This window comes from Metabacillus rhizolycopersici, from assembly GCF_020075705.1.
Genome location: NZ_JAIQUM010000012.1, coordinates 1 through 57,671 on the forward strand (window position 1 = coordinate 1; position 57,671 = coordinate 57,671).

General features: G+C 36.3%; 49 protein-coding genes and 1 other annotated feature (1 of these 50 running past the window's edge). Of the genes, 37 read left to right on the plus strand and 12 right to left on the minus strand.

The annotated features are described in order from the left end of the window. Positions 1 to 193: 193 nt before the first annotated feature. The 3 genes from K9V48_RS07715 to K9V48_RS07725 all read right to left on the minus strand — a co-directional run bounded on the left by K9V48_RS07715 (position 194) and on the right by K9V48_RS07725 (position 2,726). Positions 194 to 1,363 carry an acetoin utilization protein AcuC gene (locus tag K9V48_RS07715; RefSeq protein ID WP_224138132.1) on the minus strand — a complete coding sequence of 390 codons (1,170 nt, stop codon included), beginning with the start codon at positions 1,361 to 1,363 and terminating at the stop codon, positions 194 to 196. Continuing rightward, positions 1,360 to 2,004 carry an acetoin utilization AcuB family protein gene (locus tag K9V48_RS07720; RefSeq protein ID WP_224138134.1) on the minus strand — a complete coding sequence of 215 codons (645 nt, stop codon included), beginning with the start codon at positions 2,002 to 2,004 and terminating at the stop codon, positions 1,360 to 1,362. The genes K9V48_RS07715 and K9V48_RS07720 overlap by 4 nt, the downstream gene beginning before the upstream one ends. 89 nt (positions 2,005 to 2,093) lie before the next feature. Next, on the minus strand, positions 2,094 to 2,726 hold the full coding sequence (locus K9V48_RS07725; RefSeq protein WP_224138136.1) for a GNAT family N-acetyltransferase: 633 nt from the start codon (positions 2,724 to 2,726) through the stop codon (positions 2,094 to 2,096). Between the two features lie 289 nt (positions 2,727 to 3,015). On the opposite strand from K9V48_RS07725, the gene acsA reads away from it, so the two are divergent. Next, the gene (gene acsA, locus K9V48_RS07730) at positions 3,016 to 4,728 is read left to right on the plus strand and encodes an acetate--CoA ligase (protein ID WP_224138138.1); all 1,713 of its coding nucleotides are present in this window, start codon (positions 3,016 to 3,018) and stop codon (positions 4,726 to 4,728) included. Between the two features lie 131 nt (positions 4,729 to 4,859). Here acsA and K9V48_RS07735 read toward each other — a convergent pair whose 3' ends face one another. Next, positions 4,860 to 7,604, minus strand: a complete 2,745-nt coding sequence (locus K9V48_RS07735; protein ID WP_224138140.1) for a transglycosylase domain-containing protein — start codon at positions 7,602 to 7,604, stop codon at positions 4,860 to 4,862. A gap of 137 nt (positions 7,605 to 7,741) precedes the next feature. After that, positions 7,742 to 7,971, plus strand: a binding site (T-box leader). 255 nt (positions 7,972 to 8,226) lie between these two features. Between K9V48_RS07735 and tyrS the strand changes: the two genes are divergently transcribed. Both tyrS and K9V48_RS07745 read left to right on the plus strand, forming a co-directional pair. Further along, the gene (gene tyrS / locus K9V48_RS07740) at positions 8,227 to 9,489 is read left to right on the plus strand and encodes a tyrosine--tRNA ligase (RefSeq protein WP_224138141.1); all 1,263 of its coding nucleotides are present in this window, start codon (positions 8,227 to 8,229) and stop codon (positions 9,487 to 9,489) included. Between the two features lie 216 nt (positions 9,490 to 9,705). Then, the gene (locus K9V48_RS07745) at positions 9,706 to 10,359 is read left to right on the plus strand and encodes a hypothetical protein (protein WP_224138144.1); all 654 of its coding nucleotides are present in this window, start codon (positions 9,706 to 9,708) and stop codon (positions 10,357 to 10,359) included. Between the two features lie 125 nt (positions 10,360 to 10,484). Here the strand turns inward: K9V48_RS07745 and rpsD are convergent, their stop codons facing one another. Beyond that, entirely contained in the window at positions 10,485 to 11,087 is a 603-nt protein-coding gene (gene rpsD / locus K9V48_RS07750; protein WP_224138146.1) for a 30S ribosomal protein S4, read from the minus strand. Positions 11,088 to 11,789: 702 nt separating this feature from the next. On the opposite strand from rpsD, the gene K9V48_RS07755 reads away from it, so the two are divergent. Beyond that, positions 11,790 to 13,589 carry a sensor domain-containing diguanylate cyclase gene (locus K9V48_RS07755; protein WP_224138148.1) on the plus strand — a complete coding sequence of 600 codons (1,800 nt, stop codon included), beginning with the start codon at positions 11,790 to 11,792 and terminating at the stop codon, positions 13,587 to 13,589. A gap of 495 nt (positions 13,590 to 14,084) precedes the next feature. After that, a complete protein-coding gene (refZ, locus tag K9V48_RS07760) occupies positions 14,085 to 14,726 on the plus strand; it encodes a forespore capture DNA-binding protein RefZ (RefSeq protein ID WP_224138150.1) in 642 nt (213 codons plus the stop codon). On the opposite strand, the gene hisJ is transcribed toward refZ, so the two are convergent. After that, the gene (hisJ, locus tag K9V48_RS07765) at positions 14,709 to 15,518 is read right to left on the minus strand and encodes a histidinol-phosphatase HisJ (RefSeq protein ID WP_224138152.1); all 810 of its coding nucleotides are present in this window, start codon (positions 15,516 to 15,518) and stop codon (positions 14,709 to 14,711) included. The genes refZ and hisJ overlap by 18 nt on opposite strands. 432 nt (positions 15,519 to 15,950) lie before the next feature. Here hisJ and ezrA point away from each other — a divergent pair, with 432 nt between their 5' ends. From ezrA to K9V48_RS07795, 6 genes are all read left to right on the plus strand, one after another. Continuing rightward, positions 15,951 to 17,648 carry a septation ring formation regulator EzrA gene (gene ezrA / locus K9V48_RS07770; RefSeq protein WP_224138154.1) on the plus strand — a complete coding sequence of 566 codons (1,698 nt, stop codon included), beginning with the start codon at positions 15,951 to 15,953 and terminating at the stop codon, positions 17,646 to 17,648. A gap of 598 nt (positions 17,649 to 18,246) precedes the next feature. After that, positions 18,247 to 19,392 carry a cysteine desulfurase family protein gene (locus K9V48_RS07775; RefSeq protein ID WP_224138156.1) on the plus strand — a complete coding sequence of 382 codons (1,146 nt, stop codon included), beginning with the start codon at positions 18,247 to 18,249 and terminating at the stop codon, positions 19,390 to 19,392. Between the two features lie 5 nt (positions 19,393 to 19,397). Next, positions 19,398 to 20,597: a tRNA uracil 4-sulfurtransferase ThiI gene (gene thiI / locus K9V48_RS07780; protein ID WP_224138158.1), complete on the plus strand. Its 1,200-nt coding sequence runs from the start codon at positions 19,398 to 19,400 to the stop codon at positions 20,595 to 20,597. Positions 20,598 to 20,684: 87 nt separating this feature from the next. Next, entirely contained in the window at positions 20,685 to 20,888 is a 204-nt protein-coding gene (locus K9V48_RS07785; RefSeq protein ID WP_111613674.1) for an alpha/beta-type small acid-soluble spore protein, read from the plus strand. Positions 20,889 to 21,221: 333 nt separating this feature from the next. Beyond that, a complete protein-coding gene (gene mbcS, locus K9V48_RS07790) occupies positions 21,222 to 22,823 on the plus strand; it encodes an acyl-CoA synthetase MbcS (protein ID WP_224138160.1) in 1,602 nt (533 codons plus the stop codon). A gap of 105 nt (positions 22,824 to 22,928) precedes the next feature. Next, complete coding sequence (locus K9V48_RS07795) at positions 22,929 to 24,515, plus strand: amidohydrolase (protein WP_224138161.1); 1,587 nt, start codon at positions 22,929 to 22,931, stop codon at positions 24,513 to 24,515. Positions 24,516 to 24,782: 267 nt separating this feature from the next. On the opposite strand, the gene K9V48_RS07800 is transcribed toward K9V48_RS07795, so the two are convergent. After that, positions 24,783 to 25,586 carry an NAD kinase gene (locus K9V48_RS07800; RefSeq protein ID WP_224138260.1) on the minus strand — a complete coding sequence of 268 codons (804 nt, stop codon included), beginning with the start codon at positions 25,584 to 25,586 and terminating at the stop codon, positions 24,783 to 24,785. Between the two features lie 156 nt (positions 25,587 to 25,742). Here K9V48_RS07800 and sppA point away from each other — a divergent pair, with 156 nt between their 5' ends. The 16 genes from sppA (at position 25,743) to K9V48_RS07880 (ending at position 41,491) form a co-directional block, all read left to right on the plus strand. Further along, positions 25,743 to 26,747: a signal peptide peptidase SppA gene (gene sppA, locus K9V48_RS07805; RefSeq protein ID WP_224138162.1), complete on the plus strand. Its 1,005-nt coding sequence runs from the start codon at positions 25,743 to 25,745 to the stop codon at positions 26,745 to 26,747. Between the two features lie 12 nt (positions 26,748 to 26,759). Further along, positions 26,760 to 27,287 carry an RDD family protein gene (locus tag K9V48_RS07810; protein WP_438803876.1) on the plus strand — a complete coding sequence of 176 codons (528 nt, stop codon included), beginning with the start codon at positions 26,760 to 26,762 and terminating at the stop codon, positions 27,285 to 27,287. 442 nt (positions 27,288 to 27,729) lie between these two features. Then, positions 27,730 to 28,443: a DUF2953 domain-containing protein gene (locus K9V48_RS07815; RefSeq protein WP_224138163.1), complete on the plus strand. Its 714-nt coding sequence runs from the start codon at positions 27,730 to 27,732 to the stop codon at positions 28,441 to 28,443. Between the two features lie 89 nt (positions 28,444 to 28,532). Continuing rightward, on the plus strand, positions 28,533 to 28,982 hold the full coding sequence (gene ytfJ, locus K9V48_RS07820; RefSeq protein WP_224138164.1) for a GerW family sporulation protein: 450 nt from the start codon (positions 28,533 to 28,535) through the stop codon (positions 28,980 to 28,982). Positions 28,983 to 29,168: 186 nt separating this feature from the next. Beyond that, entirely contained in the window at positions 29,169 to 29,669 is a 501-nt protein-coding gene (tpx, locus tag K9V48_RS07825; RefSeq protein WP_224138165.1) for a thiol peroxidase, read from the plus strand. Between the two features lie 298 nt (positions 29,670 to 29,967). Next, complete coding sequence (locus tag K9V48_RS07830) at positions 29,968 to 30,957, plus strand: class I SAM-dependent methyltransferase (RefSeq protein ID WP_224138166.1); 990 nt, start codon at positions 29,968 to 29,970, stop codon at positions 30,955 to 30,957. Positions 30,958 to 31,447: 490 nt separating this feature from the next. Beyond that, a complete protein-coding gene (locus K9V48_RS07835; protein WP_224138167.1) occupies positions 31,448 to 32,635 on the plus strand; it encodes an acetate kinase in 1,188 nt (395 codons plus the stop codon). Between the two features lie 217 nt (positions 32,636 to 32,852). Then, positions 32,853 to 33,695, plus strand: a complete 843-nt coding sequence (locus K9V48_RS07840) for an EcsC family protein (protein ID WP_224138168.1) — start codon at positions 32,853 to 32,855, stop codon at positions 33,693 to 33,695. Between the two features lie 10 nt (positions 33,696 to 33,705). After that, complete coding sequence (locus K9V48_RS07845; RefSeq protein WP_224138169.1) at positions 33,706 to 34,224, plus strand: MogA/MoaB family molybdenum cofactor biosynthesis protein; 519 nt, start codon at positions 33,706 to 33,708, stop codon at positions 34,222 to 34,224. 476 nt (positions 34,225 to 34,700) lie between these two features. Continuing rightward, a complete protein-coding gene (locus tag K9V48_RS07850; RefSeq protein ID WP_224138170.1) occupies positions 34,701 to 35,900 on the plus strand; it encodes an argininosuccinate synthase in 1,200 nt (399 codons plus the stop codon). Next, complete coding sequence (gene argH, locus K9V48_RS07855) at positions 35,897 to 37,270, plus strand: argininosuccinate lyase (RefSeq protein WP_224138172.1); 1,374 nt, start codon at positions 35,897 to 35,899, stop codon at positions 37,268 to 37,270. The genes K9V48_RS07850 and argH overlap by 4 nt, the downstream gene beginning before the upstream one ends. 79 nt (positions 37,271 to 37,349) lie before the next feature. Continuing rightward, complete coding sequence (locus K9V48_RS07860) at positions 37,350 to 37,511, plus strand: hypothetical protein (protein ID WP_224138174.1); 162 nt, start codon at positions 37,350 to 37,352, stop codon at positions 37,509 to 37,511. Positions 37,512 to 37,766: 255 nt separating this feature from the next. Then, positions 37,767 to 38,888 carry an alanine dehydrogenase gene (ald, locus tag K9V48_RS07865; RefSeq protein ID WP_224138176.1) on the plus strand — a complete coding sequence of 374 codons (1,122 nt, stop codon included), beginning with the start codon at positions 37,767 to 37,769 and terminating at the stop codon, positions 38,886 to 38,888. Between the two features lie 119 nt (positions 38,889 to 39,007). Then, positions 39,008 to 39,688, plus strand: a complete 681-nt coding sequence (locus K9V48_RS07870; protein ID WP_224138178.1) for a metal-dependent hydrolase — start codon at positions 39,008 to 39,010, stop codon at positions 39,686 to 39,688. A 178-nt stretch (positions 39,689 to 39,866) separates the two neighbouring features. Then, the gene (locus K9V48_RS07875) at positions 39,867 to 40,112 is read left to right on the plus strand and encodes a hypothetical protein (protein ID WP_224138180.1); all 246 of its coding nucleotides are present in this window, start codon (positions 39,867 to 39,869) and stop codon (positions 40,110 to 40,112) included. Positions 40,113 to 40,180: 68 nt separating this feature from the next. After that, positions 40,181 to 41,491, plus strand: coding sequence for a DRTGG domain-containing protein (locus K9V48_RS07880; protein WP_224138182.1), 1,311 nt, complete (start codon positions 40,181 to 40,183; stop codon positions 41,489 to 41,491). Between the two features lie 31 nt (positions 41,492 to 41,522). On the opposite strand, the gene K9V48_RS07885 is transcribed toward K9V48_RS07880, so the two are convergent. Continuing rightward, complete coding sequence (locus tag K9V48_RS07885) at positions 41,523 to 41,816, minus strand: YtpI family protein (RefSeq protein WP_224138184.1); 294 nt, start codon at positions 41,814 to 41,816, stop codon at positions 41,523 to 41,525. A gap of 186 nt (positions 41,817 to 42,002) precedes the next feature. On the opposite strand from K9V48_RS07885, the gene K9V48_RS07890 reads away from it, so the two are divergent. Next, a complete protein-coding gene (locus tag K9V48_RS07890) occupies positions 42,003 to 42,941 on the plus strand; it encodes a DHH family phosphoesterase (protein ID WP_224138186.1) in 939 nt (312 codons plus the stop codon). A 272-nt stretch (positions 42,942 to 43,213) separates the two neighbouring features. On the opposite strand, the gene K9V48_RS07895 is transcribed toward K9V48_RS07890, so the two are convergent. From K9V48_RS07895 to ytrH, 3 genes are all read right to left on the minus strand, one after another. Next, positions 43,214 to 43,402: a YtzJ family protein gene (locus tag K9V48_RS07895; RefSeq protein ID WP_224138187.1), complete on the minus strand. Its 189-nt coding sequence runs from the start codon at positions 43,400 to 43,402 to the stop codon at positions 43,214 to 43,216. Between the two features lie 343 nt (positions 43,403 to 43,745). Further along, the gene (ytrI, locus tag K9V48_RS07900; RefSeq protein ID WP_224138189.1) at positions 43,746 to 44,249 is read right to left on the minus strand and encodes a sporulation membrane protein YtrI; all 504 of its coding nucleotides are present in this window, start codon (positions 44,247 to 44,249) and stop codon (positions 43,746 to 43,748) included. Further along, on the minus strand, positions 44,246 to 44,581 hold the full coding sequence (gene ytrH / locus K9V48_RS07905) for a sporulation membrane protein YtrH (protein ID WP_224138191.1): 336 nt from the start codon (positions 44,579 to 44,581) through the stop codon (positions 44,246 to 44,248). Before ytrH ends, ytrI begins: the two co-directional genes overlap by 4 nt. A 312-nt stretch (positions 44,582 to 44,893) precedes the next feature. On the opposite strand from ytrH, the gene dnaE reads away from it, so the two are divergent. The 8 genes from dnaE to K9V48_RS07945 all read left to right on the plus strand — a co-directional run bounded on the left by dnaE (position 44,894) and on the right by K9V48_RS07945 (position 56,296). Then, a complete protein-coding gene (dnaE, locus tag K9V48_RS07910; RefSeq protein WP_224138192.1) occupies positions 44,894 to 48,256 on the plus strand; it encodes a DNA polymerase III subunit alpha in 3,363 nt (1,120 codons plus the stop codon). Positions 48,257 to 48,368: 112 nt separating this feature from the next. Further along, entirely contained in the window at positions 48,369 to 49,598 is a 1,230-nt protein-coding gene (gene ystJ / locus K9V48_RS07915) for an NADP-dependent malic enzyme (RefSeq protein WP_224138194.1), read from the plus strand. A 741-nt stretch (positions 49,599 to 50,339) separates the two neighbouring features. Beyond that, positions 50,340 to 51,215 (plus strand): acetyl-CoA carboxylase, carboxyltransferase subunit beta, encoded by an 876-nt coding sequence (gene accD, locus K9V48_RS07920; RefSeq protein ID WP_224138195.1) that lies wholly within the window; start codon positions 50,340 to 50,342, stop codon positions 51,213 to 51,215. Then, entirely contained in the window at positions 51,209 to 52,186 is a 978-nt protein-coding gene (accA, locus tag K9V48_RS07925; protein WP_224138196.1) for an acetyl-CoA carboxylase carboxyl transferase subunit alpha, read from the plus strand. The genes accD and accA overlap by 7 nt, the downstream gene beginning before the upstream one ends. Before the next feature lie 312 nt (positions 52,187 to 52,498). Then, positions 52,499 to 53,458: a 6-phosphofructokinase gene (pfkA, locus tag K9V48_RS07930; RefSeq protein ID WP_224138197.1), complete on the plus strand. Its 960-nt coding sequence runs from the start codon at positions 52,499 to 52,501 to the stop codon at positions 53,456 to 53,458. Positions 53,459 to 53,671: 213 nt separating this feature from the next. Further along, the gene (gene pyk, locus K9V48_RS07935) at positions 53,672 to 55,432 is read left to right on the plus strand and encodes a pyruvate kinase (protein WP_224138199.1); all 1,761 of its coding nucleotides are present in this window, start codon (positions 53,672 to 53,674) and stop codon (positions 55,430 to 55,432) included. A gap of 300 nt (positions 55,433 to 55,732) precedes the next feature. After that, on the plus strand, positions 55,733 to 56,119 hold the full coding sequence (locus K9V48_RS07940) for an FxsA family protein (protein ID WP_224138201.1): 387 nt from the start codon (positions 55,733 to 55,735) through the stop codon (positions 56,117 to 56,119). 39 nt (positions 56,120 to 56,158) lie between these two features. Then, positions 56,159 to 56,296, plus strand: coding sequence for a hypothetical protein (locus K9V48_RS07945; RefSeq protein ID WP_224138203.1), 138 nt, complete (start codon positions 56,159 to 56,161; stop codon positions 56,294 to 56,296). A 14-nt stretch (positions 56,297 to 56,310) separates the two neighbouring features. Here the strand turns inward: K9V48_RS07945 and ytvI are convergent, their stop codons facing one another. After that, on the minus strand, positions 56,311 to 57,426 hold the full coding sequence (gene ytvI, locus K9V48_RS07950; protein WP_224138204.1) for a sporulation integral membrane protein YtvI: 1,116 nt from the start codon (positions 57,424 to 57,426) through the stop codon (positions 56,311 to 56,313). 141 nt (positions 57,427 to 57,567) lie between these two features. Here ytvI and K9V48_RS07955 point away from each other — a divergent pair, with 141 nt between their 5' ends. Next, positions 57,568 to 57,671: the 5' portion of a DUF441 domain-containing protein gene (locus K9V48_RS07955; RefSeq protein ID WP_224138205.1), read on the plus strand. The gene runs 361 nt beyond the window's last position; the window shows 104 of its 465 coding nt (coding positions 1–104); it begins with the start codon at positions 57,568 to 57,570; its stop codon lies off the right edge, out of view.

Sequence of the window (57,671 nt, forward strand, 5' to 3'; positions counted from 1 at the left end):
TCAATCTCTACATTTGAATAGGTGAAATACATACAAAAATCCCTCGTTTTCATTTGATTTACGAGGGATTTTATCGAGATTTTCGCATTTTGTCCATAGACAATTTTGTTTTTCAACAGTATGAAAAGAGCTAACAGTCTATGTTAGCTCTTTTTGATTGTTTGAAAATATAAGTAATGCTTGTCGCTTTTGTTCATTCATCCTCGTATTTAGTTCTTCGAATCGGATTAAGCGCTTTCGAAACAGTTAGAGCGTTTTTTTCTTCGATTTCTAGTTTACGAGGTATTGGTTTATATAAGTCTTTAGGGTCGTACCAATGCTTTGGCAACTGTACAGGTGCTTGTTTTTGCCATTTTTCAATCCAGGATTTTGGCAGCTCATCAGGTACTTTCCAGTTATTCATTTCAAGCCATATTAAACTCCAGGCCCTCGGGACAACTCGCCAAATATCATAGCCGCCACCACCGACTGCAATCCAGCGACCGTTACAATATTTATGGGCAATTTGATGAGCAATTCTAGGGATTTCGTGATAAATACTCATTGTGGTTGATAAATGTGTTAATGGATCGTAGTAGTGTGCATCTGTACCATTTTGGGTTAAGATTACATCTGGTTTAAAAAAAGCTGCGACTTCCTCAATTGATGCACGATAAGCATGCAGCCATGATTCGTCTTCTGTAAAAGCATCGAGAGGGATATTAAATGAATAGCCATAACCTAAACCCGCCCCCCGTTCGGTAATGTTTCCGGTTCCGGGAAATAAATATCGCCCAGTTTCATGGATGGAGAGGGTGCATACATTTGGTTCATCATAAAAAGTCCATTGCACACCATCTCCATGATGGGCGTCTGTATCAATGTATAATACCTTTGCGCCATATTTTTCTAGCATATATTTAATTGCAACTGAGCTGTCGTTGTAAATACAGAACCCCGAAGCCTTTCCTTGAAATCCGTGATGTAACCCCCCGCCAAAGTTAGCAGCATGATTTGCTTTACCCTCCATAACAAAGTCAACGGCAGTTAAGGTTGCCCCGACTAAGAGTGAACTCGCCTCATGCATTTGTGGGAAGATTGGTGTGTCCTCTGTTCCAATTCCGTAGTTAAGTGCCTCTTTTTGAGCTAATTGTCCATGTCCTGCTAATTGTACTGCCTTAATATATTTTTTATCATGGACAAGTGCTAATTCATCTACTGAAGCGAGTCTAGGTTCGATAATATCAATCTCATTTATTGCTTTCATTTCTTTTAATAAATCATATGTAAGTTCAACTCTTAACTGATTAAAAGGATGATCATTCGTAAACTTGTATTGCTGAAAGTTTGGTGAATAAATAAAAACAGTATCCTTTTTTGTCATTTGTCATTCCCCAGTATATTTGGCCATAAAACTTCAAAGCCCTCAGTCTGTAAGTCATTGATAATCATCGTTAAATTCATTGTTTGTACTCGAAATACGAGGATTTTGTACTGATTTACAGAATCTGGATAAATCAGTACACTTGCGATATTTACGCCCCTTCTTTGAAAGATAGAAGAAACTTCAGCTAACATTCCGGCTACATTTGGTACTTTAATTTCGATATGTGAGGCAGGTTGGTCTGCACCAGTGAGTTTCACAAATGTATGCAATAGATCTGTCTCTGTTAGCAATCCTACTAGTCTACCATCTTGTAAAATTGGTAAACAGCCAATTTTATGTTCAATTAAAACAGCTGCTATTTCTTCTACAAAATCAAGTGGATGCCCAGTAATAAGATTAGTCGACATGATGCTTTTAATCGGTTTATTTAAAAAATCTTCATTTAATCCGCGCTGGAATATAGATGGACTTGCATCTTTGACATCTCGTTCAGTAATAATTCCGACTAAACAATCATTCTCTTTTACGATGGGGATATGGCGAATCCGATTCTGCTTCATCGTTTCTAATGCAAGTCTTATCGTATCTTTAGAACTAAGAGTGATCACGTTTTTGTTCATGATTTGTCTAACGATCATAAATTTGCCCCCTTACCATAGTAAAGCCTGAACCAGTTAGTGACGAATCTATTAACTTCATAGAAATTGGTAGCATGAAAGAACATTGATTAATACATAAATCGATTTTTAAAGCGTATTTGATCGAATTGTTGAACAGTCTCGGCCCTAATTCTATTACCGATTCTAGCCATTAAACAGTTAGCGGGATGTGAACAAATTTCAGGATCATCTGTTGCATACCACACTAATCCGCCGACACTCATCATTTTTTCCATTACTTTTCGATATTCCCAAACATTTAAACCAGAACCTTTTAAGTCCCAATGCCAATAATATTCCGTTGTAATAATTATGTAGTCTTCCATTGCATCATCCATCATCGAAACGTTTAATAAATTTTTCCCTACTGAAAAGCCTCGAAATTCATGTGCTACTTCAATGGCACCTAGTTCAATTAACTCCGTAATATTTCCTTTAGACCATCTTTCTAATGGATCTGGATAAAGAAATGTAACATAACCAATGACAGTATCATGATATCTTGCAATGATGACTCTCCCTTCTGGTAAACCGGCTATTTCCAATAGGGCTTTTCGTTGTTGTTCAGGTTGTCTAAATGCAACTAAACCATCATGGAATTCATAGTTTGCTAGTTTATCAGGAGGAATGGGTCCCTCGATAAAAATGTTGCCATTAGCTATTTGGATTTCTTTTGTATGATATGTTTTAGGGTGTTTCATCAAATCACCACCTTTTTAAAAGTTAAGAATGTTGCGTTTCTAGTCCTGTTATAGGAAACTATAAAATTCTTGTACTGTGGATAAGCGCACGACATCTAGCTTCAGCGCTTTTGTTCTTTAAAGTCTTGTCCTAAAAGTAATTGAAGGCAATAACTATCTTCTATTATACTCGATAATTCTGGTGATGAGGCGTTTCTATATTAGTTAAATCTTAATTTTATGAAAATTGTGAAAAATCCATTGATGTTATATAATAAAATAGTAATATCTTACATAAGGGGGATTTAGGATGAAACTAGAAGTGGTGCCATCAACGAAGGGGAGTTATAATTTAGCAAACTATGATACTGTCTATGAATCTTTCAACTGGTCGGAAGTTGAAGAGAATTTCACATGGTCAAAAACTGGTCGTGTTAATGCAGCTTTTGAAGCGATTGATAAGCATGCAGAAACATTTCGTAAAAATAAAATTGCCCTTTATTATCGAGACGCTGAACGGGAAGAAAAATACACATTTAAAGAAATGAAAGAACTCTCAAATAAAGCTGGTAATGTTTTAAAAAACTTAAGCAATGTTGAAAAGGGCGATCGTCTTTTTGTTTTTATGCCAAGAACCCCTGAATTATATTTCGTGATATTAGGAGCAATTAAATTGGGGGCAATTGTGGGGCCATTGTTTGAAGCCTTTATGGAAGGTGCTGTTAAGGATCGTTTAGAAGATAGTGAAGCAAAAGTAATTGTCACGACTCCTGAATTACTTGATCGCATTCCTGTTAATGAATTACCTTTATTAAAGCATATCGTTGTTGTGGGTAATTCTGTTGATGCCAAGTATATTGATTTTCTATCAGAAATGAAGACAGCAAGCAAGAACCTTGAAATTGAGTGGGTTGATAAGACAGATGGATTACTTCTTCACTATACCTCTGGATCAACGGGAAGACCAAAGGGAGTTCTCCATGTCCATCAGGCAATGGTCCAGCATTATCAAACTGGCAGGTGGGTATTAGATTTACAAGAAGATGATGTATATTGGTGTACTGCTGACCCAGGCTGGGTAACCGGTACGATATATGGGATTTTTGCCCCATGGTTGTCGGGGGCAACGAATGTTATTGTCGGTGGCCGTTTTAAACCTGAAACGTGGTATCAAACAATTGAAGACTTTGGTGTAACGGTTTGGTATAGTGCACCAACTGCATTTAGAATGCTGATGGGCGCTGGTGACGGGCTGGTGAAGCAATTTGATACAAGTTCACTTAGACATGTTCTAAGTGTCGGTGAACCATTAAACCCTGAAGTAGTCCGATGGGGCGTTAAGGTATTTAATAAACGTATTCATGATACATGGTGGATGACAGAAACGGGTGCACAGCTTATTTGTAATTATCCATGTATGGAAATTAAGCCTGGATCAATGGGGAAACCAATACCAGGAGTAAAAGCATCGATTGTCGATGATCAAGGGAATGAGCTACCGCCTTATCGAATGGGGAATTTAGCGATTAAAAAAGGTTGGCCAGCGATGATGCAGACGATTTGGAACAACCAAGAGAAATATGAATCCTATTTTCTACAAGGGGATTGGTATGTTTCAGGCGATTCAGCCTATATGGACGAAGACGGCTATTTTTGGTTTCAAGGAAGAATAGATGATGTCATTATGACTGCAGGTGAACGTGTCGGTCCATTTGAAGTGGAAAGTAAGCTTTTAGAGCATCCGGCGATTGCTGAAGCAGGCGTTATTGGTAAACCTGACCCAGTAAGAGGAGAAATCATTAAAGCATTTGTTGCTCTACTTGAAGGCTATGAAGCTTCTGAGCAATTAAAAGAAGAGATTCGTACGTTTGTAAAAGTAGGATTAGCGGCACATGCAGCACCAAGAGAAATTGAATTCTGCGAAAAGCTTCCTAAAACTCGTAGTGGTAAAATTATGCGCCGAGTCCTAAAAGCGTGGGAACTTGATTTACCAACTGGTGATCTTTCAACGATGGAAGATTAATACGTACGAAGTTTTAGAACATTAAGGGACTAGATAGTAAAAAAACCAGAGATGATCATTGGTTAATCCAATGAGGTATCTCTGGTTTTTTGTACTTTATTTTGTTGAGTACATCAAAGGCTTTTCTCTGTCTATTCACCAACTTTAATAATAGAAGATGGTGCTGATTCGCGACCGGCTACATCTACTGCAACAATATAATAGGCAGCAGGTGAATTTTCAATTGTTATAGCTAAATCACTAGATGCATGAATGCTTGCAGACTTTTTGTAGGATGTTGAATGATTAGTGGCTGCATAGACTCTATAGCCAATGACATCATTATCTTGGTTAGCGTTCCAACTTATTTTCGTTCCATTGACAGAAATACCAGTCACTTGATTTGGATTTGAACCATTATCGGTGATTTCTTTATCTTCCGTTAGGACAAGATTATCCCACTTCACGGTGTTAGGTAACAATCTTTTTAAATCACTGACATTGTTAACGCCATATGTCTGAAGCAGATCCTTTTTCAACATAAAGCCTTGCTGCACAAACTCAGATGGTGCTGTTTCCGGGACTCTATAAGCTTGATCCTTTACAAAGACGAATTTCCCCTGTGATAAGCTGTTATCAACTTTTTTCGGAACATATTTCACATTGAATAGGTCTGTAGTTACTAATTCAGACCCCTTGCAAAGATCTGATACAAGCTCACCTGTTACTGCACAATAAGAGCGTTGGACGATTCCATCTGGCATTTCAAAGCGTTTTTTTGGTGCCAATAACTCTGGACTGACATCATGAGCAGCATTCATTAGTTTTGACCATAAGAGAAGATTTCGCTTGCTATATGACATTCCTTTATAGTTTTGTTGGAGTGGTTTTGGTGTATCGTAACCAATCCATGTACCAAATGTAACATTAGGGTTTGAGGCTACAAACCAGGCATCTTCATAATCTTGAGTAGTTCCGGTTTTACCAGCCCAATCAGTGCTAAATGATAAGTAGCCTTTGACTGATGCAGCTGTTCCACTATTAATGACATCACGCATCATATCGATGGTTAAATAAGCTGTTTGTGGAGCGAAGACTTCTGTCTCCTTCTGTTCATGTTGATAGACGATATCTCCGTCGCTTGTCTCAATTTTTTCAATCAAGTAACCATCATTAAACTTACCGCGATTGGCAAGGGTTGCGTATGCATTAACGTTTTCCTCAACTGTTACACCAGTTGTCATTCCTCCTAAACTTAACGAAGGTGCCCCGTAATCTCGTTCATGAAGACTTGTAAAGCCCATTTTTTCTAGGTAAGATAGAGGATTTTGGTCAATGATTTTCATATATGTTTTGACAGCTGGTACGTTATAAGAGTATTTCAATGCTGTTCTAGCACTTGTCAAGCCATGATAGCCGCCGCCATAGTTTTTTGGACTGTAGTTGCCGTAGGCTGTAAGTGTAAAAGGTGTGTCAGCTATAACTGATCCTGGTTGAACTTTACCTAATTCCATAGCAGGTGCATAGACAAGTAAAGGTTTCATTGTGGATCCATTAGGACGAAGTGAGCTTGTCGCATGGTTAAGATTTTCACGGTCAAAGTCGCGACCACCGACAAAACTAATAATTTTTCCAGTGCTATTTTCGATTAACATCGCACCGACTTCAACAGGTTCTTGGATAGTAATTGTTTCTCCTGTATCAGGATCTTTTACTTCTTCAGGTTTATCATTCCCAAAATATTCATACTGTGCAACCACTTCTTGCATTTTGTCAAAAATACCTTTATTGATTGTCGTATGAATGCGATAGCCATTATGTCTAATATAATCATCTGCAATCGCGTAGTACTGGTTAGAAAGATCATCGTTTTTGGTTAGTTCATCTTCAGTATAACCATCCTCTTTGGCGAGCTCGACCATCACAATTTTCTTAGCTCGGTCTTCTACCTCAAATGTTAAATAAGGATATTGGTCAACTGAGGAAGGTTTTTTAGGAGTTAAATTTGCACGAATATCATAAGCGAGTGCTTCCTTATATTCGGCCTGTGTAATGTATCCACCAGAATACATCCGACTTAATACAATTTTCATTCTGTTAATCCCTGGATCAAGGCTCTCTTTTACAGCACCTCCGTTATTAGAAAATGGAGTATATCGGAAAGGGCTTTGTGGTAATCCAGCGATAAAGGCTGATTGGGCAATGTTTAAGTCCTTCGCGTTAACACCAAATATACCTTTTGCAGCAGATTGAACGCCGGCAATATTTCGACCACTTGAGTTACGGCCAAAATCAGTAACATTTAAATAGGCTTCGAGAATTTCATCCTTTTCAAAGAATTTCTCCAAACGTAAGGCGAGCAGAATTTCCTTTGCTTTACGATCAAATGAAACCTCGTTTGTTAAAACTTGATTTTTAATTAATTGCTGTGTAAGTGTACTACCACCAGTTTGGACTGGGGCGTTTGTGAATTCCTGAAATAATGCACGCATGATTGCTTTTGGTACAACACCATCATGTTCATAAAAAAGTTCATCTTCAGTTGCGATGATGGCATTAATTAAATGCTGCGATACATCTTCTAGTTTTACTTCTTCACGTTCGATGTCAGCGTTCAGTTTACCTAGATATACATTACTTGCAAAGTATACCTCTGAAGTTTCTTCATAATTGTATATATCACTTTTCATGACTTCAAATGAACGAATCGGTTCATCCTTAACTAATGAAGCAAAATATCCGGCACCAATACCTCCTGCAAAGCATAAACCAATGAGGAAAATGATAAAGAATAATAAAAGAAGATTCCCTATAACGTTATATGATATCTGAAAACCTCTGATTATATTTTTGTTAAAAGGTGAGAAGTGCCTGAGTTTTCCATCCTTTTTATTCATTAAGTAATCCCCTCCCAGAATCAAAATTATTATACCATAGGAAAACACAAAAATTGTATGGTTTTGTCATTGGATACAGCCTCTCTTGACAATCATTCGGCTTTATGGTTAAAATTGCTTATAGCAAAATAATATACGAAATCGCTAAGATTGGGTTCAGTAGTGGAGATCTCCCTGTTATAGAGAGCTGATGGTTGGTGGAAATCAGCATATAGATTCTTCGTGAATTACGTCCATGAGCTTCTTTTTTGAAAAGATCATCTGCATCTAAGTAGAAAAGGACGGTTTAACCGTTAAATTACCGAGTGAGGATTTGTAGCTTACATAATCCTAAGTAGGGTGGTACCGCGAATATTTCGCCCCTTCAGTGATGAAGGGGCTTTTTGGTGTCCAATTTACCCTCGCTATAAGTAATATATGAAAAAGATAAGGATAAAAGCGCAAGCACCTTGATCAGCCTCAGGCAAACAAGACGCTCATGAATAGAAGGGGAAGGGTGTTCTTTACTTTCAATTCATGAGTGGGTGTCGACCCAAGATGGGATAAGCGCTGGATATCGAGCGCTTATCCACAGTACAAAAAATTTATAAATTCCTAAACGACGAGAAAAGGAGAACAAATGATGAGTGAACTATTAAATGATTTACAATTTAGAGGTCTAGTAAACCAAATAACAGATGAAGAGGGCTTAACGAAAGTTCTTGAGGAAGAAAAAATAAAACTTTATGGTGGTTTTGATCCAACAGCAGATAGCCTTCATATTGGCCATTTATTACCAGTGTTAGTACTTAAACGTTTCCAACTACACGGACATCATCCAATCGCTCTAGTTGGAGGTGCGACGGGATTAATCGGGGACCCAAGTGGTAAAAAGGCAGAGCGTACGCTAAATACTGCTGATATTGTACAGGATTGGTCTGATCGAATTAAAGGGCAATTATCAAGATTCCTTGATTTTGAAGCGGAAGAGAATCCTGCAATTATCGCAAATAACTATGACTGGATTGGTAGCCTAGATGTCATTTCTTTCCTTCGTGATGTTGGGAAAAACTTTGGTATCAATTACATGCTTGCAAAGGACTCAGTAAAGACCCGGATTGAATCTGGTATATCATTTACTGAATTTAGTTACATGATTTTACAATCTTTTGATTTTCTCAAGCTTTACCAAAATAACGATTGTAAACTGCAAATCGGTGGCAGTGATCAATGGGGGAACATTACTTCAGGACTAGAGTTAATTCGTAAATCGGAAGAAAATGCAAAGGCATACGGATTGACAATTCCACTTGTTACGAAAGCTGATGGGACAAAGTTTGGTAAAACCGAAGGGGGAGCGATTTGGTTAGATCGTGAAAAGACATCACCATATGAGTTTTACCAATTTTGGATTAATACAGATGACCGTGATGTTGTGAAATATTTGAAATACTTTACTTTCTTATCTCAGGCAGAAATTGAGCAATTTGAGCAGGAAGTAATCAATGCACCTGAAAAACGAATGGCTCAAAAGGCGCTTGCAGAAGAAGTAACGAAATTGGTACATGGTGAAGATGCCTTAGAACAAGCAATTAAAATTTCTGCAGCACTTTTCAGTGGGGATATTAAACAGTTAACGGGTAATGAAATTTTAGAAGGATTCAAAGATGTACCTTCTACGAAAATCGAAGAAGCTGAAATTAATCTAGTAGATCTGCTAATCGAGGCAAAGATTGCTCCATCGAAACGTCAAGCACGTGAAGATATTACGAATGGTGCTATCTATATTAACGGAGATCGTGTTCAAGAATTGGATAAGGTTATTTCAAATGAAGATAAAATTGATGGACAGTTTACTGTCGTTCGTCGAGGGAAAAAGAAGTATTTCCTAATTCGTTATGCATAATAGCTAGTTGTAAGAAAAGAGGAGAATGAAATTTCGTTCTCCTCTTTTTTATGGATAAGCTCTGTTTTATTCCACTGTTGATATTTGATTTTTATGAACGGTTGTTCTTGGGAATGTTTGTAAAGTAATAATGTATAATGAAAGAAAAACAAGTTGTCTTAGTTTAAAAAAGGTCGTTAAATACGATAAAAAACGTATTTAGAGAGGGGGGATAAGATGATAAGGAATAAAGGAGCACTCATTGGTTCAGCTATTATTTTATGTATATGTATGTATTTATATTTCCCGTTTCCTAATAATGTAATGTTAAATGCACGTTCCACATTCATGTCGTTTCCAATCAGCAATCAAGATGGATATATTATTCTTGGTATAATTGGGTCCGTTTTGTTTATCATCGCCATGACTTTACTTGTCAGTGGAATAAAAAAATATTATTTTCGAACAATCGTAATGGTTCTAATAGTATACGCATTTTTACCAATGCTTCTCATTACGATGTACCAAGAAACGTTAGCAAGTAGCATTACAGCAATTTCATATGATGGCAATGGCGAATGCAATTTTGAGCATGTGAACGAAGACTTATTGAATGGAGAATGTAATTTTGTGCTACATAATCGTAGCAATGAACCTGTGTCATTTCAGTTAGAATTTTTAGATTCATTTTTCATGGAAGATGAAGTGCGAATGGAGTCACTCATGAATTTAGCTGGTCCATATAGTATTACAATAGAAGCAAATCGTAAAAAGTCTATTCGTTTGAAGGAATTACTCGAATTATCAGATGTTCCCAAGCATATTCACGGAGGAACATCGTTTAATATTCACTTTAAATTAATTGACGGGGAGACTACACGCACTTTATGAGAAATAAACGTATTCGAGTTTCGTTTCGAATACGTTTATTGATTTGAAAAAATAACAATTAAGTTAAATAAAGCTTATAGTGAGCAACAAAAAAATCCTGGACCCATAAGGCCAGGATTTTTCTATTAACGAGAGTAGAACTCAACGATAAGAGCTTCGTTAATTTCTGCAGGTAATTCTGAACGTTCAGGTAAACGAGTGAATGTACCTTCTAATTTATCTGCGTCGAAAGTTAGATAATCAGGAACGAAGTTGTTTACTTCGATTGCTTCCTTAACGATGTCAAGGTTGCGAGATTTTTCACGTAAAGTGATTGTTTGACCTGGTTTTACTTTGTAAGATGGGATATCAACACGTCCACCATCTACTACGATATGACCATGGTTAACTAATTGACGAGCTTGGCGACGAGTGCGCGCTAAACCTAAACGGTAAACGATGTTATCAAGACGAGCATCAAGAAGAATCATGAAGTTCTCACCATGAACACCAGCCATTTTACCAGCTCTATCAAATAAGTTACGGAATTGGCGTTCGTTTACACCATACATGTGACGAAGTTTTTGCTTCTCTTGTAATTGTAAACCGTACTCAGAGATTTTTTTGCGTTGTCCTGGACCATGTTGTCCTGGAGCGTATGGACGCTTCTCTAATTCTTTACCTGAACCACTTAATGAAATACCTAATCGACGAGAGAGTTTCCAGCTAGAGCCTGTATAACGAGCCATGCTAACTCCTCCTTTATGTTTTTATTTTTGCATAAAATAAAAACCAGACTGACTGACAATTATGCACATTTTGTTTTCATGTATCCTCGCTCCAGCAGCATAGAGTTACTCGATACACCTCCTTATACATAAGGGGAACAAAATGAAATCAAAACTGCTACACCAATAGGCTGCATATTTTATACACAACGAACATTATATGATCTAACATGAATAAAGTCAAGAAGCTTTATTCAGGATTATCGGGTAGTACTATCTACCCTCTTTCTAAGCCGTTCGTGAATAAAAGAAGCGAATGGCTTAAGGGAACTGTTCGTAAAAGCTAAAATAAGTCTCACTAACAATCTGTGTAGGATAAGGAAAAAAACCGCTAATAGTGGTCTTGCTTGATCATATAGCATGGCTAAATGGTCATGTTGAAAACTACTTTTCAGTGCATAATATGGGAAAAAACTTTTACATCTACATCAATATAAATAGCTTTTATGATATAATGAATGAGAGAAAAGTCTTATTTTTAAAAAGGGAAGGAAACAGACCCTGCTTCACCTAATCACCCTTTCCGAAATAGTTAAAAAATGGTTAAATTTTGGTAGGGGATGGTAATTTGACGAGCTGGTCGTAAGATTCAGTTTTGTTAAATTTACATAATGGAATGGGCAGTCTTGCCTGAATTGTAACATGATAGTGTGGGTGAATGATATGAGTGATCAATTAGTTGTTATGGCGATTAAGGGTGCTTTTTTTGAGTTTTTAAGTAACAATCAAAAGCAACGTACAATAAAAGAAATAGTAGATATGCTTACAAGTGTGTTGAAAAAGGAGCTGTGTTTGAGTCATACGGTTTTTTATTCATACAATGAAGATCTGGATTCTCTAACGCCATTTATGAACGTAAAATGTTATTCGTTCCAAGTAGACCCACACGACCTTCATTCTGGAAAGCTTTATCACTTTGGGGAGCAAACTTTCATTCCAATTATTCAAAATGATAAGATACATGGTCTAATAGAATGTAAAGAGTTTGATACGAATCGATTTTCTAGCTCAATATTAGAGGAAATAATCAAGACTTGTACATCTTTTTACACGCACGGCTTAAAATTGGTTCAACTAACTGAAAATGAACAGAAATATGAGCGATTATATGGATTAACAGAAAAATTACATTCTTTTATGAATAAAGATGATGTACTTGTCGGTTTAATTACGACTTTACAATCCTTGTTTCAAGAATATATATTTTATTTGTTTTTATCGCAAGATAGTGAAAAACATGAGGATTTACCTATAAAAGACTGGAGATTCGATTATCAAGATGGCAATGAGATGGCAATGGAGGCCTATGTGACTGGTAAGGCCCAACGCTCGATTGATAAAGAAAATTTACAAACAGTGCTATATTCTCCATTAAAGGGTAAGCAAGGGGTATATGGTGTTCTCCAAGTTGTTGCGAATCACGGTGTTGAACTTAGGGATGAACAAACGAATTTTATTACATTGCTAGCAAACGCTGCAGGAACGGCACTAGAAAATGCTCAATTATATGAGCAATCAAAAAGGTTAATAAAAGATTTGCAACTTATTAATGAAGCCTCCCATCAATTAAATAAGAATTTGAGATTGACAGATACAATGACATATATAACATCAAGGATTATGGATGCTTTTAAAGCGGACGAAGTTGGATTTTTCTATGTAAATCAAGATGGTTCGATTCAAGTTTTCCCAGGTAGTACAAGCTTCTTTCATACCGATGAGGTTAAGGTTTATATACAGTATATCCAAGAGAAAGTTGAGATGGATTTAGAAGGGCGAATTATGGGTGATATTACGTCAGCCTTAAAGAACGTGCTATATCCATCTGTAATGGCTGTTCCGATGATACAAAGTGAAAGTCTTATAGGATGTGCTTTAATACTCCATAAAAAACCTTATCACTTTTCCTTTGATATGTTTAAATTGCTTCAATCATTAATTCATCATTCAACGCTTGCTTTAACAAACTCATTGTTAAGAGAAGAGTTAGAGACATTAGTGAATACAGACCCTTTAACCCAATTATTCTCTCGGAGTTACTTAAAGAATCGAATTGAAAACGCAATGGAGATGAACCAGAAAGGAACTTTTGTGTTGATTGATATTGATAATTTCAAGAAAATCAATGACACGTACGGCCATCAAATTGGTGATGAAGTCCTCGTCCAAGTTGCAAATATAATAAAAAGTAGTATACGAGAAAATGATATAGGGGCACGATGGGGTGGAGAAGAGCTTGCCATTTATTTACCACATGTAGAACTTGGAGTAGGGGTTGCTATTGCTGAGAGAATACTTAAGCGCGTAAGAGAAAATACAAGCCCAATTGTTACAATTTCCTGTGGGATTGCCAATTGGAATGCAGAAATAAATATTAATTTTAATCAGTTATTTAGTAGAGCAGATAAAGCATTATATTCTGCTAAAGGTGATGGGAAAAATCAAGTAGTAATACATGCATAAAAAGTGAGTTGGCTCTTGTCAACTCACTTTTTATTGTTGTTTAGCGAAACGATAAAATTCATCTATATATGTTAAGCCTTTTCCTTGTGAAATTTAGGAAGCTCTTATAAGTAAGCAATATTATCTCATTCTTCAACTTCAATTTCTGATATCGGATTACTACATTGTGAAGGCTATTCTTCCATACCGACTATGCGAAATTCGACAAAAACCACTTTCATTCCCATTCGTTAGTTAAGAAATAACAAACACTAATGAAGATTGTCGAGCGATTGATAAAGGATTCTTGCTACTTATCATTGAATGTATAAATTAAGAAAAGCGCAAGCACCTTGTTTAGCCTCGGGCAAATAAGCCACTCAGGAATAGACGGTGTTCTTTACCTTCTATTCCTGAGTGGCTTAGACCCAAGAGGGGCTTGGCGCTTGCGCTGGACACGAAAACTAAGTAAAAAAACTTATACTTTCCTTTTAAAAAGAAAAGGTGGTGAATCGAATGACAAAAAATGAAACAAAACAAAAGATACTAGACGCTGCGATTTATTTATTTACCTCAAAGGGATTTACTGGTACATCTGTAAGAGAAATTGCGAGTCGTGCAAATGTGAATATTGCGCATATTTCTTATTACTTCAAAGGAAAAGGTGGGCTACTAGAGCATCTTGTATCTTCTTATTACGAAGAATATCTAAAGTTAATAGAAAAGAAGTATTCCCAACTTAAATATGGAAATACTCATGTCATTTTAAGTGAAATTATTTTAGAACTGTTAAATTATCAACATGAGAATCGTCAGCTTTCTAGATTAGTTTATCGAGAAGTCACATTGGACTCGGTCCTAATACGTGAAGTTATGACGACTTATTTAACAAAAGAAAAATACTATCTTAAGACGATTATCGAAAAAGGGATTGCGGAAGGATATTATCGAAAAGGATTTGTACCACATATGATTATTCAGCTAAGAAGTCTTTTGCAGATGCCGTATTTGCAACCACAGTATATGAGTGAAGTACTTCACATCCAAACACATGAAGCTTATTTCGTTCATCAATATTATAAAGAGTTAAAAATTTGGCTGAATTCAATGTTGGTAGTGAATCAATTCCGAGATGAAAAGTTAGCTTCCGCTCGTTAATTGATCATAATTTGAATAATTCTTTCCAACATCCCTTGCACTGTGGGCATCTGAACCATAGATAAGAGGGATTTTTTGTTTTTTTGCCATTTTTGCAATCCATTCACCTGGATATGTTTCACCACAATACTCCTTGCGTAAACCAGCAACATTAAAATCAATTTCTAACTTTTGTTCTTTTATTGCTTGAAGTACGTTTAAGATAGTAGATTCAGTCGGAAATGTGACTGGATAGATTTTTTGGAATTTATTCACAAGTGTAATATGACCAATCCTACGTGGCTTAAAGTTTCCTAAGTCACTATTAATAGAATGGATCAGCTCTCTATAATACATAGAATGGAGGTTTTGTAATGATCCTGCAACATCAATCATCAGCCCAAACGTTTTTTCGTCATAATCCATACAGAAGTATTGTTCATCTAACTTTAAAAAATGAACAGAGAGAATACTATCATCTAGGAACTTTCCATATTTGTTTAAAAATTGTGTTGTTTCTTTCTCGAATTCCTTTATATAATCCACTTCTAATCCAGTGTGTATTGTAATATGGTTGCGGTATTTATCTTTTAACGATTGTATTTCACTAATATAAGAATCTATGTCAACTAGTTTCATTGCACTGTTTTCTGAAGGGGTGGGGTCTTTAAAACCTAAAGGGAGTGGGGCGTGTTCAGTGAAAGTTAAGCTGTCAAAGTTTTCTTTAATTGCTTGCTCAACATATGCTTCTAGTTCATCAGTTGTTCCGTGTGGACAAAAAGGTGTATGTACATGGCCATCCTTTTTCTTCATCTTCAACTTCCTTTCGAAAAAATAATATTTGCAAGTACCCACTGAATAAGTTATCACCCATTAAAACTTCTTAAAAAGATCATCATTTTCCAATAGAAGTGTAAACCTGTCAATGGTTGATAATTAATGTAAAAAAATAAAAAATTACTGGTCAAAAATTGTCGTATACATGGTATCATAAATACAATGAAATCACATTAATAAATTGTTCTTGCAATTTAGGACCATTTTTTCGTAAACGATTGCTTCTTTATGAGAAAAGGTGGTCCATTCACTAATTCTACATAAGTAAAACTTATATATAAACATGAATATAGATGAATGATAGATATTTGAACAAAGCGCTTATCAGCATGATATTCTGAAACTTTCATCAGTGGGGAGTTTTTTTTCCTGTCATGAGGATTTTGTGTAACAACGAGGGGGCTCATTATGGAAGTTATAATTGTATTAATCCTTCTTTTATGTATTCTATTCGGTGCAGGATACATGTTAAGAAGAAGGATTTATAAAGATGTGGATCGGTTAGAGGCATGGAAGATTGAAATCAGGAACCGATCTATAATAGATGAATTATCAAAAGTGAAAGAATTAAAAATGATTGGACAGACAGAAAAGTTGTTCGAGCAATGGAGAAACGAATGGGATGAGATTTTGACGACCCAGCTTCCAAAAGTTGAGGAACTTCTCTTTGATGCAGAAGGCTTCTCTGATAAATATCGATTTAAAAAGGCTCAAAATGTTCTCAGGCATATTGAAGATGTCCTAAAAACGGTTGATGAAAATATTGAGAAAATCATTTTAGAAATAAATGAGTTAGTTACTAGTAAAGAAAAGAACATGGTCGAAAGCGTACAGATAAAAGAACAATTCAAAAAAGTAAAAAAGACGCTGCTTGCTCATGGACATCAGTTCGGGAAGGCGCATGGTAATTTAGAAGAAAAACTTGCTGAACTTACTACTGCGTTTAAACAGTTTGATTCTGAAACTGAAGAAGGTAACTACTTATCCGCTAGAGAAATATTAGTAAAGATAAAGACAGAGCTTGGTCGACTTCAAAATAAAATTAATGACATTCCTAAGTTGCTTACTGAGTGCAATATCACAATACCCAATCTTCTGAAAGAATTAGAAGAAGGATATAAAGATATGATAGATAATGGTTATTACTTAGAGCATCTCCAAGTCGATGTAGAAATTGAAAAAATAAACAAGCAGCTGACAGTATATCGCCAACAACTTGAAGGATCAGAAATTGAAGATGTTGTGGAAGATCTACAAGTAACACAAGAATCAATCGATGCGATTTACGATCTCTTGGAAAAGGAAGTTGAAGCAAGTCTATTTGTCAGACAAGCAAAAGAAACAATTAATAGAAAGTTAGTGGAATTAACAGAGCAAAAACTAGAAACATTAGAAGAGACGGCTTTGGTTAAACAAAGTTATCAATTATCTGAAGCAGAGTTAGGAAGACAGAAGCTTATCGAAAAACAACTTGCACAAGTTGAAAAGAAATTTGCGCACATAGATCAAAATATACAAAGTGAGCATGTTGCACATTCATTTATTAAGGAAGAACTTATAGAAATTGAACAGCAGGTTGAACAGCTTTTTGATGAACATAATCAATATCGTGATATGCTGCAAACGCTTAGGAAAGATGAACTTCAAGCACGGGAACGATTATCTCAATTGAAACGAATATTACTCAATACAATAAGAGTTATCCAGCAAAGTAATATTCCAGGCTTACCTCCTGAATTCCTGGGACTAATTGACGAATCTAAAAAGGATGTACAGTTAGTTTCATTAAAATTAGATGAAATACCTCTAAATATGATGATTGTTAATCAACTACTAGATGATGCGATACAATCTGTAGAATCGTTAGAAGGCCATGCTAATGAATTAATTGAGCAAGTAAAATTGGTTGAACATGTTATTCAATATGGTAATAGATATCGCAGTCGAAATACGCAGCTTGACGAAAAATTTATTGAGGCCGAAGAATTGTTCCGTGAAACGAAATATAATAAATCATTAGAAGTTGCAGCAGCAGCACTTGAACATATTGAACCAAATTCAATAACAAAGATACAAGAAATAGTTAACTCAAAGCAACATTCATAATATAGCTAAAACAGGGATGACTACTAGAAATGGTTCTGACCATGTAACTAGACAGAAGGTTTAGTACATGATCAATTCACCTAGTCATACCTGTTTTTTATGTTATAGGAAACTATAAAATTCTTGTACTGTGGATAAGCGCACGGCATCCAGCGTAAGCGTCAGGCCCCTCTTGGGTCTAAGTTACTTTTGAATTGAAGGCAAAAAACACCTTCTGTTCAAAAGCGTCTTATTTGCCTGAGGCTGACCAAGGCGCTTGCGCTTTTGTTCTTTGCAATTTTTCAATTAAGTCGTGAGTAAACTATTTTAAATTTGCATTTTGGTATGTTATTATTACACCTTGATAAGGGTAAGGAAACGAAATTTGCATGATCACATTAGTGAAATTAAGAAAGTTTAGTCATTATTATTCTAGCCCAAATACTTTGGCCTTAGCTCACATTGTGCGAGAAAATAGTGATAGTTACTGCCAGTAGCTTATGGTCACAGATGAATGGAAGGTAAAGAATATCTACGTTTGTTATGTATCCTTTTCGTCCGACGGCTAATTAATAAGAGTTACTGAATTACTAATATAAAGATAGAAAGAGGAAATAGTATGTTGTATATTGACAACAGTGCAACAACAAAACCTTATCCAGAGGTTATATCAACATATGTTAAAGTAACAGAAGATTACTTTGCAAACCCATCATCATTACATACACTTGGTAGTGAAGCGGAGTCGCTTTTAAATCAGTCTAGAAAACAGGTTGCATCGCTCTTAGGAGTGCAGCCCCAGGAGGTTATTTTCACTTCTGGTGGTACAGAGGGCAATAATCTTGCTATTAAGGGGACTGCACTTTTTAATCGGCATAAAGGAAATCATATTATCACATCAATGATTGAGCATCCATCTGTTTTGGAATCGGTTAAACAACTGGAATTAATTCATGATTTCGAAGTTACCTATCTCCCAGTAGATGATAACGGCATTGTCTCGCTCGAACACTTGAAAAAGGAATTGCGCAACGATACGATTCTCGTTTCAATCATGCATGTTAATAATGAAGTGGGAACGATTCAGCCGGTTACGGAAATTGGTCAGTTGCTTAAGCAATATCCGAATGCGTTGTTTCATGTTGACAATGTTCAAGGAATAACGAAAGTGCCACTCGATTTAAACAAGGCGAATATTGATCTCTGTACCATTTCAGGTCACAAATTTCATGGATTGAATGGGACTGGTGCATTGTTTGTGAGGACAGGAGTTGACCTTCTTCCTCTTTTTTCAGGTGGCTCGCAAGAAAAGCAATTGCGGTCAGGGACAGAAAGTCTTGCAGGAAATGTCGCATTGGCGAAAGCACTTAGAATGGCGTCTGAAAAATTTAAACAACAACATTCGATTTTAAATGCCACACATACTAAATTACGTTCTGAATTAATGAAGATTGATGGTGTCATTGTTAACACTCCAGAGGAAAATGCAGCACCCCACATTATGAATTTTTCAGTACCAACAGTGAAAGCTGAAGTGCTGGTTCACTTTTTTGGTGAGCATAATATATTTGTTTCAACAACATCTGCTTGTTCTTCTAGAAGTAAAGCAATCAGCAATACTTTGCTAGCTATGAATAAACATCAAGATATAGCGAAAAGTGCAATTCGAATCAGTTTGTCACTAGAACATAATGAAGAAATGATTACTCCTTTTATCCAGATTCTTAAAAAAGGGTTAGAAAAATTAAAGAAGGTAATGAGGTAGAAAAAATGAAATTTGACCACATATTAATTCGATTTGGGGAAATATCTACAAAGGGACGAAATCGCAAAATATTTGTTGATAGATTAAAAAATAACATAAGGGATGTACTAACAGATTATCCTAGCCTAGTTTTTCAAGGTACACGTGATCGAATTTATATCCACCTAAATGGGGAGGACCATGATGTAATTGTTGAAAGGTTAAAAGCTATATTTGGAATTCAATCATTTAGTTTAGCAACTAAATGTGAAAGTGAAATAACGAAAATAAAAGAACAGGCGTTACAAGCGATTAAAAGTTTATCACAACCGAATGACACATTTAAAGTAACAGCAAAACGAGCAGATAAACAATTCCCACTTAATACGAACGAACTAAATTATCAAATTGGGAGCCACGTTCTCATCAATACGGAGGACTTGACTGTAGATGTAAAGAATCCAACGATTAACCTTCGTGTTGAAGTTCGCAGTGAAGCTACATATCTTACGTGTTACGATTATAAAGGTGCTGGAGGTCTACCTGTAGGCTCAGGTGGTAAGGCAATGTTACTGTTATCAGGTGGAATCGACAGTCCTGTTGCTGGTTATCTCTCCCTCAAAAGAGGAGTAGCGCTAGAGGTGATTCACTTTTTTAGTCCGCCATACACAAGTGAACGTGCTAAACAAAAGGTCATTGATTTAACGAAAGAATTAACGGCATTCGGTGGGAAAATAAAACTTCATATCATCCCATTTACTGCTATTCAGGAAAAAATCCAAGCACAAGTTCCAGAAAATTATACGATGACATCGACACGTAGAATGATGCTTAAAATTGCAGATGAATTGCGAGAAAAGCAGCAAATTCTTGCGTTGATCACAGGGGAAAGTCTTGGACAAGTAGCAAGTCAAACTTTGGAAAGCATGGTAGCAATAAACGACGTAACAAGCACACCAATTATTCGTCCCCTCATCACAATGGACAAAGAAGAAATTATTGATATTGCCAAAAAAATTGGCACACATGAAATATCTATTCGCCCATATGAGGATTGCTGTACGATTTTTACTCCTGCAAGCCCGAAAACAAAACCAAAGCTTGAAAAGGTATCTCGTTTTGAAAGCTACGTCGATTTTGATGAGCTTGTTACAGATGCAGTCAACAATGTAGAAACAATCATCGTAACGAAAGAAAAAAGGGATGAATTCAATAGCTTATTTTAATGAATAATATGTTAAAATTTACTAAATAATAATATGAATGAAGCCATGTGTATTTACACATTCTATACTCACAAGGAGGTGATACACATGGCACAAAGTAACAATTCAAATCAACTTGTTGTACCAGGTGCACAACAAGCTATCGATCAAATGAAATATGAAATTGCTTCAGAGTTTGGTGTTAACTTAGGAGCAGAAACTACTTCACGCGCTAACGGTTCTGTTGGTGGTGAGATTACGAAACGTCTCGTTTCTTTAGCTCAACAACAACTTGGTGGCGGTGCTTACTAACAACAAAAATTTAATAAATTATGGCTACTAGGGTGGGGATAAAACCCCTCCCTTTTTATGTGAAGAATTATAAGGTTTTTTTTGTTCACAATCTTTTGCCATGATTATTTAATAATAGGATCTTTTGGTAGACTAGATGAAAGAGGGGGAAATCTCCTACTTCAAGGTGTAGAGGAAACGTAGACCAATAAAACGACATAGATGTTCAACTTATACAAACGATCTATGAGGATTTAATAAAATTAATGTGATGAAAATTTCACTTAATTAATGTTTAAAAAGGTATTATGTTCAGGTACACTATTGAAGTACTTAAATGAAGGAGGGGGAAACATGGTAAGAGAAGAACTAATTGCCCCATTAAACTATAACCTTGTCGAAGAGATAGAAAAGCATGCGACTGATGCAACAAGAATCGCATTAAAGTGGGAAAATCAGCAAGGTGGGAAAAGTGAGATTACCTATCAAGCATTGATAGAAAAGGCAAACAAGATAGGAAATGGTTTACATAGTCAAGGGTTAAAAAAAGGTGATAAAGTACTTATTGTTATTCCAAGGGTCATAGATGCATACGCAATTTATCTAGGCGCATTAAAAGCAGGCTTAGTGGTGATTCCTAGCTCTGAAATGTTACGAACGAAAGATCTGCAGTTTCGTGTGACACATGGCGATGTAAAAGCGGTTATTAGCTATGGACTATACACTGGTGAATTTAGAGGGATTAGTGAATTTAATCAATTAATAAAAATAGTTGTCGATGGAAATGAACAAGATTGGCTTTCATTGGAAGAGTTAATTAATAATCAAAGTGCAGCAATGGAGATAGCAGAAACGAAATCCGATAGTATGGCATTCATATCATACACTTCAGGAACAACAGGAAATCCAAAGGGTGTCGTACATACTCATGGCTGGGCATTCGCTCACATAAGAACATCAGCAAAAAATTGGTTAGGCGTTGAAGAAAACGATATCGTTTGGGCAACTGCAGGCCCTGGATGGCAAAAATGGGTTTGGAGTCCATTTTTATCTGTATTAGGGTCAGGCGCAACAGGATTTATTTATCAGGGGAAATTTGACCCTAATAAATATTTACAACTTTTAGATGAGTACAAAGTCAATGTATTATGCTGTACACCGACTGAATACCGTTTAATGGCAAAGGTTGAGCAACTTGGAAACTATTCACTTTCACATTTACACAGTGCAGTATCTGCTGGTGAACCACTGAATCGTGAAGTAATTGATACGTTTTCGAATCATTTTAATGTGATGGTACGTGATGGGTATGGACAAACAGAAAGCACATTACTAGTTGGTGTGATGAAAGGGATGGAAATTAAACCAGGTTCGATGGGGAAACCGACACCAGGTAATGAAGTCATTATCATCGATGATGAAGGTCAACCATGTTCTGTTGGTGTCGTAGGGGACATTGCTGTGCATAAGGACACACCAGCTTTGTTTAAAGAATACTATAAAGATTCTGAACGAACTGCAATGCAATATAGAGGGGATTATTTTGTTACAGGTGACAGAGCGAAGATGGATGAAGACGGCTACTTTTGGTTTGAAGGCAGAAATGATGATATTATCATTAGCTCTGGTTACACGATTGGACCCTTTGAAGTTGAAGATGCACTTGTTAAACATCCATTAGTCAAGGAGTGTGCGGTTGTTGCCAGCCCTGATGATGTAAGAGGTAATATTGTTAAGGCATATATCATTTTAACGGACCCTTCGATTCCAAAGGATCGAGAGCTAGTTAAAACACTGCAAGACCATGTGAAAAATTATACAGCTCCGTACAAATATCCGCGTGAAATCGAGTTTGTTGATGAGTTACCTAAAACGAGCTCAGGAAAAATTCGCCGGATTGAACTAAGACAGCGTGAAATTGATCGAAAATTAAGTTCAAATCAAATCGATTCTTAAAAACAAAACCCAGGCGATCATCGCTTGGGTTTTGTTTTTGGGGAAATAAGTATATATGGTAACATTCAGATATGAATTTTGTTGATCTAAATGGAGGAATGAAGTGTGGGGACATTATGGTTTGGTGGGAAAATCTATACATTAGAAAAAGAAGGTCGTCATGTTGAAGCGGTATTTGTCAAAAAGGGCTTTATTATAGAAACAGGTCGCTACAAGGATTTAACCAATAAATATAAAACAGAAATAAACAAAACGTATGATTTAAAAGGGAAAACAATGATTCCTGGTCTTGTCGACAGCCATGTTCATTTAATAGGACATGGGGAAAAGCTTTCGCGATTAGATTTTTCTCTGACAACCAGTGCAGAACAACTGTTAGAAATGATCAAAAATCGCGTAAATAATAGTAAGCAAGGAAGTTGGATTATAGGCGAGGGATGGAATGAAAACCAACTGGTGGACCAAAGGATTATCCATAAAATAGAAATAGATCAAATTGCACCAGACCATCCAGTATTGTTAAGAAGGGTTTGTAGACATGCGGTTATCGCGAATTCAAAAGCGTTAGAACTTGCTAATATTACTAGGGATACACCTGACCCAATAGGTGGGGTTATTGTGAAAGATGAAAAAAATGAACCAACTGGTTATTTACTTGACCAAGCGCAAGAGTTTTTGCTCGACATTGCTCCATCTCCAACTCAAAAAGAATTAGAGCATTCACTTGAGGTATCGATAAAGGAGTGTTACCAAAAAGGTTTAGTAGGTGCCCATTCTGAGGATTTGTCCTATTTTGGAAGCTTAGATCAGACATTAGGTGCTTTTCATCATGTATTAAATAAAGGGCTAAAATTTCGCACTCATTTACTCATTCATCATCAAATCGTGGATGAATTTCATCAGAAAAAAAGGGATTTAGGGAGGAACGGTGAGTTTGGTGCGATGAAGATCTTTGCCGATGGGGCTCTAGGAGGAAGAACGGCTTTGTTAAGTTTTCCATATCACGATGCTCCCAATACTACTGGTGTAGCAATTCATTCAAAATCTGAATTAGCCACACTCATTTCAAAAGCGAGAGGGTATCGTATGGAGGTAGCGATCCATGTAATTGGCGATTTAGCATTCGAATGGGCGCTTGATGCAATATGTGCAAATCCACCGCAAAAAGGCCAACACGATCGTCTGATTCATGGACAAGTTTTACGAAAAGACTTAATTGAAAAGGCGAAGCAACTTCCTATTATCATGGATATTCAACCGCGTTTCGTAGCAAGTGATTTTCCTTGGGTAATTGAAAGAATTGGGGAGGAACATATGGATATGTGCTATGCATGGAAAACGTTGCTTCAAGAAGGAATACATTGCGCCGGTGGTTCTGATGCACCAATTGAATCAATTGATCCGCTATTAGGCATTTATGCAGCCGTAACAAGGACTAGTTCTTATGAAAACTCCGGGATGAGCTATTATCCAGAGCAAAAACTATCAGTTTACGAAGCGGTCGAACTGTATACGAAAGGAAGTGCATATGCTATTCATCATTCACATGATCGCGGAATGATTAGACAAGGGTACACGGCAGATTTTACAATATTTGATCAAGATATTTTTGAAATAGAACACGACGAGCTATTACATACAAAAGTTATGTTGACTGTAATAGACAATGACATTATGTATAAATATGAGTAGCAAGAAAAAGGTTTTTAACCTATACAGTTTTGAACTTAGAGTTAATGACTATTTATCCTAATTGACCAGAAGTTGAAGGTATAGGACATCTTCAACCTCTGGATTGGATTATTTGCCTAGGCTGATCAAGGCACTTCCGCTTTTGTTCTGTTATAGGAAACTATAAAACTCTTGTACTGTGGATAAGCGCACGACATCCAGCTCCAGCGCCTAGCCCCTCGGGGTCATAAGCCACGCATGAATTGAAGGCACTTCCGCTTTTGTTCTTTACAAAAACGTTCTTTTTACTTTATCCCAATATGAATTATCCTTTAGCTTCACCGTTTTAATTGGATTTTGGCTAAGGTTAAATTCTAGATTTTGTACATTTCGTATACTTAGTGCTTCGTTATCTATACCGATAAGAGGATAATTATTTCCGTCTTGTGCAATTTTTAAGTAGAGCTTTCTTGTGGAGCTTAAAATAAATGAAGAGCCGAGTGTACGATATAAGTTGTTGTTTAAGGAAGCTAATTCACTTACCTGCATGGAAGCCAGAAGCGGGTCAACCACGGCTCCATTTACTGATTTATTATAAGCTGTACTACCAGTAGGTGTCGAAACAAGCATTCCATCGCCTCTAAATGTTTCAAAATGTAGATCATCGATAAAAACATCGAGGACAAATGTTTTAATAATACTAGACTGTATTGAACATTCATTTAAGCATTTAAATGTTGCTCTATCATTGATCGTTACTTCTAATACGGGATAGCGTCTAACCTCAAGTAGTGATTCAGTTATGGATTGAAGCATTCTTTCGTGTTCATCAAGGTGGAAATCACAATACAAGCCAATTGTTTCATCGGTTCTAATCCCGACGTATAGACAGTCTGAACGGAAATTTGTTTTCTGAACTGCTTGTAAAAATGCCCCATCTCCTCCAATACTTACAATAATATTTGCAAGAGCATGATCTTCTACGACTTGAAATCCATTTTCCTTTGTCATTTCGATTAAGGAAATGATTTTCTTCACTAATTTTTCCTCTTTTGTGTAATAAAAGTATAGATTACGACGAGCTGACATGATAATTCCTCCCCTTGATAAGGTAATTTCTCCACTTTTTACCTTGGAAATGATACAATACACTATGTTATTAAGTTTACCACTTTTACATAATGTAATGGTTTATTAGCTACAAAATTCATAGAATAACGATATTTGAAAAAGGAGGAGGCAAATTTAATGAATGGTAAACGCTGGGGAGCAATTGCAATTGCAGGTGTTTTATTCGTGTTCTCGATCATTTTTAGCTCAGCAATGATGTTTATAAATCAAAGTAAGCTATTTACAGATGCATTTGCATCAAGTTCTGAATTCTCGGAGGAGGTTATTGAAGAAGGTACTTCTCTTGATAAAATCCTTGTTTTAAACGTAAATGGTGTTATTCAAGACACTGGAGAAGATGTTACGTCTTTTTTTAGTACTGCAGGTTATCATCATCAAACCTTTTTAGATATGGTTGAGGCAGCAGGTGAAGATAACAATGTAAAGGGAATCATCCTTAGAGTAAACTCACCTGGTGGGGGAGTTGTGGAAAGTGCTGAAATACATAAAAAACTAATGGAATTAAAAGCGAAAAGCGAAAAGCCACTGTATGTTTCTATGGGTACCACAGCTGCATCAGGTGGTTATTACATAGCTACTGCAGCTGACAAAATTTTTGCAGCACCAGATACACTTACTGGTTCTCTTGGCGTTATTATGCAGTCAATCAATTATGGGGAATTAGCTGAAAAATATGGTGTAAAGGTTGAAACAATTAAGAGTGGTCCATACAAGGATATTTTCTCACCTACTCGTGAGATGACAGCGGAAGAAAGAAAGATTCTTCAATCGATGGTAGACAATGCTTATAAAGGATTTGTAAATGTCATATCAGAGGGGCGTCAATTATCTGAACAAGAGGTTCGTACTATTGCGGATGGTCGAATATATGATGGTAGACAGGCAAAAGAAAAGAAACTGATTGATGAGCTTGGTTATTTTGATGAAGCGGTAGATGCAATGAGAAAGGACTTCGATTTAAAGGACGCACAGGTCGTTGAATATGGTGATTCATTAGGACTAAGCTCCTTCCTAACGATGAGTGCTAGTAAAGTATTTAAAGATGATATTGAATTATCTAATCTTTACAAGCTGCTTTCTCACCAAGGTTCTCCAAGACTTATGTACTTGTATTCAGAATAAGGGGGGATAAACGTGGATGCTACTATTGAAGATTCAAATACGATCGAACGCGCGCATGAGTCTATAGAAAACAAAAATACAATTGATTATAACTATTTACCAGCAGGATTTTGGATCCGCTTTTGGGCTTATTTAGTTGATTTGATTGTCATTGGTAGTGTGAATCGAATCGTTATCTACCCTCTATTTGGACTGATGGGACTAAATAACAGTGATTCATTTATGTTTTCTCCTGTCTCCATTGCAACTACTATTATCTTTTTTGCCTATTTTGTTTTAATGACAAAGTACCTTGAACAAACATTAGGAAAAATGATATTCGGAATAAAAGTAGTTTCGCTAAAAGGGGATCGGTTAAATTGGGGTACAATTTTATTTAGGGAATTAATCGGACGCTACATCTCTAAAATCATTTGGATTGCCTATGTTGTTGTTGCATTTACCCCTAAAAAGCAAGGATTGCATGATATTTTTGCAGATACACAGGTTATACATGAGAAATTATTTATCGAAAAGTTAGAAGAAAAGTCTGCTGAATAAATCAGCAGGCTTTTTTTGATGAATAATAGTGCGAGACTTATCTTAACTTTTACTGCAAGCTGACGCGGGAAATGTTGTGTACTTAGTTTAAATGACTAGTTTTAAAGAATAGCACGGTCTATATGCCCGAGAATGAAAAAAGTGAGAAAACGGTAATGAAAGCCGATCAAAGTTGCCCGTCACTCAAGTGAAAAGAAGATTGCGGTACCAAAAGGATACACCGTTGTTACGCGTAATCTGTAAAATTACGAACATTATTCAGCTTTCCTTATTACAGAACAAGAACAATAATCGAGGAAATTAAAAAAAACTTCAAAATCAATGCATACTTACTATGTAAAAAACATGTCATTGCTTCTGGAATTTTAACAAAAGCGCTCCAAAACGGAACCCTACTTAATAAATCAGTAGGTTTATTTTGTTTTTAGAGGGGTGATAATGGATGATTGAAAGGGTGTGGGGCTATTTGAATTGGTTAATTATCATCTTATTGCTTTTATTCATCCTCTTTTTCCTTATCCTTTTTACAAAAGTGACTGTTACACTCGACTTAAATCATGTCGGTGATAACGACCAGTTTAAAGTGAAATTTCGCGCATGGTTTGGATTACTACGCTATACGATCAACATACCATTAGTGAAGATAGATGATGATGGGCCAAATCTTATTGTAAAGGAAGAGCAAAAAGTCGGAAGTGAAAATGCAATTCATAATGCAAATCCTAAAGGAAAAGAAAAAAAGGTAACACCTGAAGACGTACTTAATGGCATAAGGGATATAAAAGAGATTATAGAACATATCGTTGGGTTACATAAAATTATTCGTCGATTTTTAAAGAAAATAAAAATAAAAAAACTTGAGTGGCATTCGCAATTTGGGGTTGGTGATGCAGCACATACTGGCTTGTTAACAGGTGCTGCATGGGCAATTAAAGGAAGCGTTATCGGGATAATTAGCCAATATTTGAGGTTAATTGCTAAGCCTGTTGTTACCATTACACCTGAATTTAACCAATACTGTTCAAGAACAAAATTACAGTGTATTTTTCAATTTCGAATCGGGCAGACTATATTGGCAGGTATTCAAATCATTAAATATTGGAAAGGTGGAATTCCAAAGTTGAAAAATAAACCATTCTCACTTTTTACAAATTAACTAGGATGGGGATACATTTGGAGACACTTTTTTAGTATGAGATGCAAATGACCGGTTACATTTAATATGATTGAAGGAGGCTACATAGAATGAGTGATCATCCAATTCAGGGACTAATGAAAACAGCCATGGAAAATTTAAAGCAAATGATTGACGTTAATACAATCATAGGGGATCCTGTAGAAACACCAGACGGGAGTGTTATTTTAACTGTATCAAAAGTAGGATTTGGATTTGCGGCAGGAGGTAGTGAATTCAATTCTACAGGTGCAGAAGAGGGTGATGCTCAAAAATCACCAAAACTACCGTTCGGCGGTGGAAGTGGTGGTGGAGTTTCAATTACGCCGATTGCGTTTTTAATCGTATCTTCTTCCGGTGTGAAAATACTACATTTAGATGAAAGTACTCATCTTTATGAAAAAATATTAGAAGCAGCCCCACAAACGTTTGAGAAAATACAAGGAATGTTCAAAAAAGATAAAAATAATACGAACAGCAAAGATGAATACAATCAACCAAAACATGACTTAGACATTTAACTGCCCTATTGGCAGTTAAATTTTTGTGTTGGTTCAGCAATTATATGCTAATGGGAAAGCGTGTAAGAAAAACTGAGCTGAATTTAGATGGAAGGTTGCGTATTTCTAACAGTTTAAAATAATTGATTAATTCGGAAAGCTAGTCTATATTTACACTGTACATATATTAAAAAGGAGGAATTTGGTATGGCTTCTATTACGTTTAAAAACAGTCCAGTTACATTGTTAGGAAATGAAGTAAAGGTAGGGGACAATGCACCTGATTTTACTGTGCTTTCGAACGATTTAGCTCCTGTTACACTTGCTGATTCAAAAGGAAAGGTTCGTCTCATCTCCGTGGTACCATCAATTGATACTGGGGTTTGTGATGCTCAAACACGTCGTTTTAACGAAGAAGCATCTGCTCTAGGTAATGTTGAAGTATTAACGATTAGCATGGACTTACCATTTGCTCAAAAAAGATGGTGTGCTGCAAATGGGATTGAAAATGTACAAACACTTTCTGATCACCGTGATGCATCATTTGGTGAAGCTTATGGCGTTCATATTCAAGAATTGCGCTTATTAGCACGTGCGGTATTTGTTGTTGATGCAAATGATAAAGTAACTTATGTAGAGTATGTGAGTGAAGCAACAAATCATCCTAACTACGAAGCTGCAATCGAAGCTGCTAAATCTGCACAATAAAAGGAACCTTTAACAAACAATGATAACGATGAATGAGACTGTCCTAATTGGGCAGTCTTTTTGCGTGTCCAAGGCGCTTGCGCTTTTGTTCTCGTATCAGAATTTATAAGTTTAGGCTTCGAGAAATGTCCAGCTCCAGCGCCTAGCCCCTCTTGGGTCTAAGCCGCTCTTGAATAGAAGGTGAAAAACACCTTCTATTCAAGAGCGGCTTATGCTTGTCGGGGCTGACCAAGGCGCTTGCGCTTTTCTTAATCAATGTCTAAAATAATAAGAGGTAATACGGCGAGGAGGAAAAGGGATGAAAACAGTTTCTAAGATAGAGAACCTATTTGCAGTAATAAATGAAACAGCAGATCTCATTGCTAAGGAATGTCAATTATCATACATAGAAGCAGTTGCTGAAACAGGTGAAAATATTTTCCATGGTTCTATTTTGCAAGAAGATCTTAGTGAAATTACAGTAAAAAGTATAAAACGTAAATATGAATCCGTAAAAATAGACACATTTGAAAAAGAGGAACTACGTAAAGCATATCAGTTGGCAATTTTAAAAGGATTAAAAGAGGGTGCACACCCTAACCATCAAATGACGCCGGATACAATTGGGTTATTTTTAGGTTATTTAGTAAGTAAATTTGTAGGAAGTCAAAATGAGATTTCTGTATTAGATCCTGCGGTTGGGACAGGTAACCTACTTACAACAATTTTAAATTATTTAGCGTCAAAACAAGTCGAGAGCTATGGTGTAGATGTTGATGATTTACTTATAAAATTATCATATATTAATGCGAACCTTCAGGAGCATCCGGTCAAATTTTTCAACCAAGATAGTTTAGAGCGTTTATTTATTGATCCAGTTGATGTGGTTGTATGTGATTTACCAGTTGGCTATTATCCTAATGATATTGAGGCCTCTAAATATGTGCTTAAGGCAGATGAAGGACATTCGTATTCACATCATCTTTTCATTGAGCAGAGCATAAAGCATACGAAGGAAAATGGGTATTTGTTTTTTATTGTGCCTAATTCTCTATTTGAAACGAAAGAAGCACCGAAGCTTAATCGATATTTAAGAGAAGTGGCAATCATTCAAGGGTTTATTCAATTACCAATTTCATTATTTAAACATGAAAAACATGGGAAAAGCATCTTAGTTCTTCAAAAAAAGGATGAAAATAGCATCCCTCCTAAGCAGGCGTTGCTTGTTGACTTACCGAAATTTTCAGATAAAGTAGCAATGAGTTCAATTATGAAGAAAATAGATCAATGGTTTAAAGAGAACAAATAAGTTTTCTGAATGATGGAAGGAGAGGCTCTCATATTAGGGGGTCTCTATTTTTGTATTTTAAATGGATGAATCCTTACTAAATGGCTTGAACAATACACCTTTTAACTACCTAAATTTTTCGAATAATAAGACTTTGTGTTGAAAGCGGTTTAATTTAATTCATTTCCTTGAAATGTCGAAAATGCAATGTTTAAATGGTAATGGCAGATAATAATCGGTCGCATTTTGTAAAGAATAAAGATGTTAACATTCAGCAAAATGAGAAAGTTTAGCAGGAAATTTGGGTTTCCTACTAAAAACTGGTCGGAGGCTATCGTTTTTCATATCCTATCTTTCAATGGGAAATAAACTTTGATCGTACAAATAGAGAATGAACAATTGCAAAAAAATATGACGTTAAGATAGTCGGAGGATTCGTGCTCTGACTGTTCGCATGCCGCTGCATGTTTGACAAAAACAGTTGGAACGGAATAAAAAGGAGAGTAAAATAATGGCAAAAATAATTGCGATTAATGCTGGTAGTTCATCATTGAAATTTCAACTTTTTGAAATGCCTAGTGAGACAGTTTTAACAAAGGGTTTAGTCGAGAGAATAGGTATTAAAGATTCTGTATTTTCAATTACCGTAAATGGTGAGAAACAAACAGAGGTGGCAGACCTAGCTGACCATGCTGTTGCAGTAAAAATTCTTTTATCAAAATTAACTGATTTAGGAATTATCGATTCACTAGATGAAATTGAGGGAATTGGTCACCGTGTCGTACATGGTGGGGAAATCTTCAGTGATTCTACACTAATAACGGATGAAACGTTAAAACAGATGGAGGAGCTTTCTGAATTAGCACCGCTTCACAATCCAGCGAACATTGTTGGAATTAAGGCATTTAGAGAGGTATTACCAAATGTAGTTTCAGTAGCTGTGTTTGATACTGCATTCCACCAAACAATGCCTGAAAAGTCGTTTTTATATAGCCTTCCATATGAATATTATGAGAAATTTGGCATCCGTAAATACGGTTTTCACGGGACTTCACATAAATATGTATCAGAGCGTGCAGCAGAAATTTTGGGAAGACCAATTGAACACTTACGTTTGATTTCTTGTCACTTAGGGAACGGAGCAAGTATCGCTGCAATTGAAGGTGGCAAATCGATTGATACATCAATGGGATTCACTCCACTTGCAGGTGTTGCAATGGGGACGCGTTCAGGCAACATAGACCCAGCTCTTATTCCATACATTATGGAAAAAACCGACAAATCTGTTGATGAAGTATTAGACGTTTTAAATAAAAAGAGTGGGATTTTAGGAATTTCCGGGATATCAAGCGACTTACGCGATAATATCCAAGCAGAAAAAGAAGGCGATGAAAGAGCTAAGTTGGCTCTTGATGTATTTGCAAGCCGTATTCACAAATACATCGGTTCTTATGCTGCAAGAATGTCTGGTGTAGATGCGATTATTTTTACTGCGGGAATCGGTGAAAACAGTTCGGAAATTCGTGAGCGGGTATTAAAAGGCTTAGAATTTATGGGTGTTTATTGGGATCCATCACTTAATAAAGTACGCGGTGAGGAAACATATATCAGTTACCCACATTCACCAGTAAAAGTATTAGTAATTCCTACGAATGAAGAAGTTATGATTGCACGTGATGTTGTTCGCTTAGCGAAGTAATTTAACTAAAGTGAGCAGGTTGTTCGGGCTAAGGACATAAGGTGCCCGTTAATTCTCTTTTAGAGAGGACAAAGTGATAGCAGACACACATAAACCTAAACGAAGAACAAAGACAGTCGAGGAGAAATCGACTGTCTTTTTGTGTTATGATTTACATGTAACGAGATTCAGCTGTTAGTAACTACTTATTACGTCGAAGGAATAAGGAGATAATAGGATGAATGATACTGAATATCGGAAGGTGATTTTAAAAGAAATCGCATTATGGGAAAATGAATTACGAACTGATGTCCGTACCGATTTAGAGAGGGCATTTAATAGATGGATGAATCGGAAAATTGATGCTCTTCCAGGTTCCGTAAAGCAAATATTCTTTAGGAAAATAGATGAAAGTCTTTTTAATTTACATTCTTTTATTCAAAATTCTTTATTTCAACAAGATGTTAAAAAACAAATACTCTTATCGGCAAAGATATTGAACGAACACATTGTTCAAATTGATGATTTACATATGCTTTCTATTGATCAACTCCATTATTTAGCAGACCTTCAAACAGCAAAGCACCGCCTATATTCATTTATTCAAGGCGGTATAACTGGGACAGGTGGAATTCTCCTGACAGGTGTTGATATACCAGCACAAACGATACTTAATCTGCGCTCTATTCAGATGGTAGCTATGTGTTATGGATATGAAATTAATAATCCATTTGAAATGATGCTATCCTTAAAAGTTTATTATGCTTCACTCATGCCAAGACATCTTCAATATCAGCAATGGCAAGAATTGAAAAAGGAAATAGATGAAAGGGATAGCATGTACTATTTCTATGAAGGAAAAGATGATCTTGCTGATTCAACTAGCTTGGAATTCATCTTAAAACAAGTGACAAAGCTTTCTGTATTAAGCTTTTTAAAAAGAAAGATTGTTGCTGGGTTGCCCCTTTTTAGTATCATGATTGGAGCAGGGGCTAATTACCAGCTTACACGGCAAGTAACGGAATTTGCCAATAAATTTTATCAATATAGATTAATTAACGAAAAATCAAATGGGATCTAGGAGGGATGTTATGAGTAATATTGAGCATAAGCTTGAAGCCCCGCATTCTGTTAAGTGTAAGGTTATTACAATTAGCGATACGAGAGATAAAGAAACGGATAAGAGTGGGAAGCTAATCAAAAAGTTATTAGAAGAGAACGGACATCAAGTGAGTGAATATGAAATTGTAAGAGATGAAAAAACATTAATCCGTACTTCTATCACCGAAGGATGTGAAGCTCGTGATATTGATGTTGTTCTTACAAATGGAGGAACAGGTATTGCAAAACGTGATGTCACAATCGAGGCTGTTCAATCGTTAATTGAAAAAGAGATTCCCGGATTTGGAGAAATCTTTCGTATGTTAAGTTTTCAGGAGGATATTGGCTCTGCAGCTATTTTAAGCAGAGCTTTAGCGGGAGTTGCGATGGACACAGCTGTTTTTGCCATGCCAGGTTCGTCAGGCGCTGTCAAATTGGCCATGGAAAAACTGATCCTTCCAGAACTAGGTCACGTAGTAAGAGAAATAAGAAAAGATCTATCTCATTAAGTGGAACACATAAGAAAAGAGGGCTGCCAGTGTAGCCTTCTTTTCTTATGTGAGTATGTTCATTGTAGACTCACACTCTCAACCAAATTCTGAACTCTTTGCATGCAATTGACAAGAGAGGGGAAAGCATCCTTCTTCATTCTGTGAAGATTATTCCTTTTTATTCCAATATCTCCCGCGCTAAAAAGATAAAACGAACAAAATAAGTTCCAGATCCGTTCAATGCAGCAATTCCCATTCATGATTTGAGGTGGGAAGGTTAAAATATTGAATAGCATCGTTACCTCAATTGACCTTCTAATCAAACTACTTGGTTGGGATAAAAAAGGTTGAATTAATTTTTATACAAATATTCTGCAAAAATATACAGTTTTCTATTGACGAAATAGTAGAACGTTGGTAAAGTGATACTTACATAGAAAATGTATTTTTATAAACATATATTAATTTTTATACATTCAAGGGGGAACACATAGATGAAAAAAGTAGTGTTAGCATATTCTGGAGGATTAGATACCTCTGTTGCAATTAAATGGTTACAAGAACAAGGTTATTCAGTTGTTGCATGTTGTTTAGATGTAGGTGAAGGAAAAGATACAGCATTCGTTCAACAAAAGGCTCTTCAAGTAGGTGCAGTAGAATCATATATGATTGATGCAAAAGAAGAGTATGCGAAAGATTTCGCATTAGTTGCTTTACAAGCTCATGCATTATATGAAGGGAAATATCCACTTGTTTCAGCATTATCTCGTCCATTGATTGCCAAGAAACTTGTGGAAATCGCTGAAAAAGAAAATGCTGTAGCTATTGCTCATGGTTGTACAGGAAAAGGAAACGACCAGGTTCGTTTCGAAGTATCGATTAAAGCTTTAAACCCTGATCTTGAAGTTCTTGCGCCAGTTAGAGAATGGGGCTGGTCACGTGAAGAAGAAATCGAATATGCAATGAAACACGATATTCCAATTCCAATCAATTTAGACAGCCCATATTCAATTGACCAAAACCTTTGGGGAAGAAGTAATGAATGTGGTATTTTAGAAGACCCATGGGCTGCGCCGCCAGAAGGTGCATACGATTTAACTGTACCATTAGAAAAAACACCTGACGAAGCAGAAATAATTGAACTTCATTTTGAACAAGGTGTACCAGTGAAAATCAATGATAAAGCATATCCACTTCATGAGTTGATTCTAGAGCTTAATGAAATTGCAGGTAAGCACGGTGTTGGACGTATTGACCATGTTGAAAATCGTCTAGTTGGGATCAAATCACGTGAAGTTTATGAATGTCCTGGTGCAATGACACTAATTAAAGCACATAAAGAGCTTGAAGATTTAACATTAGTAAAAGAAGTTGCTCACTTTAAACCAATGATTGAGCAAAAGCTAACTGAATTAATTTATAACGGATTATGGTTCTCACCATTAAAGAATGCATTACATGCTTTCTTACAAGAAACACAAAAATATGTTACTGGTACGGTTCGCGTAAAATTATTTAAAGGTCATGCCATTGTTGAAGGCAGAAAATCTGAGTATTCTTTATATGATGAGAAGCTTGCAACATATACAAAAGATGATGCATTTGATCACAATGCAGCAATCGGTTTTATTGAATTATGGGGACTTCCAACGAAAGTGAACAGCATGGTGAAAAACAAGAAGGTAGAAGTATGAAAAAACTTTGGGGTGGACGTTTTCAAAAAACCCCTGAACAATGGGTGGATGAGTTCGGCGCATCCATCCATTTTGATCAGGAATTAGTTGAGGAGGACATAACAGGTAGTCTTGCTCATGTGGATATGTTAGGTAAATGTGGGATTATTAGCAACGAAGAAGCGGAGCAAATCACCAAGGGTTTAACGACGCTTTTAGAAAAAGCAAAGAAGAATGAGCTTACCTTTTCAGTTAACTATGAGGATATTCATTTAAACATTGAAAAGATGTTAATTGATGAAATTGGTCCTGTAGGAGGAAAATTACATACAGGAAGAAGTCGAAACGATCAAGTTGCAACAGATATGCACTTATATTTACGTAAGCATGTAGTGATGGCTGTTGAGTTAATCGAAGGGCTTCAAAAATCTCTTTTAGCTAAGGCTGAAGAGCATGTAGAAACAATCTTACCGGGCTATACACATCTTCAACGGGCACAACCAATTTCATTTGCCCATCATTTAATGGCTTATTTTTGGATGCTTGACCGTGATAAACAAAGATTTACCGAATCAATTAAACGAATTAACATTTCACCACTTGGAAGTGCTGCCCTTGCAGGAACAACCTTTCCGATTGATCGTGAGTATACGGCAGAAAAACTCGATTTTGACGGAATTTATGAAAATAGCCTAGATGGTGTAAGTGATCGAGATTTCATCATTGAATTTTTAGGTAACAGTTCTTTGTTAATGATGCATCTATCACGTTTCTGTGAAGAAATCATTTTATGGTGCTCTCAAGAATTTCAATTTATTGAGCTTGATGATACGTACGCAACTGGAAGTAGTATCATGCCACAGAAAAAGAATCCTGACATGGCAGAACTAATTAGAGGGAAAACAGGAAGAGTCTATGGTAATTTAATGTCTTTATTAACGATATTAAAAGGACTTCCGTTAGCATATAATAAAGACCTTCAGGAAGATAAAGAAGGAATGTTTGATACTGTCAAAACAATTGAAGGCAGTCTTCAAATATTTATCGGTATGATTGATTCATTAAAAGTGAACAAAGAAAAGATGGAAAAGGCTACAAACGAAGACTTTTCGAATGCAACTGAACTCGCTGATTATCTTTCTACTAAAGGAATGCCTTTTAGAGAAGCGCATGAGGTTGTAGGAACTCTTGTTTATCAGTGCATTCAAAAAGGTATTTACTTAAAAGATTTACCATTTGAAGACTACAAACAATCTTCTGAACTGTTTCAGGAGGATTTATATGAAATTATTAGTCCTTATGAAGCCGTTAGAAAGCGGATGAGCGCTGGTGGGACAGGCTTCATAATGGTGAGAAACGCAATCGAAAAAGCGAAAGCGACTTTAAACTAAGTCTACAATAGTGAGTGAATAAGCTTCTTATTTTCAGAGACACTAATCGCGAGTAAATGAAAATAAGGAGCTGACTGTTTTGGAAGAAAAACGAGTAACAAGACAAACATATTATTATGATCATCAAGGTGAACTTGAAACGATTCAGCAAATAGCTGATGCTTATTCAGGTGGTTTCGTTGATCAGCAATTTCACCAAAATTTTGGTATTAATGAGCAATTCCAAGCGAGAGAAGAATAGTCTGAGTGTGAATACAAAAAATGGCTGGCTGATAGTTGTCGGTCTTTTTTTGTATGCAAATTTTATGAATTCAATTCCGTTTTTACAAAATGTTACAAGATCTTAAATAAGCTTATTGTAAAATGGGAGTAATGTTAGGTGGGGGAACTTCCCTGTGTATCACCATCTTGAAGTAAATTTGCAGTGAAATCAAACGATAGATTAGGGCAATATTGGAAAAATCAAGAGTCATCAATAATACGAGGAGGATTTAGGATGAAAATTGGTATTCCTACAGAGATAAAAAATAATGAAAATCGTGTTGCCATGACTCCCGCAGGTGCATTCCAGCTCGTGAAATCTGGACACGAAGTCTATATTGAATCAAATGCAGGTGTAGAGTCAGGATTTTCAGATGAGCAATATACAGAAGCTGGTGCCAAAATAGTTGGAAATGCTCAGCAAGCATGGGCTACTGATATGGTTATGAAGGTAAAGGAGCCGGTAAAAGAGGAATATCAATATTTCCGTGAGGGATTAATTTTATTTACGTATTTACATCTTGCAGCAGAGCCTGAGCTAACATTAGCATTAATTGATCATAAAGTAATTGCTATCGCTTATGAAACCGTTCAGCTTACGAATGGCTCTCTACCACTTCTAACGCCAATGAGCGAAGTTGCTGGTCGAATGGCTTCTCAAATTGGTGCGCAATTTTTAGAGAAACCAAGAGGAGGTAAGGGCATTTTATTGGCTGGAGTACCAGGAACTAAGCGGGGGAAAGTTACAATTATTGGCGGTGGAGTTGCGGGTACAAACGCAGCCAAAATCGCGATTGGACTAGGTGCTGAGGTAACCATTTTAGATGTCAATCCTGAAAGACTAAGACAATTAGATGATATTTATGGTAAAGACATTTCAACTCTAATGTCTAACTCTTTTAATATTTCTGAATCTGTTCGCGAATCTGATTTAGTTATTGGTGCAGTATTAATTCCGGGAGCAAAAGCACCGAAGCTTGTGTCAGAGGATGACGTACGGTCGATGTCAAAAGGTTCTGTCATTGTTGATATTGCCATTGATCAAGGGGGGATTTTTGCCACGACTGACAAAATAACGACACATGATCATCCGACTTATGTGAAACATGGCGTTTTACATTATGCAGTGGCAAATATGCCAGGCGCTGTTCCGCGAACGTCAACCTTTGCGCTCACAAATGTCACAGTGCCTTATGCTGTGCAAATCGCATCAAAGGGTTATAAAAAGGCCTGCTTGGAAAATGAAGCGTTATTAAAAGGTGTAAATACATTAGATGGAAATGTAACGTATGAGGCTGTAGCAACAGCACATGGGCTCACTTACCTTGATCCACGTACTTTGTTACTAAGTACTTAAAATTGTTAAACGTAATTTTAAAAAGCTAAATGTTTTAATCTAACGTAGAAATAGGGTAAGATTTTTTATAGAAGTGATTGCTTCTGCTAGAAAAAATAAGATGAGAGCAGGTGGAGATAATGCAAGTTTCTTATCATGGTCATTCAGCCGTGCAAGTTTCAACAGGAACGAAAAAGATTATTATTGACCCGTTTATTAATGGCAATGAGTTATCAGATTTAGAAGTAGCTAATCTTGAAGTTGATGTGATTATATTAACACATGGTCACAATGATCATTTCGGTGACACGGTAGAAATTGCTAAGAAAAACAATGCATTAGTGATTGCTCCTTATGAATTAGCAGTCTACATAGGTAAGAATGATATTAAGATTCATCCAATGAATATAGGTGGAGCTTATCAATTTGATTTTGGTACAGTAAAATTGACACAGGCTTTTCATGGATCAAGCTATGAAGAACAAGATGGAACTGTCGTCTATACTGGTATGCCTTCAGGAGTATTATTAACAGTTAACGGGCAAACAATTTATCATGCTGGTGATACTGCATTGTTTTCAGATATGAAAATGATTGGAGAACGAAATTCGATCGATCTAGCATTTTTACCAATTGGGGATAATTTAACAATGGGTCCAGAGGATGCGGTAGCTGCTGCTGATTGGCTAAAGGCGAAAAAAGTCGTACCGATTCATTATAATACGTTTCCTGCGATTAAACAGGATCCGGTAAAGTTCACAGATATGTTACCGAAAGATGTGGGTGTTCCATTAAAGGTAGGAGAAAAGCTCGAACTATAAAGTGAAGCTTCTATCAGTCGTGTGTATGTGTTCATCTATCTCTTTTGATGGATAGATGACCGTTAATTTGCGATAAACCCTAAAAAAGAAGTGGATGTGATTACTTACAATCATCCACTTCTTTTTTTTTAGTACATGCATAAACTATAGAAATGTTTAATTTGAAAGGATGATCCTTTTGAAAAATTTACTTTATGTCTTATTGGCCTTAATGATGCTCTTTTTTGGATTAAGGTATATGACTTTATCAGGAAATCAGATGCAAACCGTTTTTGCGATGAGTTGGTTGTGTTTAGCGTTCTTTGTGATTGGAGGAAATTTCACACAATTTTTATATCGTCCAAAGAAACTGGTTCGTGTAAAACACGTACAGTCATACAGAAGAAATCGTCAAAAAAAAAGACAGCGTCAAACCATGCGTTGATATAAACTTGCACCACCCTTATAATAAAAGGGAGTAAACTATGGATATTATTTAAAGGGTGATGAAGCTTGGCTACTAAGCACGAGCAAATTTTACAATATATAACTTCACTTCCAGTAGGTGAAAAAATTTCAGTTCGACAAATTGCAAAGGATATTAACGTTAGTGAAGGGACTGCGTATCGCGCGATTAAAGATGCGGAAAACAAAGGCTATGTAAGTACGATTGAACGTGTAGGAACAATTAGGATTGAAACAAAAAAGAAAGAAAACTTTGAGAAGCTAACCTATGCGGAGGTCGTTAACATTGTTGATGGGCATGTTTTAGGTGGGCGAGCAGGACTACATAAAACCTTAAATAAGTTTGTCATTGGTGCTATGAAGATAGATGCAATGATGCGATATACAGGGGCAGGGAACTTGTTAATAGTAGGAAACCGTACTAATGCTCATCAATATGCACTGGAGGCAGGCGCAGCTGTTTTAATAACTGGCGGTTTTGATACTGATGACAGTGTGAAGAAACTCGCGGATGAGCTTGAATTGCCGATTATCTCAACAAGCTATGATACTTTCACTGTTGGAACGATGATTAATCGAGCGATCTATGATCAATTAATCAAAAAGGAAGTTGTTCAAGTAGAAGATATTTTAACTCCCGTTGAAAAAACAATTAGCTTAAAAACATCAGATACAGTGGCTACATGGTATCAGCATAATTTTGACACAGGACATGGTCGTTTTCCAGTCATAGATCAAAATCTAAAGGTACAAGGGATTATAACATCAAAGGATATAATGGGGCATGACCATTCCACGTTGATTGAAAAAGTCATGACAAAAAATCCGGTTACGGTCATTGGGAAAACATCTGTTGCATCTGCTGCTCAGATGATGGTTTGGGAAGGAATTGAGGTACTTCCAGTTGTTGATCAACAAATTCGATTATTAGGGATGATCAGTCGTCAAGATGTCTTAAAAGCATTACAAATGATTCAACGGCAACCGCAAATAGGTGAAAAGTTAGATGATATTGTCACAAATCAATTTGTGACAATTGATGATGAATCAAAGCGAAGTAGTATTTTTCGCTGTGAAGTAACCCCACAAATGACAAACCACCTTGGGACGATTTCATATGGGGTTTTTACCACCCTTGTTACAGAATCAGCGAATCGATTTTTACGAGCGCAAAAAAAGGGTGATATGGTTGTTGAAAATATTACCATATACTTTATTAAGTCTGTTCAAATGGAAACAATGCTTGAGCTTCATCCGAAAGTATTAGAGGTTGGGAGAAAATTCGGAAAGATTGATATTGAAGCATATAGTGATGGAATGGTTGTGGGTAAAGCGATGATGATGGTTCAATTTATTTAAAGGAAAGAAGAGGCAAATTAAAGGCCTCTTCTTATTTTTGCTCTTCTTTTATTACATCAGGTAAGTATTGCTTATAAGCGCGAAACCCAGCCCAACTGCTGCTAAAACCAACGATTACAAAGATAATTCCGATAATGAATGATAAGCTAGACCGAAAGAGGAATAATTGATTAAGACCGTATAACGCAACAAATAAACCTAATGCAATACTTGATTTTGCTGATATCCATTGTTTTACGATTGGCTTAGTTGATCTATATGCTTTTACCTTATAGAAGGCGTAAAAGGATAATGCAAAAACGATGAGGATAACCAACACTGGCATAGTAATAAGCCACCACCTATATTATTTATTCTTACATCTAGCTTTATAGTAACTGATAAATAATCCCTTTTATTTTACCATGTGGAATGAAAAATGTATTCATTTCTGATTTACAGAGTATTCTTTCTTTTTAAATACACCTATTTATGATTTAATATTCTATAAAGAATCTTAAAGGAGAGTCAAATGAAACAACAAATTTTAGATGAAATCCACCAAAATGAAACAATTATTATTCATAGACATGTTCGTCCAGATCCAGATGCGTATGGTTCACAATGTGGTTTGGCCGAAATCTTAAAAGCGTCCTATCCAGATAAAAGAATTTACGTCGTCGGGGAAAGTGAGCCTAGTCTAGAATTTCTTTATAAAATGGATATTGTAGAAGATGACATGTATAAGGATGCGCTCGTAATCGTTTGTGATACTGCCAATCAGGCTCGTGTAAGTGATCAACGCTATAAAAATGGAAAAAAGCTTATTAAAATTGATCATCATCCAAATGATGATAAGTATGGAGACCTACTTTGGGTTGATACAACTGCGAGTGCAACAAGTGAAATGATTTATGATCTGTTTTTAGTCGGTAAAGAGAACCGCCTAATACTTCCAAAGAAAGCAGCACAGCTATTATATGCAGGAATTGTTGGAGATACTGGTCGATTCTTATTTAAAAGTACAACAGAAAAGACATTTCGTTATGCTAGTGCACTAATCTCTGAAGGAATTGAGTTTACCCCGTTATATGATGAACTTTACAAAACAAAACGTAATGTTGCTAAGTTAAGTGGCTATGTATTGCAAAATTTTAACTTAACATCATCCGGGGCGGCGTCTATGAATATTTCAAAGGAAATATTAAGAGAATATGAGGTAACTGCATCAGAGGCATCTCAATTAGTTGGATTGCTCGGAAATATCGAGGGTGTAAAATCATGGGTGTTTTTCGTTGAAGAAGAAAATCAAATTCGCGTAAGATTAAGATCGAAAAGTCTAATTATTAATGGGCTAGCGAAAAAATATAAAGGTGGCGGACATCCATTAGCGTCAGGTGCATCTGTTGACAGTTGGGAAGAGGCTGACCATGTTCTTAAGGATTTAGAGGCGCTTTGTCAGGGAAATTGAGCAAATAAATTGACGATATGTATTGGTTCGGAAAGCCTGATTGCGATTCCGAACCTTTTTCATGATATCAGAATTTATAAGTTTTGGCTTCGAGAATTGTCCAGCGCAAGCGTCCGGCCCCTCTTGGGTCTATGCCTGAGGCTGATCAAGGCGCTTGCGCTTTTCTTAATTAAATTTGGTGAAAGAATGTCATGATAAATGAAAGACTAAATGATTGATTTTATGAGGTAGGACAAAATAGTTGGTGGTGTGATGCGGAAGGTTGATAACGCTTACTTTTTTCTGTTAGGGATAAACCAAAATCCAATATCTGTAGCATCCTCATATACATCGAGGTTTAATAGTTGTATCTCTTTTTTTATGAGATTTGCTAATTCTGGAGATTCAACATAAGCTGAAAAACCATTTTTAATATGTTCTATTTTTTCTTGTGCAAGTTTTTTAGAACTAAAAATATACAATGTTATCGCCTCCTTTTCAAATGAATTCGGGAAATCATCATTTTATTTAACTTCAAGTGCGAATTTGGGAATAGGTCATAGTTTGATATGTAGACAAGGGTCTACAAGTTGGTTAAGCTTGAGGTGTGTAGTGAATGGTGAGTTTTTACATAGTCGCATGGATGATGATTTGAAAATGTCTGACCCCAAATCACGCAATTTGTAAAGCGAAATGTTACTTTGTTATGACGTCTAGTGTGATTGGGGCTCATTATTAAGTTTGAGTCAGTCTCTTATTCTACTTTATTCGCACTTTTGTTTCATTACGATTGTTTTCTACAAATAGTTTGAAAAACATTCAGTCTTATTTTGAAAATGAGATTTCTACTTCAATATAAATAGTTGTATATAACATGAATTTTGTCATCTCAAGCTTATATTCTTTCCCATCAATCGGAAAAATTTTGTTTTCAATCGTTTTTTCAATTAGTTTATGATTTGAGTAGACGCTTTCCATATCCTTTGCAATTAGATCTGATAAATCTTTTTTAACATTTTCTTCAATACTTTTAATATAAAAATCTTTAGGTAGATATTTGTCCCCATTTGTTACATGTACGTTAATCTCTTGTACGGTGACTTTTTGTTGAGCTTCTTTATTTAATTTTGAATATTCTTCTTGGTAAATTTCGATTTCTTTTTTTAACTTTTGAATAGTGATATTCTGTTTATTTATAGTAGTTCGATGATCCTCTTGAATGACACCAAAAATAAAGAGAAAAACACCCCAGCTGATAATTGCTCCAATTGCAGCACCTGCAAAAAAACGTTGCCACGTTGGTTGTTGATAATGTGGTGGAATTCTCATGATATATGCTCCTGCGTTAACCATATAATAAGGTGCCAGCCTGTTTGTGCCCCTCCCATAGCAGATATAATTAATAACACTTGTTTGACAATATCCCTTGTCTCGCCCTGAAAAATCCCACGTTCAAAGCTATAAAAAGCATCAAAGGTTCCACCGATTGCAGCAACGAGTGCCCATATTTTTAAGCGGTTCGCAAACTCAAACATTTTTGTTAATGGCGGCTCACCAGCCAAGAAGGCCCCAATTGCACCGATCAAGGTTCCACCTAAAAGTACACCTAAAGCAATAAAGAAGCTATGAATAAAAGCCGGAATAAAGGCCTCATTGTCCATACATATCAACCTCCTACTCTTATGTATATGGACGACCTTTTTTAAGTATGTTTTGATTTAATGGAAAATTTTAAAAGTAACGATGTAGCATTTGTTAACGGACAATTTATTCTTTCGTCGTAGAGTCCTCTGTGAATCTAAGAAGCGAAGATATGTCCTGCTCTATCCATTGACTTTGTGTTTCTTTGAATCTCTTATTTGTGAAGATAAAATTCTCGGAATATAATGAGGATATGGATATGCAAATTTCTAACGAAAGTTATTCATTCACATACATATTATTAACGATTATTTAGAAGGGAGGAAATTAGGTTGCCTTTCGTACACCTTCAAGTAAAAAGTGCGTTCAGTCTATTAACGAGTGCCGCAAAGCTAGATAGGCTTGTAAGTAAAGCGAAATCACTTCAATTTAAAGCATTAGCATTAACTGATTTTCAGGTTATGTATGGTACTGTTGCTTTTTATAAATTATGTAAACAACAAGGAATCAAGCCTATTATTGGTTTGACAATAAATGTAATAGAAGAACAGGAGGAAGTAATTTCACCACTGATTTTATTGGCTGAAAATAATCAAGGATATCAAAATTTAGTAAAGATAAGTAGTGCATTGCAAACAAAAACTCCCGAGGGACTACCAGAAAGATGGCTGAAGAGCTATAGCCAAGGCCTAATTGCAATTATCCCTGGTCGTGAAGGGATCATAGAAAAATACGTAGTAGAAGGAAATCATCATAAAGCAAAAGAGTTCATAAAGAAATATGAAATGATTTTTGGTCGTCATTCTTTTTATCTCGGGATACAAAATCATTTGTCAGCTCAAGACGGTGAGCTCCTCTCCAAAATGATTTCATTAAGCGAAGAAATGAAAATACCGATCGTTGCAACAAATAATGTAGCTTACATAGAAAAAGAAGACTATATTGCCCATAAATGTTTATTGGCAATAAAAAACGGCGATAAGCTTTCAGATGAACATATTGATTTACATACGCCAAATGAATATTATTTAAAATCGCCCCAGGAAATGGTCTCAATTTTTGAACAATATCCCGATGCGCTTGAAAATACATTACGCATAGCTGATCGCTGCCATGTTGATCTTGAATTAGGTGTTACTCATTTACCTAAGTTCCCCACGCCTAATCAAGAAAGCGCCAATGATTATTTAGAACAGCTTTGCTTAAAAGGATTACACGATCGATTTGTAGAACCGGAGAACATATATAAGGAACGACTGCGATATGAATTAAATGTGATAAAAAGGATGAATTTCAGTGATTATTTTTTAATTGTCTGGGATTTTATGAAGTATGCACATGAAAATGGAATTCTTACAGGTCCGGGACGTGGATCAGCGGCGGGTTCGCTTGTTTCATTTGTATTAAAGATTACTAATGTTGATCCAATTAAACATCGCCTCCTTTTTGAACGTTTTTTAAATCCTGAACGGATTACGATGCCAGATATCGATATCGATTTTCCAGATACGAGACGTGATGAGGTCATAGAGTATGTTGCAAACAAATATGGAAAAATCCATGTCGCACAAATTATTACGTTCGGGACATTGGCTGCTAAAGCTGCAATCCGCGATGTAGGTAGAGTAATGGGGGCTTTACCAAAGGAAACAGAAATCCTTTCGAAACAGATTCCATCACGTCCTGGAATTACCCTTAAAGATGCAATAAAGGAGTCATCTACGTTAACAAAAGCAATTAATGAAAATGAGCTATACCAAAAAATAATGGAAACAGCATTAAAATTAGAAGGACTCCCACGACATGCTTCAACACATGCAGCAGGTGTTGTACTGAGTGATCAGCCTTTAACGAATATTGTTCCAATTCAAAATGGGCAGCAGGACGTTTATTTAACTCAGTTTTCAATGGATTATTTAGAAGATTTAGGGCTATTGAAAATGGATTTTTTGGGCCTAAGAAATTTATCATTGATTGAAAATATTACAAAATTAATTAAGAGTAAAGAAGGAGATCCAGTTAACTTAACGAAGATATCTTATCAGGATGAAAAAACATTTTCCCTTCTTTCACAAGGTGATACAACTGGGGTATTTCAATTAGAGTCGGAAGGGATGAGAAGCGTATTAAAGCGGCTTAAACCCACCCGTTTTGAGGATATTGTTGCTGTTAATGCACTATACCGTCCAGGTCCAATGGAGAATATCCCTCTCTATATCGAAAGAAAGCATAAACGACATCCAGTGCATTACCTCCATCCTGATCTTGAGCCAATCTTACAAACAACTTATGGTGTCATTGTATACCAAGAGCAAATTATGGAGATTGCCTCAACAATTGCAGGCTTTACGTTAGGAGAAGCTGATTTGTTAAGAAGAGCAGTAGGGAAAAAAAAGAAGGAAGTACTTGATGAAGAAAGGGAGCATTTTGTAAAAGGTTGTATAGCAAATGGATACGATGAACAAATTGCGAATCAGATGTACGATTTAATTGTGAAATTTGCTAATTATGGTTTTAATCGATCTCATGCAGTAGCATATAGTATGATTGCCTACCAATTAGCTTACTTAAAGGCAAATTATCCGTTATATTTTATGACAGCATTATTCACAAGTGTTAGTGGAAATGATAATAAAGTTTCGCAGTATATACGTGAGGCGAAACAAAAAGGTATGACAGTCTTACCTCCTTCCGTAAACAACAGTGCTTACCCATTTTTAGTTGAGGATGGTTGTATCCGCTATAGTTTAGTTGCCATAAAAAACGTAGGGATTGCCGCAATTAAAGAAATATTTCAAGCTCGGAAAAAGAAACAATTTACGGATTTATTTGATTTTTGTATCCGAGTATCAATGAAAATTGTTAACCGTCGAACGATGGAGCAGCTTATCTTTTCAGGTGCTATGGATGATTTTGGGGCAGATCGTGCAACCTTACTTGCAAGTTTAGACGTTGCGATTGAGCACGCTGAATTACTTAAGCCTGCAGATGATAGTCAATTCGATTTCTTTATCGAAGAAGAGTTTACCCTTAAGCCTAAATATATTGAGGTAGAACCGTTCAAAATAGAAGAAAAATTAAAATTTGAAAAAGAATCACTCGGCTTTTATTTTTCAAGGCATCCGGTGGAATTACATCGAAGGAAATTCCAATTGGCTGGCGCAGTAACAATTTTAGATATAGGTTCAAAACTTGAAAAAAGTGCTTCGATTGGTGCAACGGTTGTAAATGTTCGAACAATCCGTACTAAAAAAGGTGAAGTTATGGCATTTTTAAGTATTGGTGATGAAACCGGAGAGATGGATGCAGTTGTTTTTCCACAAATCTATTCTAAGTTTAGCGGTATGATGACCCAAGGGAGTATTCTTTATCTAGAGGGAAAAGTTGAACGACGTCAAGACAAACTACAGTTTATTGTCCAACGTGCTAGTTTGCCTAACATGCTATTTAATGGGGATGAGCAAGCTCGACTTTTTATAAAAATCGATAAAAATTCACTTGAACAGCATAAGCTAGTAGAAGTAAAGGAACTTCTTAAAGATTTTCATGGGGAAACACCAGTAGTTCTTTATTATGAAACCGAAAAAAGAACCGTTCAACTGCCAAAGGAATACTTTGTTTCACCAACTAAAACATGTATGAATGTATTAATTCAATTACTTGGAAAAGATAATGTTGTGTTAAGGAATCACTAAAGGAAATGATGAAGCCCTATTTTACAAAACAACGAATTATGCTATCATTTAGAATTGATTATAGGTGATCAGATCACTTTTGGGTGTAAACTTTACAAGGGGAGTGTTTTTAATGTCATTGCGAGAAGAAGCATTACATATTCACCGTGTTCATAAAGGAAAGCTCGAATCGAAATCAAAAATACCAGTAAAAAATGCATCTGATCTTAGTCTGGTCTATTCACCTGGAGTGGCCGAACCTTGTAAAGAAATTTATGATGATAAAAACAAAGTATTTGATTATACGATGAAAGGTAACATGGTCGCAGTTGTTACCGATGGCACTGCCGTATTAGGTCTAGGGAATATTGGACCTGAGGCTGCTTTACCAGTTATGGAAGGAAAAGCGGTTCTGTTTAAAAGCTTCGCAGGGGTGGATGCTTTTCCTATTTGCTTAAATACAACAGATGTAGATCAAATTGTTAATACCGTCAAACTACTAGAACCAACATTTGGTGGTGTTAACTTAGAAGATATTGCTGCACCAAACTGTTTTGTAATCGAAGAACGTCTAAAAAAAGAAACGAATATTCCTGTTTTTCATGATGACCAGCATGGTACGGCAATTGTGACAGTAGCAGGATTAGTAAATGCGTTGAAATTAGCTGGGAAAAGTATGTCAAATATTCGCATAGTAGCGAGTGGTGCTGGTGCAGCTGGTATCGCGATTATTAAGTTGCTATATACGTACGGTGTTAGAGACATTATTATGTGTGACTCCAGAGGAGCAATCTTTGAAAACCGCCCATATGGAATGAATGATGTGAAATCAGCAGTAGCAAAATTTACAAATCGTGATCGCTTGGAAGGCTCGCTTGCAGATGTAATCAAAGAGGCAGATGTGTTTATCGGAGTTTCAGTAGAAGGTGCCTTAACAAAAGAAATGGTTCAGTCAATGAAAGCCAATCCGATCATTTTTGCCATGGCAAATCCTGCGCCAGAAATTATGCCTAATGATGCGAAAGATGCCGGTGCAATGGTCGTTGGAACAGGGCGTTCAGATTTTCCAAACCAAGTTAATAATGTTCTTGCTTTTCCAGGGATTTTTCGAGGTGCATTAGATGTAAGAGCGACTCACATCAATGAAAAAATGAAAATAGCTGCAGTTGAAGCAATTGCATCACTTATTCCTGAAAGTGAGTTAACCACAGAATATGTAATACCTGCTCCATTCGATCCCCGTGTTGCTCCCGCAGTAGCTCAAGCAGTCGCAAAAGCGGCAATGGAAACTGGTGTGGCAAGAATTAAGGTCGATCCAAAGGAAGTTGCGGAGAAAACAAGGCAGCTAGCCATAATTGAGTAAAAGTAAGTAGTTCTTTTTTGAAAGTATAAATTTTTTGACTTAGTTTTCGTGTCTAGCTCCAGGCGCCATCGGTTCGAGGTCATAAGCCAATGCGACAAAAAAAGTTAAAGAACAACCTTTCCGGCCGGCTCGTCTTGTGCTTGTCGCCGATAGGCGGACGCCTTGCGCTTTTCTCAGTATGTTTCCTTCGTTTGTAAAAGCTATCAAGGGAAGGTTTATCAAAATGAGAAAATAGAAATGCTAGTATGAGCCTTATTAAAGAAACAACAATGTGAAATTTTGGTGTTTCTTTTAAAAGATAAGAAAGTATAAATTTTTTGACTTAGTTTTCTTGTTCAGCTCAAGCGTCCAGTCCCTCTTGGGTCTACAGCCACTCAGGAATTGAAGGCAAAGAACACCTTCTATTCCTGAGCGTCTTATTTGCCCGAGGCTGAACAAGGCGCTTGCGCATTTCTTAATAAGGTATCCTAACAGAAAAATATCGAATTGGTCATGGTGAATAATCCCACCACGATTAGCAAGCATTCCAACGAAAAGGAACGAAGCAATTTAATTTTATCGGGCAATAACTCCCTACCTAAAAGATCCAAGAACAACAAGGAAAGTAGGGGGGATAGTTGCCTGTAAAGATTAAATGTAATTCTCGCGATATAAAATAAAAAAAGAAATATAGAGATGTTACACATATTTAAAAAGAAGATTTGTAGAGATTCAGCTTTAGAAAAAAGGGGAGGTACCGTTTTGTTAAAAGATTTGTTTACGAAACCGAAACCGAAGAAAAAAAAATATGCCCAGATACCGTCAGAACAGGCAAAGCAGGATTTACCTGAAGGAATTGTTAGTAAATGTCCTGACTGCAAAAAGATTATCTATTCGAAAGAACTAAATAAAAATAGTAAAGTATGTACGAATTGTGGTTATCATTATCAAATGAATGCAAGTGAACGTATTAATAGCTTATTTGATGAGGATAGTTTTATTGAGTATGATCGTGACATGATCTCAGAAAATCCTTTGCAATTTCCAGGCTATGAAGAAAAACTTGAAAAAGACCGTCAGAAAACGAAGCTAAACGAGGCTGTTGTTACAGGTGAAGGTACGATAAACGGCTTTAGAACAACGATTGCCATTATGGATGCAAGCTTTAGAATGGGAAGTATGGGTTCTGTCGTCGGAGAAAAAATAACCCGTGCTATCGAAAAAGCAGGTGAGCAAGGCTTACCTTTTATTATTTTTACTGCCTCTGGTGGTGCAAGAATGCAGGAGGGTGTTTTGAGTTTAATGCAAATGGCAAAAACCAGCTCTGCGCTCAAGCTTTATAGTGATAATGATGGCTTAATTATTTCTGTCATGACACATCCAACTACAGGCGGAGTTTCCGCGAGTTTTGCTTCATTAGGTGATTATAATTTTGCGGAGCCAGGTGCACTTATCGGATTTGCGGGGAGAAGAATTATTGAACAAACAATTCGAGAAGAGCTACCTGAAGATTTTCAGACTTCTGAATTTTTATTAAAGCACGGTCAGTTAGATGCTGTTATTAATCGGCAGGAATTAAAGGAAACTCTTAGTAATATTCTTGATATTCATCAACCAGGAGGTGAGATAACATGGTAAGTGAATTAGAGTTTGAAAAGCCTGTAACTGAACTTAGAAAAAAAATCAGTGAGCTGAGAGAGTTTACAAAAGGGTCAGAAGTTGATTTAACCTCTGAAATTGAGAAGTTAGAAGAACGATTAGAAAAGCTAGAAAATGAGATTTATACAAACATAAAGCCTTGGGATAGAGTTCAAATCGCAAGACATCCCAATAGACCGACTACTTTAGACTATATTGAACATATTTTTACGAATTTCTTTGAATGTCATGGGGATCGATTCTATGGTGATGATGATGCAATCGTAAGTGGCATTGCAAAGTTTAGAGGCCTTCCTGTTACTGTCATAGGACATCAGCGAGGAAAGGATACAAAGGAAAATATTCGTAGGAATTTTGGTATGCCACATCCAGAAGGCTATCGTAAAGCGCTAAGATTGATGAAGCAAGCGGATAAATTTAACCGACCGATTATTTGCTTTATCGATACCAAGGGTGCATATCCAGGGAAAGCTGCGGAAGAGCGTGGTCAAAGTGAAGCAATTGCTAAAAATTTGTTTGAAATGGCTGGTTTGTCAGTTCCTGTTATTTGTATTGTGATTGGTGAAGGCGGTAGTGGAGGAGCTCTAGCGCTAGGGGTTGGAAACTATATCCATATGTTGGAGAATTCAACCTATTCTGTGATCTCACCTGAAGGCGCAGCAGCATTATTGTGGAAAGATGCTAGTTTAGCGAAAAAGGCAGCTGAAACGATGAAAATAACTGCTCCAGATCTAAAAGAACTTGGTGTTATAGATGAAATAATCTCTGAGGTAAAAGGTGGAGCGCATAAAGATATTGCTAAACAAGCGGGTTTCATTGAAGATGTATTGGCAGACTCACTAAAAAAACTTAAAACAATGAATGGTCAGGAACTCATTCAACATCGTTACAATAAGTATAAAAAAATTGGTCAAGTATCAGTTACCGATGAGTTACTTGGAATGAAATAAAAATGATGAGCCCGCTTATATCATAAGTTTAAACTTAGTTTGTTTATCCTATCGCTCATGGAGGATACATTCTATACATGAGCGACTTATTTGCTTAGGTAGCTACTGTAATTTTTATAGGATAGACAATTATTTTTTAAATTTACATAAATCCCTAACCAATGAGGATAATTTATTGTATAATGATAGAGGCTTACAATAAGGATATTCGACAAAAGTTGACTCTTTCGACATTTGTTGAATTGTTATTACTTTCATGTTATTTTTTAATAAAATCAATATTGCTATTTCATTATAGTGGGGTGAAGATGGTTGAAAAGAATTGGTGTCCTAACTAGTGGGGGAGATTCTCCTGGTATGAATGCTGCTGTTCGAGCAGTAGTACGTAAGGCAATTTTCCATAACGTTGAAATTTATGGTGTTTATCATGGGTATACAGGTTTAATTGAAGGTAAAATTGAAAAATTAGAATTAGGCTCGGTTGGAGATATCATTCATCGTGGTGGTACGAAGTTGTATACTGCGAGATGTCCTGAATTTAAGACTGTTGAAGGACAAAAGAAGGGGATCGAACAACTTAAAAAACATGGAATTGAAGGATTGGTTGTAATTGGTGGCGATGGCTCCTACATGGGGGCTAAAAAGTTAACTGAACATGGTTTTCCTTGTGTTGGCGTTCCAGGAACAATCGATAATGATATAGCTGGAACAGATTTTACAATTGGATTTGATACAGCCCTTAATACAGTAATAGATGCAATTGATAGAATTCGTGATACAGCTACATCGCATGAACGTACATATGTAATCGAAGTAATGGGAAGACACGCTGGAGATATCGCATTATGGTCTGGTTTAGCAGGTGGAGCAGAAACGATATTAATCCCAGAAGATAATTATGACATGGATGATATTGTCACACGGTTAAAACGAGGCCATGATCGAGGTAAGAAACATAGTATTATCATTGTGGCAGAAGGTGTGGGAAGCGGAGTAGAATTCGCTAAGAAAATCGAAGAATTGACTTCTTTTGATACGCGAGTTTCTGTTTTAGGTCATGTTCAACGTGGGGGATCACCTACTGCAGCCGATCGTGTATTAGCTAGCCGATTAGGTGCATTTGCAGTAGAGTTACTCCTTGAAGGTAAGGGCGGTCGCTGTGTTGGCATTCAAAAAAATGAGTTAGTTCATCATGATATTATAGAGATACTAGACCAACCGCATACAATTGATAAGGATATGTATCGTTTATCAAAAGAATTATCAATCTAACGTGATAAGATAAGTGTGGAATCGTTTTCGATAACAGTGTGAAATCTGTTATCGAAAACGATCAGCTTGGTAACAACTTTAAAGAGAATAAAAGAGTATTTAGGATGATGAAAATCAAATTCTGCATGTGAAATAAAAGTTGGGACTAGCTATTTGAAATAAGTTATTAATCAAACTGTCCCCTTTTCACAAAATCCGTAGGAGGAAATGAAAATGCGTAAAACTAAGATTGTTTGTACTATTGGACCAGCAAGTGAATCGATTGAAAAATTATCAGATTTAATGGAAGCAGGAATGAATGTTTCACGTTTGAATTTTTCTCATGGAGATTATGAAGAGCATGGGGTTAGAATCAAAAACATTAGAGAAGCTGCTGGAAAACTAAATAAAAACATTGCGATTCTATTGGATACGAAGGGACCTGAAATTCGTACAAATACAATGGAAAATGGAGCAATTGAGCTAGAAGTAGGAAATGAAATTATCATTTCTATGACAGAAGTTGTTGGTACAGCTGACAAATTCTCTGTAACATACGAAGGGTTAATTGATGATATACATATTGGTTCAATTATTTTATTAGATGATGGGCTTATCGAGCTAGAAGTAATCGGTATCGACCAATCAAAAGGTGAAATTAATACGAAAATTAACAACAGTGGTACATTGAAAAATAAAAAAGGTGTAAACGTACCAGGTGTAAGTGTTAAGCTTCCTGGCATTACAGAAAAAGACGCTCAAGATATCGTGTTTGGTATAGAGCAAGACGTTGATTTTATTGCTGCGTCATTTGTTCGACGTGCATCAGATGTTCTTGAAATTCGTGAATTACTAGAAGAGCATAACGCTACCCACATTCAAATCATTCCTAAAATTGAAAACCAAGAGGGCGTTGACAATATCGACGAAATTCTTGAAGTTTCAGATGGTTTAATGGTTGCTCGTGGAGACCTTGGTGTTGAAATCCCTGCTGAAGAAGTACCATTAGTTCAGAAGGAATTAATTAGAAAATGTAATGCGTTAGGTAAGCCTGTTATCACAGCAACACAAATGCTTGATAGCATGCAACGTAATCCAAGACCAACACGTGCAGAAGCAAGTGACGTAGCCAATGCAATTTTTGATGGTACGGATGCCATCATGTTATCTGGTGAAACTGCAGCTGGAATATATCCAGTAGAAGCAGTAAAAACAATGCATAACATTGCTTCAAGAGCTGAACAAGCTTTAGATTACAAGCAAATTCTTTCAAAACGTAGTGCACAAGTAGGAACAACAATTACAGATGCAATTGGTCAATCTACTGCCCATACAGCATTAAATTTAGGTGTGTCAGCAATTATTACACCAACTGAAAGTGGACATACTGCAAGAATGATCTCGAAATATCGTCCACAAGCTCCAATTGTAGCTGTGACAGCTAGTGAGTCAGTGGCACGGAAATTAGCACTTGTTTGGGGTGTTTATTCAAGAAGTGGTGACCACTCAACATCGACAGATGAAATGCTTGAGAATTCTATTGCTGCAGCAATAAACACTGGACTTGTTTCACATGGTGATTTAGTTGTTATTACTGCAGGTGTTCCAGTAGGTGAAGCAGGAACAACAAACATAATGAAAGTTCACGTAATTGGTGATGTACTTGCAAAGGGACAAGGAATTGGCCGTAAATCTGCTTATGGTAAAGTCATTGTTGCGAACACAGCTGCGGAAGCACAAGATAAAATGACAAAAGGTGCAATTCTTGTATCTCAAAGTACAGACCGCGATATGATGGGGGCACTTGAACAAGCTTCTGCTATTATCACAGAAGAAGGTGGTCTAACTTGTCATGCAGCAGTTGTTGGATTAAGCCTTGGAGTTCCTGTAATTGTAGGAATTGAAAATGCAACGACTATTTTAAAAGACGGTCAAGATATTACAGTTGATTCTGTAAGTGGAGTAATTTACAAAGGCTGTGCAAGTGTACTTTAATTAATAAAATCTGATTGGCTTTTAACAAAAAAAAGGAGGGAACCCCCTCCTTTTTTGTATTTATCCCATTCTTATTGTGAAGTTTTGCATTTGCGGGCAGTACAAGGTCCAAGTGAAGACTTTGGAGATGTTGAAGTATAGGGTTGGGAGATAATCTGTTTTAATAAAAGATAAGGTAACTCTAGCTTTGTTTATAATATAAGGATTTATAAGTTTTGGCTTCGAGAATTGCCCAGCTCCAGCGTTTTTCTTAGGTAAAGCTTTGCGATTTGTACATTTCCTCTTGGAAGGGTTGAAAAGATGCGGTTATTACTATTTTTGATTATTGTCGTACCAGCATTAGAAATAGGTGTTCTTCTCCTCTCTGGTAAGACCATTGGTGTCATACCAACTGTTTTATTGATCATATTAACAGGTGTTTGTGGGGCCTGGCTTGCAAAAAAACAGGGAATTGAAACATTAAGAAAAGCCCAGCAACAGATGCAATCTGGTCAAATCCCTGGTGAGACACTTATTGATGGACTTTGTATTTTAGTCGGTGGGGTATTTTTACTATCTCCTGGGTTTTTATCTGATGTCGTAGGTGTTTTACTGCTAGTACCGATAAGTAGAAACTTACTAAAGCCATTTCTTTTAAGGGTCATTCGCAAAATGATTGACAGGAATCGGTTTACAATTATTCGGTAATAACCGTGGACTGTTTCTATTTGGATGTAATTTTAGAAGATGATTAAAGTTGATACGATAGAAAAGTACTTCACCATTCAGCTCCAATCTCTTCATAGCCAACCACATGTGAATGTTCAGAAAGGACGCTTTCCATTCGTGTGTGGTGATATGAAGGAGCCTGAACAAGTCGTTTGAGCTTTCGGTTTGAATTATTTTCCCTTTCCTACGACGAAGTTCCATAGTTCCTCATACACTCCTGCACTATGCAGGGTTCTCAGAACAACTAAAGCTACTGGTCCAGCAGCAAGACCTAAAAATCCTAATAATTTGTACCCGATAAATAGAGAGATTAATGTGGCGAGTGGATCTAGACCAATGCTTTCCGATAGTACTTTTGGTTCCATAACTTGACGTTGAATTAAAACGATGAGATAAAGTACACCAAGCCCAATGGCAAGAGGGAGACTGTCACTAAACGCTAAGTAAATAATCCAGGGAACAAACACCAATCCAGTACCTATATAGGGAAGAATATCAACTAATCCAATTAACAGCGCAATCGTGATAGCGTAATCTACTCGAAGAATAAGTAATCCAATCAATACGATTGTGGTAGTAATAGAGATAAGCGTTGCTTGCGCACGGATAAACCCCAAAAGAGCCTTTTTTAATTCTTCAGAAATTGTTTGACCACTCGTTCTTACTTTTTGAGGGAGTATGGTTTTTAGTGTAACTTTAAATTTATACCAATCCTTGCTAATGAAAAAAGTGGCTAGCAATGAAAAAATAATGACGGTTGCTGTATTAGGAAGCCAACTAAAGATTACTGGGATATTTTCTAAAAATTTCTTAATGAAATCTCCAACACTGAAGGCAATTTGTTCACCGATATTTTGTATGTTTACAATAATTGATTGCTGTTGATTTGATTCAAGAGTATTGAAAAGATAAGTTAGCTGACTATACATCGGCATTATCTTATTTACAAAAAAATCTTCAATATACATAGCCAACAAGTTTAAATGGCCAGGCACTACTTTTGCTAAATAGGTGGTGCCTGTTACAATTTCTGCAACTAAAAGAATAAGGATACCAGAAATTAAGCTAATTAATAGGAAAATTGCGAACATGACTGCAAAACTTCTAGGGAGTCTGGCCTTTTTTTCCATGAAGTTGACTAAAGGATTTATTAATAGTGCGATAAAGATAGCGATGATGAATGGGTAGGTCAATGAAAAAAGGTAGTAAATAACAAAAACACTTAGGGTAATGAGGACGAAAATTAATATTAATCTTAATACGCTATATAAGTAATTCAAGCTCAACTTGATTTCCTCCCGAAGTTCCTCGTTATATAGCATGTTTATTAAAGGTAAAGCTTGTTTATGTAAGAAAACTTCTCTTAATTGGAATTATAACGATAAAGTCAGTGGAAAAAAGTAGTGGTAGAATTGGAGGTATACATCATGTTTAGTCAACCGATGTTATTTTTAGTAATATTGTTAGGAATAGGATTGCTTGCAAAAAATCAATCATTAATCATTGCTGTAGCATGTTTAATTATCATCAA

Bases quoted from the DNA above. Each gene is read 5' to 3' on its own strand.
- K9V48_RS07715 (WP_224138132.1), bottom strand. From the start codon at position 1,363: ATGACAAAAAAGGATACTGTTTTTATTTATTCACCAAACTTTCAGCAA.
- K9V48_RS07720 (WP_224138134.1), bottom strand. From the start codon at position 2,004: ATGATCGTTAGACAAATCATGAACAAAAACGTGATCACTCTTAGTTCT.
- K9V48_RS07725 (WP_224138136.1), bottom strand. From the start codon at position 2,726: ATGAAACACCCTAAAACATATCATACAAAAGAAATCCAAATAGCTAAT.
- acsA (WP_224138138.1), top strand. From the start codon at position 3,016: ATGAAACTAGAAGTGGTGCCATCAACGAAGGGGAGTTATAATTTAGCA.
- K9V48_RS07735 (WP_224138140.1), bottom strand. From the start codon at position 7,604: ATGAATAAAAAGGATGGAAAACTCAGGCACTTCTCACCTTTTAACAAA.
- tyrS (WP_224138141.1), top strand. From the start codon at position 8,227: ATGAGTGAACTATTAAATGATTTACAATTTAGAGGTCTAGTAAACCAA.
- K9V48_RS07745 (WP_224138144.1), top strand. From the start codon at position 9,706: ATGATAAGGAATAAAGGAGCACTCATTGGTTCAGCTATTATTTTATGT.
- rpsD (WP_224138146.1), bottom strand. From the start codon at position 11,087: ATGGCTCGTTATACAGGCTCTAGCTGGAAACTCTCTCGTCGATTAGGT.
- K9V48_RS07755 (WP_224138148.1), top strand. From the start codon at position 11,790: ATGAGTGATCAATTAGTTGTTATGGCGATTAAGGGTGCTTTTTTTGAG.
- refZ (WP_224138150.1), top strand. From the start codon at position 14,085: ATGACAAAAAATGAAACAAAACAAAAGATACTAGACGCTGCGATTTAT.
- hisJ (WP_224138152.1), bottom strand. From the start codon at position 15,518: ATGAAGAAAAAGGATGGCCATGTACATACACCTTTTTGTCCACACGGA.
- ezrA (WP_224138154.1), top strand. From the start codon at position 15,951: ATGGAAGTTATAATTGTATTAATCCTTCTTTTATGTATTCTATTCGGT.
- K9V48_RS07775 (WP_224138156.1), top strand. From the start codon at position 18,247: ATGTTGTATATTGACAACAGTGCAACAACAAAACCTTATCCAGAGGTT.
- thiI (WP_224138158.1), top strand. From the start codon at position 19,398: ATGAAATTTGACCACATATTAATTCGATTTGGGGAAATATCTACAAAG.
- K9V48_RS07785 (WP_111613674.1), top strand. From the start codon at position 20,685: ATGGCACAAAGTAACAATTCAAATCAACTTGTTGTACCAGGTGCACAA.
- mbcS (WP_224138160.1), top strand. From the start codon at position 21,222: ATGGTAAGAGAAGAACTAATTGCCCCATTAAACTATAACCTTGTCGAA.
- sppA (WP_224138162.1), top strand. From the start codon at position 25,743: ATGAATGGTAAACGCTGGGGAGCAATTGCAATTGCAGGTGTTTTATTC.
- K9V48_RS07815 (WP_224138163.1), top strand. From the start codon at position 27,730: ATGATTGAAAGGGTGTGGGGCTATTTGAATTGGTTAATTATCATCTTA.
- ytfJ (WP_224138164.1), top strand. From the start codon at position 28,533: ATGAGTGATCATCCAATTCAGGGACTAATGAAAACAGCCATGGAAAAT.
- tpx (WP_224138165.1), top strand. From the start codon at position 29,169: ATGGCTTCTATTACGTTTAAAAACAGTCCAGTTACATTGTTAGGAAAT.
- K9V48_RS07830 (WP_224138166.1), top strand. From the start codon at position 29,968: ATGAAAACAGTTTCTAAGATAGAGAACCTATTTGCAGTAATAAATGAA.
- K9V48_RS07835 (WP_224138167.1), top strand. From the start codon at position 31,448: ATGGCAAAAATAATTGCGATTAATGCTGGTAGTTCATCATTGAAATTT.
- K9V48_RS07840 (WP_224138168.1), top strand. From the start codon at position 32,853: ATGAATGATACTGAATATCGGAAGGTGATTTTAAAAGAAATCGCATTA.
- K9V48_RS07845 (WP_224138169.1), top strand. From the start codon at position 33,706: ATGAGTAATATTGAGCATAAGCTTGAAGCCCCGCATTCTGTTAAGTGT.
- K9V48_RS07850 (WP_224138170.1), top strand. From the start codon at position 34,701: ATGAAAAAAGTAGTGTTAGCATATTCTGGAGGATTAGATACCTCTGTT.
- argH (WP_224138172.1), top strand. From the start codon at position 35,897: ATGAAAAAACTTTGGGGTGGACGTTTTCAAAAAACCCCTGAACAATGG.
- ald (WP_224138176.1), top strand. From the start codon at position 37,767: ATGAAAATTGGTATTCCTACAGAGATAAAAAATAATGAAAATCGTGTT.
- K9V48_RS07870 (WP_224138178.1), top strand. From the start codon at position 39,008: ATGCAAGTTTCTTATCATGGTCATTCAGCCGTGCAAGTTTCAACAGGA.
- K9V48_RS07885 (WP_224138184.1), bottom strand. From the start codon at position 41,816: ATGCCAGTGTTGGTTATCCTCATCGTTTTTGCATTATCCTTTTACGCC.
- K9V48_RS07890 (WP_224138186.1), top strand. From the start codon at position 42,003: ATGAAACAACAAATTTTAGATGAAATCCACCAAAATGAAACAATTATT.
- ytrI (WP_224138189.1), bottom strand. From the start codon at position 44,249: ATGAGAATTCCACCACATTATCAACAACCAACGTGGCAACGTTTTTTT.
- ytrH (WP_224138191.1), bottom strand. From the start codon at position 44,581: ATGGACAATGAGGCCTTTATTCCGGCTTTTATTCATAGCTTCTTTATT.
- ystJ (WP_224138194.1), top strand. From the start codon at position 48,369: ATGTCATTGCGAGAAGAAGCATTACATATTCACCGTGTTCATAAAGGA.
- accA (WP_224138196.1), top strand. From the start codon at position 51,209: ATGGTAAGTGAATTAGAGTTTGAAAAGCCTGTAACTGAACTTAGAAAA.
- pyk (WP_224138199.1), top strand. From the start codon at position 53,672: ATGCGTAAAACTAAGATTGTTTGTACTATTGGACCAGCAAGTGAATCG.
- K9V48_RS07940 (WP_224138201.1), top strand. From the start codon at position 55,733: ATGCGGTTATTACTATTTTTGATTATTGTCGTACCAGCATTAGAAATA.
- K9V48_RS07945 (WP_224138203.1), top strand. From the start codon at position 56,159: ATGATTAAAGTTGATACGATAGAAAAGTACTTCACCATTCAGCTCCAA.